Source organism: Lentilactobacillus buchneri (assembly GCF_018314255.1).
Classification (GTDB): domain Bacteria; phylum Bacillota; class Bacilli; order Lactobacillales; family Lactobacillaceae; genus Lentilactobacillus; species Lentilactobacillus buchneri.
This window is the reverse complement of record NZ_CP073066.1, coordinates 1,844,712-1,902,382: the sequence shown is the minus strand read 5'-3', so window position 1 is coordinate 1,902,382 and position 57,671 is coordinate 1,844,712. Positions and strand designations below refer to the sequence as shown.

The 57,671-nt window shown below is 45.2% G+C and carries 54 protein-coding genes and 1 pseudogene (1 of these 55 only partly in view); 8 read left to right on the top strand and 47 right to left on the bottom strand.

Annotated features, from left to right (window positions below):
* Nucleotides 1-354, bottom strand: the 5' portion of a protein-coding gene (locus KE627_RS08925; RefSeq protein ID WP_013727437.1) for a DUF1440 domain-containing protein. The gene continues 141 nt to the left of window position 1, outside the view; only the first 354 of its 495 coding nucleotides appear in the window; the start codon lies at nt 352-354; the stop codon falls past the left edge of the window.
* A 235-nt stretch (nt 355-589) separates the two neighbouring features.
* On the opposite strand from KE627_RS08925, the gene KE627_RS08920 reads away from it, so the two are divergent.
* Nucleotides 590-793 (top strand): cold-shock protein, encoded by a 204-nt coding sequence (locus KE627_RS08920; protein WP_013727436.1) that lies wholly within the window; start codon nt 590-592, stop codon nt 791-793.
* Nucleotides 794-882: 89 nt separating this feature from the next.
* On the opposite strand, the gene KE627_RS08915 is transcribed toward KE627_RS08920, so the two are convergent.
* Both KE627_RS08915 and KE627_RS08910 read right to left on the bottom strand, forming a co-directional pair.
* Nucleotides 883-1,746, bottom strand: a complete 864-nt coding sequence (locus tag KE627_RS08915; protein ID WP_013727435.1) for a GRP family sugar transporter — start codon at nt 1,744-1,746, stop codon at nt 883-885.
* A gap of 37 nt (nt 1,747-1,783) precedes the next feature.
* Nucleotides 1,784-2,434, bottom strand: a complete 651-nt coding sequence (locus tag KE627_RS08910) for an endonuclease III domain-containing protein (RefSeq protein WP_056938825.1) — start codon at nt 2,432-2,434, stop codon at nt 1,784-1,786.
* A 110-nt stretch (nt 2,435-2,544) separates the two neighbouring features.
* On the opposite strand from KE627_RS08910, the gene KE627_RS08905 reads away from it, so the two are divergent.
* Nucleotides 2,545-3,162: a sugar O-acetyltransferase gene (locus tag KE627_RS08905; RefSeq protein ID WP_013727433.1), complete on the top strand. Its 618-nt coding sequence runs from the start codon at nt 2,545-2,547 to the stop codon at nt 3,160-3,162.
* 206 nt (nt 3,163-3,368) lie between these two features.
* Here KE627_RS08905 and yjeM read toward each other — a convergent pair whose 3' ends face one another.
* From yjeM to KE627_RS08885, 4 genes and pseudogenes are all read right to left on the bottom strand, one after another.
* On the bottom strand, nt 3,369-4,862 hold the full coding sequence (gene yjeM / locus KE627_RS08900; protein WP_056938823.1) for a glutamate/gamma-aminobutyrate family transporter YjeM: 1,494 nt from the start codon (nt 4,860-4,862) through the stop codon (nt 3,369-3,371).
* A gap of 259 nt (nt 4,863-5,121) precedes the next feature.
* Entirely contained in the window at nt 5,122-5,811 is a 690-nt protein-coding gene (locus KE627_RS08895; RefSeq protein WP_013727431.1) for a 2,3-diphosphoglycerate-dependent phosphoglycerate mutase, read from the bottom strand.
* Between the two features lie 99 nt (nt 5,812-5,910).
* Nucleotides 5,911-6,867 (bottom strand): annotated as a pseudogene (locus tag KE627_RS08890) (AI-2E family transporter).
* A gap of 367 nt (nt 6,868-7,234) precedes the next feature.
* A complete protein-coding gene (locus KE627_RS08885) occupies nt 7,235-8,137 on the bottom strand; it encodes a hypothetical protein (protein ID WP_013727429.1) in 903 nt (300 codons plus the stop codon).
* 192 nt (nt 8,138-8,329) lie between these two features.
* On the opposite strand from KE627_RS08885, the gene KE627_RS08880 reads away from it, so the two are divergent.
* Nucleotides 8,330-8,710 (top strand): YueI family protein, encoded by a 381-nt coding sequence (locus KE627_RS08880; RefSeq protein WP_013727428.1) that lies wholly within the window; start codon nt 8,330-8,332, stop codon nt 8,708-8,710.
* A gap of 120 nt (nt 8,711-8,830) precedes the next feature.
* On the opposite strand, the gene KE627_RS08875 is transcribed toward KE627_RS08880, so the two are convergent.
* From KE627_RS08875 to KE627_RS08835, 9 genes are all read right to left on the bottom strand, one after another.
* The gene (locus tag KE627_RS08875) at nt 8,831-9,163 is read right to left on the bottom strand and encodes an AzlD domain-containing protein (RefSeq protein ID WP_013727427.1); all 333 of its coding nucleotides are present in this window, start codon (nt 9,161-9,163) and stop codon (nt 8,831-8,833) included.
* An 11-nt stretch (nt 9,164-9,174) separates the two neighbouring features.
* Nucleotides 9,175-9,966: an AzlC family ABC transporter permease gene (locus tag KE627_RS08870; protein ID WP_013727426.1), complete on the bottom strand. Its 792-nt coding sequence runs from the start codon at nt 9,964-9,966 to the stop codon at nt 9,175-9,177.
* A gap of 127 nt (nt 9,967-10,093) precedes the next feature.
* Nucleotides 10,094-11,359 carry a D-alanyl-D-alanine carboxypeptidase family protein gene (locus tag KE627_RS08865; RefSeq protein WP_013727425.1) on the bottom strand — a complete coding sequence of 422 codons (1,266 nt, stop codon included), beginning with the start codon at nt 11,357-11,359 and terminating at the stop codon, nt 10,094-10,096.
* 12 nt (nt 11,360-11,371) lie between these two features.
* Nucleotides 11,372-12,538 carry a sensor histidine kinase gene (locus tag KE627_RS08860; RefSeq protein ID WP_013727424.1) on the bottom strand — a complete coding sequence of 389 codons (1,167 nt, stop codon included), beginning with the start codon at nt 12,536-12,538 and terminating at the stop codon, nt 11,372-11,374.
* Nucleotides 12,539-12,569: 31 nt separating this feature from the next.
* Nucleotides 12,570-13,259: a response regulator transcription factor CroR gene (gene croR, locus KE627_RS08855; protein WP_013727423.1), complete on the bottom strand. Its 690-nt coding sequence runs from the start codon at nt 13,257-13,259 to the stop codon at nt 12,570-12,572.
* A 786-nt stretch (nt 13,260-14,045) separates the two neighbouring features.
* Nucleotides 14,046-14,273, bottom strand: a complete 228-nt coding sequence (locus KE627_RS08850) for a hypothetical protein (RefSeq protein ID WP_013727422.1) — start codon at nt 14,271-14,273, stop codon at nt 14,046-14,048.
* Nucleotides 14,274-14,286: 13 nt separating this feature from the next.
* Nucleotides 14,287-16,056, bottom strand: coding sequence for an oleate hydratase (locus KE627_RS08845; protein WP_013727421.1), 1,770 nt, complete (start codon nt 16,054-16,056; stop codon nt 14,287-14,289).
* 172 nt (nt 16,057-16,228) lie between these two features.
* The gene (locus tag KE627_RS08840; RefSeq protein ID WP_172874480.1) at nt 16,229-17,659 is read right to left on the bottom strand and encodes a nicotinate phosphoribosyltransferase; all 1,431 of its coding nucleotides are present in this window, start codon (nt 17,657-17,659) and stop codon (nt 16,229-16,231) included.
* Between the two features lie 113 nt (nt 17,660-17,772).
* Complete coding sequence (locus KE627_RS08835; RefSeq protein ID WP_056938822.1) at nt 17,773-18,591, bottom strand: NUDIX hydrolase; 819 nt, start codon at nt 18,589-18,591, stop codon at nt 17,773-17,775.
* Nucleotides 18,592-18,903: 312 nt separating this feature from the next.
* Between KE627_RS08835 and KE627_RS08830 the strand changes: the two genes are divergently transcribed.
* Complete coding sequence (locus tag KE627_RS08830) at nt 18,904-19,119, top strand: hypothetical protein (protein ID WP_041805588.1); 216 nt, start codon at nt 18,904-18,906, stop codon at nt 19,117-19,119.
* Between the two features lie 28 nt (nt 19,120-19,147).
* Here the strand turns inward: KE627_RS08830 and guaB are convergent, their stop codons facing one another.
* The 13 genes from guaB to KE627_RS08765 form a co-directional block, all read right to left on the bottom strand.
* A complete protein-coding gene (gene guaB / locus KE627_RS08825) occupies nt 19,148-20,299 on the bottom strand; it encodes an IMP dehydrogenase (RefSeq protein ID WP_013727418.1) in 1,152 nt (383 codons plus the stop codon).
* A 314-nt stretch (nt 20,300-20,613) separates the two neighbouring features.
* Entirely contained in the window at nt 20,614-21,357 is a 744-nt protein-coding gene (locus tag KE627_RS08820; RefSeq protein ID WP_056938821.1) for a DUF1129 family protein, read from the bottom strand.
* A gap of 24 nt (nt 21,358-21,381) precedes the next feature.
* Nucleotides 21,382-22,482, bottom strand: a complete 1,101-nt coding sequence (gene ychF / locus KE627_RS08815; RefSeq protein WP_013727416.1) for a redox-regulated ATPase YchF — start codon at nt 22,480-22,482, stop codon at nt 21,382-21,384.
* Nucleotides 22,483-22,504: 22 nt separating this feature from the next.
* Nucleotides 22,505-22,690, bottom strand: a complete 186-nt coding sequence (locus KE627_RS08810) for a DUF951 domain-containing protein (RefSeq protein WP_013727415.1) — start codon at nt 22,688-22,690, stop codon at nt 22,505-22,507.
* A gap of 27 nt (nt 22,691-22,717) precedes the next feature.
* Nucleotides 22,718-23,602, bottom strand: a complete 885-nt coding sequence (locus tag KE627_RS08805; RefSeq protein ID WP_013727414.1) for a ParB/RepB/Spo0J family partition protein — start codon at nt 23,600-23,602, stop codon at nt 22,718-22,720.
* A complete protein-coding gene (locus KE627_RS08800; RefSeq protein ID WP_056938820.1) occupies nt 23,595-24,359 on the bottom strand; it encodes a ParA family protein in 765 nt (254 codons plus the stop codon). Before KE627_RS08800 ends, KE627_RS08805 begins: the two co-directional genes overlap by 8 nt.
* A gap of 13 nt (nt 24,360-24,372) precedes the next feature.
* On the bottom strand, nt 24,373-25,110 hold the full coding sequence (gene rsmG / locus KE627_RS08795; RefSeq protein WP_013727412.1) for a 16S rRNA (guanine(527)-N(7))-methyltransferase RsmG: 738 nt from the start codon (nt 25,108-25,110) through the stop codon (nt 24,373-24,375).
* Nucleotides 25,111-25,358: 248 nt separating this feature from the next.
* The gene (pepT, locus tag KE627_RS08790; protein WP_173667577.1) at nt 25,359-26,636 is read right to left on the bottom strand and encodes a peptidase T; all 1,278 of its coding nucleotides are present in this window, start codon (nt 26,634-26,636) and stop codon (nt 25,359-25,361) included.
* 441 nt (nt 26,637-27,077) lie between these two features.
* On the bottom strand, nt 27,078-27,992 hold the full coding sequence (gene rihC / locus KE627_RS08785; RefSeq protein WP_013727410.1) for a ribonucleoside hydrolase RihC: 915 nt from the start codon (nt 27,990-27,992) through the stop codon (nt 27,078-27,080).
* 94 nt (nt 27,993-28,086) lie between these two features.
* Entirely contained in the window at nt 28,087-29,400 is a 1,314-nt protein-coding gene (locus tag KE627_RS08780; RefSeq protein ID WP_013727409.1) for an NCS2 family permease, read from the bottom strand.
* Nucleotides 29,401-29,429: 29 nt separating this feature from the next.
* The gene (locus KE627_RS08775; protein ID WP_013727408.1) at nt 29,430-30,707 is read right to left on the bottom strand and encodes a NupC/NupG family nucleoside CNT transporter; all 1,278 of its coding nucleotides are present in this window, start codon (nt 30,705-30,707) and stop codon (nt 29,430-29,432) included.
* Between the two features lie 123 nt (nt 30,708-30,830).
* On the bottom strand, nt 30,831-31,661 hold the full coding sequence (locus KE627_RS08770; protein ID WP_013727407.1) for an alkaline phosphatase family protein: 831 nt from the start codon (nt 31,659-31,661) through the stop codon (nt 30,831-30,833).
* A gap of 807 nt (nt 31,662-32,468) precedes the next feature.
* Nucleotides 32,469-33,542: a hypothetical protein gene (locus KE627_RS08765; RefSeq protein ID WP_056938818.1), complete on the bottom strand. Its 1,074-nt coding sequence runs from the start codon at nt 33,540-33,542 to the stop codon at nt 32,469-32,471.
* Nucleotides 33,543-33,735: 193 nt separating this feature from the next.
* Here KE627_RS08765 and KE627_RS08760 point away from each other — a divergent pair, with 193 nt between their 5' ends.
* The gene (locus tag KE627_RS08760; protein WP_056938817.1) at nt 33,736-34,926 is read left to right on the top strand and encodes an SGNH/GDSL hydrolase family protein; all 1,191 of its coding nucleotides are present in this window, start codon (nt 33,736-33,738) and stop codon (nt 34,924-34,926) included.
* A 160-nt stretch (nt 34,927-35,086) separates the two neighbouring features.
* The gene (locus KE627_RS08755; protein ID WP_013727404.1) at nt 35,087-35,389 is read left to right on the top strand and encodes a type II toxin-antitoxin system Phd/YefM family antitoxin; all 303 of its coding nucleotides are present in this window, start codon (nt 35,087-35,089) and stop codon (nt 35,387-35,389) included.
* Nucleotides 35,390-35,718: 329 nt separating this feature from the next.
* Here the strand turns inward: KE627_RS08755 and KE627_RS08750 are convergent, their stop codons facing one another.
* From KE627_RS08750 to KE627_RS08735, 4 genes are all read right to left on the bottom strand, one after another.
* Entirely contained in the window at nt 35,719-37,305 is a 1,587-nt protein-coding gene (locus KE627_RS08750; RefSeq protein ID WP_133286454.1) for an S-layer protein, read from the bottom strand.
* A gap of 434 nt (nt 37,306-37,739) precedes the next feature.
* Nucleotides 37,740-39,365, bottom strand: a complete 1,626-nt coding sequence (locus tag KE627_RS08745) for a hypothetical protein (RefSeq protein WP_013727402.1) — start codon at nt 39,363-39,365, stop codon at nt 37,740-37,742.
* A 518-nt stretch (nt 39,366-39,883) separates the two neighbouring features.
* On the bottom strand, nt 39,884-41,467 hold the full coding sequence (locus tag KE627_RS08740) for a hypothetical protein (RefSeq protein WP_056938816.1): 1,584 nt from the start codon (nt 41,465-41,467) through the stop codon (nt 39,884-39,886).
* 360 nt (nt 41,468-41,827) lie between these two features.
* Nucleotides 41,828-43,318: a hypothetical protein gene (locus KE627_RS08735; protein ID WP_225424191.1), complete on the bottom strand. Its 1,491-nt coding sequence runs from the start codon at nt 43,316-43,318 to the stop codon at nt 41,828-41,830.
* A 274-nt stretch (nt 43,319-43,592) separates the two neighbouring features.
* Between KE627_RS08735 and KE627_RS08730 the strand changes: the two genes are divergently transcribed.
* Nucleotides 43,593-44,459, top strand: coding sequence for a DNA/RNA non-specific endonuclease (locus KE627_RS08730; RefSeq protein ID WP_013727399.1), 867 nt, complete (start codon nt 43,593-43,595; stop codon nt 44,457-44,459).
* A gap of 61 nt (nt 44,460-44,520) precedes the next feature.
* Here KE627_RS08730 and KE627_RS08725 read toward each other — a convergent pair whose 3' ends face one another.
* The 12 genes from KE627_RS08725 to KE627_RS12375 form a co-directional block, all read right to left on the bottom strand.
* Entirely contained in the window at nt 44,521-44,706 is a 186-nt protein-coding gene (locus KE627_RS08725; RefSeq protein ID WP_013727398.1) for a hypothetical protein, read from the bottom strand.
* Between the two features lie 9 nt (nt 44,707-44,715).
* Complete coding sequence (locus tag KE627_RS08720; protein WP_013727397.1) at nt 44,716-44,889, bottom strand: hypothetical protein; 174 nt, start codon at nt 44,887-44,889, stop codon at nt 44,716-44,718.
* A gap of 1 nt (nt 44,890) precedes the next feature.
* Entirely contained in the window at nt 44,891-45,466 is a 576-nt protein-coding gene (locus KE627_RS08715; RefSeq protein WP_013727396.1) for a hypothetical protein, read from the bottom strand.
* 189 nt (nt 45,467-45,655) lie between these two features.
* On the bottom strand, nt 45,656-47,581 hold the full coding sequence (locus KE627_RS08710) for a hypothetical protein (protein WP_056938815.1): 1,926 nt from the start codon (nt 47,579-47,581) through the stop codon (nt 45,656-45,658).
* A 184-nt stretch (nt 47,582-47,765) separates the two neighbouring features.
* The gene (locus KE627_RS08705; protein WP_153188493.1) at nt 47,766-48,419 is read right to left on the bottom strand and encodes a hypothetical protein; all 654 of its coding nucleotides are present in this window, start codon (nt 48,417-48,419) and stop codon (nt 47,766-47,768) included.
* Between the two features lie 81 nt (nt 48,420-48,500).
* Nucleotides 48,501-49,670 (bottom strand): hypothetical protein, encoded by a 1,170-nt coding sequence (locus KE627_RS08700; protein WP_056938814.1) that lies wholly within the window; start codon nt 49,668-49,670, stop codon nt 48,501-48,503.
* A gap of 130 nt (nt 49,671-49,800) precedes the next feature.
* Nucleotides 49,801-50,433 carry a carbonic anhydrase family protein gene (locus KE627_RS08695; protein ID WP_013727391.1) on the bottom strand — a complete coding sequence of 211 codons (633 nt, stop codon included), beginning with the start codon at nt 50,431-50,433 and terminating at the stop codon, nt 49,801-49,803.
* 325 nt (nt 50,434-50,758) lie between these two features.
* Nucleotides 50,759-52,348, bottom strand: coding sequence for a hypothetical protein (locus KE627_RS08690; protein ID WP_056938813.1), 1,590 nt, complete (start codon nt 52,346-52,348; stop codon nt 50,759-50,761).
* A gap of 91 nt (nt 52,349-52,439) precedes the next feature.
* Entirely contained in the window at nt 52,440-52,607 is a 168-nt protein-coding gene (locus KE627_RS08685) for a hypothetical protein (RefSeq protein ID WP_225424190.1), read from the bottom strand.
* A 66-nt stretch (nt 52,608-52,673) separates the two neighbouring features.
* Nucleotides 52,674-52,931, bottom strand: coding sequence for a hypothetical protein (locus tag KE627_RS08680; RefSeq protein ID WP_056938812.1), 258 nt, complete (start codon nt 52,929-52,931; stop codon nt 52,674-52,676).
* 209 nt (nt 52,932-53,140) lie between these two features.
* On the bottom strand, nt 53,141-54,358 hold the full coding sequence (locus KE627_RS12380; protein WP_225424189.1) for a hypothetical protein: 1,218 nt from the start codon (nt 54,356-54,358) through the stop codon (nt 53,141-53,143).
* On the bottom strand, nt 54,358-54,963 hold the full coding sequence (locus KE627_RS12375; protein WP_225427169.1) for a hypothetical protein: 606 nt from the start codon (nt 54,961-54,963) through the stop codon (nt 54,358-54,360). Before KE627_RS12375 ends, KE627_RS12380 begins: the two co-directional genes overlap by 1 nt.
* 269 nt (nt 54,964-55,232) lie before the next feature.
* Between KE627_RS12375 and KE627_RS08670 the strand changes: the two genes are divergently transcribed.
* Nucleotides 55,233-56,162: an IS30-like element ISLpl1 family transposase gene (locus tag KE627_RS08670; protein ID WP_146971951.1), complete on the top strand. Its 930-nt coding sequence runs from the start codon at nt 55,233-55,235 to the stop codon at nt 56,160-56,162.
* A 207-nt stretch (nt 56,163-56,369) separates the two neighbouring features.
* Here the strand turns inward: KE627_RS08670 and KE627_RS08665 are convergent, their stop codons facing one another.
* Together KE627_RS08665 and KE627_RS08660 are read right to left on the bottom strand one after the other, a co-directional pair.
* Nucleotides 56,370-57,101, bottom strand: coding sequence for a hypothetical protein (locus tag KE627_RS08665; protein WP_056938811.1), 732 nt, complete (start codon nt 57,099-57,101; stop codon nt 56,370-56,372).
* Nucleotides 57,102-57,397: 296 nt separating this feature from the next.
* Nucleotides 57,398-57,646 carry a DUF1659 domain-containing protein gene (locus KE627_RS08660; RefSeq protein ID WP_013727382.1) on the bottom strand — a complete coding sequence of 83 codons (249 nt, stop codon included), beginning with the start codon at nt 57,644-57,646 and terminating at the stop codon, nt 57,398-57,400.
* Between the last annotated feature and the right edge of the window lie 25 nt (nt 57,647-57,671).

Here is a 57,671-nt window from a genome sequence, read left to right as displayed (position 1 = left end):
GCCCAAATGAAAGGCACCCCAGACACCGAGGCCAAACAATGTGCCGTCGCCCATTTTAATCACCGGAACATAATGGCCGGCCAGACTGTAAAACATTGCAAACGAAGTTGAAAAACCAAAGTGGATCATGTAGCTGACCCATGGTAATTGCTGATCGGAATAGGTGTAAGTTGCGTGAGTCACCTGTTCAGGAATTCCGGCCTGCTCAAGTAAACGCTGTGGCGGGTTGGTTTTATTCCGTTCAGGTGTCCGCGGCGGCAAAACATTTTCCCAGCCCAATTTGACGAGACCGGAAATAACGCCGGCAACACCCCCGGCAATTAAGGCGGCTTTCCAATTAACTGATTTGCTCATAAGACGATCCCCTTTCGACATTAACGTTAATTTCATTATAGCCCACTCAAGCCAAGTTCTCTGTAAAAAGAGTCGATGAGCGTTTATATTTGCAATTTCTACGATGACCTGTTAAAGTATAGATAATGTATTTAGCTTCGAAACAAGGTCCATCGTTCTAATAAGAATGACTCCTTACTTTTCAAGTTTCAAATGCAAAATTTATCGCGCTATGCGCAACGGAGGTTTCATTCTTATGGAACAAGGTACTGTTAAATGGTTTAATGGAGACAAAGGTTACGGTTTTATCACTTTAGAAGACGGCAAGGACGTTTTTGTTCACTTCTCAGCTATCAATGCTGACGGTTACAAGACCCTTGAAGAAGGTCAAAAAGTTACCCTTGACGTTGAAGACAGCGATCGTGGCCCACAAGCTGCTAACGTTACTGTTGTTGAATAATTAAATCAAAATAAATAAAGACCCCTGTGAGGGTCTTTTATTTTGCCCAAAATGTGTTGGAATTCAGGTTCCAGCGCATTTTTTTGTGGTCAAAAAACTGTCGTGATAACCGCACCAGAGACAATCAGCAATAAACCAAAGATTGTAAACGCCAGTTCACGAGGCGTCTTTGTTTCGTGCATCCAAATCATCCCCAGCAACGTCGAGATGACCACAGCCAACTGCGAAACCACAAAGGCTGAATTGACACCATTTGCCTGAACGGAACCAATGTAAGAAATTGCGCCCAGGGAGAAGACCAGTCCACCGGCGATATTCAACCAGCTGACCGGCTCTTTAATAATCCGCTGCTGACCAGTGACGAAAACATAGACCAGAACCGCCAGCAGGATACCAATTGCTTCTGGGAAAAAGATCGCCAGTCCCGAATGATTCAGTCCCCGAGGAATGGCCATATACACAACGTATCCCAAAGTCGTCGTTAAAAGCATCAGAATAGTTGGCAGCTTCTTTTGCGGTGTCCTTTGGGCAACCAGTGGCTTATCGGTGACCGATGTCAGCATAATGCCAACAATCAAAATCAGGATGCCCCCTGCACCCAGCAGTTTTTCCATTATCGTCGACCATTCACCAAAGATCACGACACCGACCAGTGAGGTGCCAATTAATTGGAATCCGGTGGAAGTTGGCATGGTGGTGGATACCCCAATATTTTTAAAACTAATGAACTGACCGACTTGACCAATGACCCAGAAACTGCCAGCTAGGACTGCTGCTAAAAATGTCGGCACTGAAAGGTGTGGATGATAAAAAGGCGTCATCACCGCTGCCACCAAGAGCGTGCCAACGGCAGTTCCAAAGATTTGATTTGCGGGCTTGCCACCGATGCGGGCAACAACTGGTCCCAAAAGCCCCCAGCCAACTGCCGGCAGCAGCATCAACAGTACATTCATCTAACCAACTCCTATTTCTAATTCGCAAGATTATCTGTCACGGCCGATCAAGCTGGTGCCTATCAAAGCCACCCAGAAAACTGGCATCAAAATCTCGGTGACTCTTAAGATACCGCTTGCCGAACTCGTCAATTAAGCCGTGGAATTCCTGAGCATCCTGATATGTAAATGATTCAGGCAGCCAAATTCGCTTTTGGAGTTTCGAATAATTGCTGAGATTGCGAAATCCCAGATCCGTAAAAAGCGTTCTGGCATATTTGTCGGCAATAAACGCCGGCTGATCAAATACATAGACCAACAGCGAATCAGCGGTTTCCTCCCCCACTCCTGGCAGCTTTAACATTGTCCGACGTAAGTTGGATCCATACTTATCTACCATTAAGGCAAAGTTGCAGTCGTCTTGGTCAAACCATTTGAGGACGGCTTGGAGGCTGCGGGTCTTGTTGACGTAAAAACCACTGGGGCGGATTAATGACTGCAGCGTTTCAGTTGGCAGGCCCAAAATCTGTTTCACGTTCAAATGCGTCTCATCTTTTAAATTTGTCAGAGCCATATCGACATTGTTCCAATTGGTGTTTTGCACAAGGATGGCACCGATCACAATTTCCATTTTCGAATCGGCCGGCCACCAGTGCTGTGGCCCCATCTGTTGGAACATCTCCTTGTAAAGTGGTACCGGATTAATCATGGAGACACCTCCTAAAATCAGCTACAATCAGTATAACAGTTTCGGTCGTGGTAGCGCTACCACAGTTAAGTACGCTATACTGAGGGTATCACACTAATTTGGAGGACACTATGACTGAACAAGAAAAAATGTTAGCCGGAAAAATATATGATCCCACCGATCCACTCTTAGCTGCTCAACAGCACCAAGCGCACCGACTTTCCAAACGATATAACGATACCTTTGACGAGGACACCGAAGAACGGGCCAAAATTGTGGCTGAGCTGCTTCCTAATGCCGATAAGGGTATTTATCTTCAAGGGCCAATTTTCTTCGATTACGGCATTTATACAACGATTGGCGCCCACTTCTATGGTAACGCCAACCTTACAATCCTTGACGACTGTCCGGTCACGATTGGCAACAACGTCATGTTTGGTCCAAACGTTACCTTGTCCACCCCGATGCATCCACTCCGCTATCAGGATCGCAACCTCAAACAGCGCTCAGACGGGTCCGAATACGATGATGAGTACGCCAAACCGATCACAATTGAAAGCAATTGTTGGCTTGCCAGCAACGTCGTTGTCATTGGTGGCGTCACAATTGGCGCTGGCAGTGTGATTGGTGCCGGTTCTGTTGTCACCAGAGACATCCCCGCTAATTCCCTAGCGGTCGGCAATCCGTGTCGGGTCATTCGAACAATTACCGCGGACGATGACATTCATCTCAAATCAAATTTATTTTAGACAACAAAGAGGTTGGGACGTTAATTGCTACGGTGGCTTTCATTGCAACTTTGATTACCACTTGTATATTGATAAAACGTGCAACGATCGGCTGATCCCGGCCATTTAAGCAAAAAAGCGAGCCATTCCAAAACAGGAATGGCCCACTTTTTTGCTTAAATTCTGGGATCAAAACGCCTCGCATCCCACTCTTTTTTTGAAAAATATTAATGTGCTTGTTTGCGAAGCTTGTGTGATTGATAAGTCAAGAATGCCCAAGCGACCAGACCGAAGAAGATTGGTCCGATGATCGTCCAGAAGGCGTTGACGTAATCGTGTTCCAAAATTGGGTAAATTGCCGTGAACCCAATCCCACCGATCAAGACAATCAAAACGATGATTGAGATGGTATCGGTCATCCACCGTTTGGTATAAATCTCAAACGGTCGTTCCAGGTTCTGCTTGCGTTTGAAGAATGGGAAGGCAGCCACCAGGAAGATATACGGGAATGAAGTGGAAATGTTTCCCATATTCGTCAAAATCACATAGAACTGCTTAGCACTTGAACCACCAAAGGTCACGAAGAAGATCAGGACGGCAACAATGACCGCTTGGGTCCACATTGCAAATCCAGGCATCCCCTTCTTATTCAGCTTAGTCATCTTAGCAGGCCAGAAGTTGGGATTTGAGCCCATGATGAATGACTTCAGTGGCGAGTAGACCAGCACGAAGAACGAGCCCATATAAGCCATGAACATACTCAACCCGGCAAAGCGGGCAAAAGTCGTCCCCAAGATGGTGCTGGCAGCTGCAGAAAGATGCAGACTCTGGCCCAGCACAACACCCAGGTTGGCCATCAAGACATAGGTAATGTTCCCCAGGTTAACGTGACCATTTCCAAGGACTGAATGCCAATTGGCAGTGATCCCCCAGAGGAAGATGGAAAGTGAATACATCACGGTGATTACCAAAGTGGAAATGATTAACCCGCGTGGAAATGTTTTTTCGGGTTCATGCATATTATCGGTCACACCACCAAGAGTTTCAGTTCCGGCATAGGCAAAGACGGCATAAACCATGAATGAAATCAAAGCGATTGGTGACTGAAAATCAGGGTTCGGCGATTGAATAAAGCTGTGCATCCCGGTAACCGGTTGGGCCAAATGACCGCCGTTTAAAATCAAAACGGTGACACTGGCAATTGCAAAAATCACCGTCAGCAGAGAAACAAAGATTCCGCCCACCGACGAAATTTTGGAAATCGAGTCCATTCCGCGAACGGCAAACCAGGTTACGGTGATAATCCAAAGAATGGCCAGCAGACCAATCGTCTTGGTGGAGCTCAAGCCAAAGAAGCTCCAGCTCTGAGTCGTATCGTGACCGAATAAGGTTGTCGCAAACGGAATCCAGACTTTAGAAGCGGTGGACATCATCCAGATAATCCAGGATGATAACCAAATGAAGGTGCCAATAAAGGCCCACTCTTCGCCAATTGACCCGGCTAACCAGGAATAAATCCCGCCATGGGCATCTTTGAAAGTTGACCCATACTCGGCGAACATCATAGCAGTTGGCAGCAGGAACAAGATTGCGGCCAATACGTACCAAATAATACTTGCATACCCCATTTGCTCATAAGCAACGGTGGTATTGGCAAAACCATAAATCGTGGTAAAAATCATTAAGATTAAACCAACTAACGTGATCTTTTTCTTCGACATAGCTAGATTCCCCAATTATAATATTTTGAAATATGTAATTCTGGTGATTGTTAAAAATCAAACTAAAGAATAGCATGCCATTATTAAAATTAACCAACAAGAGTCAGGAACAAGGTTAAATCTCCATTAAAATTGAAACCGGTTCATCCGTTGATAAGCGTTAGTTTCCCCATTTACCATTAGAGTTGGGTGAATCTTAAGCAACAAAAAAGCACTATTATCAGGATTACCCAACAACAGTGCTTCAAATATTATCTAGTTAGTCCAACTTAGTCTTGCTGACAACGTTTAATTTGTCATCAAAGTCATAAACCACTGGCTCACCAGTAGCCATTTCAAGGTTCATGATGTCTTCGTCAGAAATGTTTTCGATGTACTTTGAAAGTGCTCGTAATGAGTTACCATGAGCAGCAATAATCACGTTCTTGCCGTCAAGTAATTTAGGAGCGATTTCATCTTCCCAGAATGGCATAACCCGTTCGAGGGTAACCTTCAAGTTTTCACCACCAGGGATAATGTGTGGATCAAGGTTGGCGTAACGACGGTCATGAACAGCTGAACCTTCGTCGTCGGCCTTCAGAAGTGGAGGCAATACATCGTATGAACGACGCCAGATATGAACCTGTTCGTCACCATACTTTTCAGCAGCCTTCTTCTTGTTGTGGCCTTGCAAAGCGCCGTAATGACGTTCGTTCAAACGCCATGATTTAACTTCCGGAATCCAAAGTTGGTCTGAGTATTCCAAAGCATAATGTAAAGTCTTGATTGCTCGAGTCAATACGGAAGTAAACGCAAAGTCAAACTGGATGCCGGCTTTTTTGATTAATTTACCAGCATTGATGGCTTGCTTAACCCCTTCTTCACTCAAATCAACATCAACCCAACCAGTAAACTGGTTAGATAAGTTCCATTCACTTTGACCATGACGAATTAACACAAGTTTTGCCAATATAATTACCTCTTTCTTTATCTCTATCAGATTGATTTTACACCAAATGGAAAATTTTTTCAGCTTAATTGTGAAACTTTTATAAAGTGAATCCGGTTTCTATGGTTCCCCCGGCTTGGTTGGGACTTTGTCGAGTTTGCCTTCATGCTTCTTGACTCCCAAAATATCGAGGAAGAAGGTGAAAATAGGCACCCCACAAATTAATCCCCAAATGCCAAAGAAGTGCTCGCCGATCAATAAGACGACAAAAGTATAGAAAATTGGTAAGTTGGTCTTGGAGGCCATAAAATTGGGGTTCAAAATGTAAGCTTCAAACGCGTGCACGACAATGATCGTGATCAACAGGTAAAAGACATCATTCCACCCGCCGACTGAATACCCCACCAATGACAACGGCACAAAGGAAATAATCACGCCGGCCACTGGAATCAGGCTCAAGATGAAGACCATCAATGCCAAGGCTGCCAGTTGCGGCAGATGCATGAAAGCCATCACGATGGTGGTAAGAACTGTGTTGCAGATGGCGATGAAGAATTGCACTTCAATCACAACACCGAACGTTGCGACAAATTTCTTGCCAAAGAAGTACAAGTCTTGGAAGAACCAACCAAAATCACTTTCAAGAAACAGTTTGGAAAATCTGGTCATGGTTCGCTGCTCAATGGCAAAAAAGAAGCTCAAGATCATCGACAAGAACAGCGTTATTCCCATGGTCCCAACGCCGGTCACATATTTTCAAACCAGCGACACGCCATTTTTCATCTGAGCCATGATATTACTTTGCTTAATCAGTTCATTCAACCAGCTCATCGTAGTATCATCCGGTAGATTCTTGGGGTCGGTGTAAAAGAGGATAATGTCCTGTGTCGTTCGAATGGTTTGATCAGCAATCTTTGGAATATACTTGGTCACCGTAAAGTACAACCCCAAAATTACCAACAAGTAAACGACCGTGACGATAATGCCTGCCGGAATTTTGATGTGCCTGCGGATTGCATTGGTTAATTTAACCACCAACAAACAGAAGATAAAGGTTAACAGCACTGTGCTGATCATGCTCCGGGTTACATAAAGCACAAAAATGACCAGCATCAACACGGTAAATCTTCTCAGTGGTACGTTGTTGACGAACCTTGCCCAAATTGACAAATACCCAACCCCCTCGTGATTTCTAATTAAAATTAATTTTACTCTTAGAAAACGGTTTCTCACAAGTATTATTACTTAGAAAGGGAGTGTGCCAAAAGGCGGTCTTGCTTCCGTTGCATAACCTAGAATGACTTTTTGAGCTAAAAGCTCGGAAAGTTATTCTAGGTTATGCCTAGGAAGCGGCCTTTTGGCACACGTTCCAGCTATATAAAATGAAACAAGCAAAGGGGCTGTTGTCAAAACGTTAGTTTTGTCACAACCCCTTTACCGAATCTTAATATCGGGCTTTCACGTACTGGCCGATTGTTTCGCCATTCTTATGAGCACCCTTGATGACGTTTCTGACATCCTGGTCGCTCATTGCGTTGGAATCGACACCAGCAGCACTGATTTGCTTTCTGGCACTGGTGATCTGAGCAGCCGTAATCGGTTTGCCGTCAAGATCGCGGTCGCCCTTGGTCACGGTGTATTCATTTGAGCCCTTGTAGGCAGCGGCAGCTTTCTTCTCAGACGACGTCAAACTAGCACCCTTAGCGCCGGAAACGTTGGGATTATTGCTGGTGTTACTGTCTGATGTGCTGGAGTCAAAACTGTTGGAACTAGCGGAAGCATTGCCGCTGATGGCATCATTGTTCTTATCCCGCAATGTTTCGGCCTTCTTCAGAATATCGGCATAGTACTTTTGATGAATTGATTTATCAGAGAAAATCTTATCCAGCGTACTGTTGGACTCGGTGTACTGCCCATTACCGGCCTGATCCAAGGCTTGATTATAAATCTTGTTGTAGTTTTGACGGTTCTTTTGGATGCCTTTAATCTTGGTAATTTGTGCTTTGGCACGATCAGACAGTAGTTCATTACCCTTCTTGGTGTCGACGACTGACTGATACTCACTCTTTGCCTGACCGAATTTAAGGTCGTCAAATAAATCGTTGGCGGAAATAAACGATTGCGTTTGGTTCAGTATCTTATCCGCTTTATCATCATTCGGTTTGCGTTTTAAGGCATTGGTAAACGATGTTTCAGCAGCGGTGTATTTTTCATTCGAAATTTGAAGGCGGCCTCGCTGCATAGCTTCAGCGTAAATTTTTTCGTTTTGGCTATGACGGGCATATGCGTAACCACCAACTGATGCACCGATAACGATGGCGATTACAATCCAGATCCATTTTTTCAAATTGAAGCCCTCCTAATAAAATTTGTTCAAATTTATTATAACATTTTTCCCTAATTGGCATTTTCACTGGCATGCCATGATTCACGATATTTGGAAAAACAATCATTAGAGACTATTATAACAAATGACAGATCGAGACTTTGATCAAAATATTTGTTATATTAATTTTAAAGATTTGAAAGGAGCATGCAAATGGCTGACAGTTCAGAAGAATATATTAAGCAGCACATGTTTGGCAATCCTCAGATCAAGCCGGATGAGAAACGGGCATTTCTTGGCAACTTCAGAGAACGAGTCGCCTTAGCGCTGACGATCGGCCAGCTCCAGCAAGCCGGCACGGCGGAAATGGTCACTAAGATCTTAAAAAACTATCCGGAATACCGCCTCTACATCAACGGCCGGATGGACCAGGACTTGATCGACCCATTCATGGACATTGCGATTAAAGAAAATTACAAGTACACCATTCTCGTGCAAAACGGGATGCGGGTCGACCAACGCTTGAGTCCCGACGACTTTGGCCTGGTGGTGGCCAATCCGACTGAGAAAATTAAAAGAAGAATTTTACTGTAAGAATTTAATCCAAATAGATTCCCACACAAGTCCAACTAGATTAATGACCAGAAATAAAAAGGTCGAGAGATAGGTAAAATCACCTTTCCCTCGACCTTTTTGTATGTAACTTGTCGCTCATCAAACTACCATTGCCAAGAGGAAAACAGCAACCAGCCCCAAAACAACCGAAATTGCCATGGAACGAGTCCAATAAGCAATCCCAATCACAATGACGGCCGCAATCATCTCAGGTGCCCGGTTGACGATGGTAACGGTATATTCAGGTGAAATGAAAATGTCCTTGACAACCAACGCCGTGAAGAGCGAGATTGGGACATATCTCATCCATTCGTTAAACCAATCTGGAATTTTTCGGGTACGGAAAAACATCAGGGGAATCAGTCGCGGCGCAAAAGCCACACAAAAACACCCCAAGATTAACCATACATGCTGTGTTGTGTTCCATTCCATAAAGATAGCTCCTAGTCATCAGCGTCTTCGTCGGCGTCTTCAGGCGATCCGGCAGGGTTTTTCATCGGCCGCAGCCAACCACTCTTGGGTTTGTACTTTCTGATCGTCGCTTCGACCAAAAAACCAATGAAGGATGCTGTCAAAGTGGATAAGACCAGCCCCAACGTGGATTTGGTAAGGACCATAAAGAAAGCCGCCAAGAATCCTGATAAAATACAAATTACAATAATCAACCCATTCTTCAGCTGAACCACAATCATATACAGGAAAAGCGCGGTCAGTGCAAAATGGACAATTGTTAAATCAATGTTAATGGCCGACCCGATTAGACTGCCGATAATGTTACTAATTGTCCAAAAGATCAGCGTCATGTGTTCAACATGTAGTGCTTCATGAGGGGTAAACTTCTTATCCGTCGAAAATTTTAAATAGTTCAACGCGTAGTTTTCATCGTTCATTGATGCCGCAAACAATGCAGTAAACCCCAAGGATTCTCCATGCAGATACTTGGAAAGACTGGACCCCAGCAATGCGTACCGCAGTTCAAGAAAGAACATCATTAAAATGACCGAAAGCATCGGCGCATTAGTGGCCAGAAGAGACGCAATCAAGAATTGAGCCCCACCGGAAAAGACCATGATTGAAACCATTAAAGTGGTCCAAACGTTAAAGCCGGAAGCGTTCAATAAAATACCGCATGCCAGCCCAATTGGAATATAACTCAAATCTACAGGCAAAGAAGCGTCAAGAATTCTTCGCCAATATGGCAGCTTCTCCCTAGATTTTGCGACAGCTTTTCCCAAAAGGATTCCTCCATCTAAACCCATCTCACACATTCGTGACATGTGTGTAAAAATAATGTAAACACAATCCAAATACAATTATATGGGATATGACTCAATTAATAAACACCTTTTGTGTAATTGAATTTTAAAACAGCCGTAATATCGCGCGCCATAGGCGAACAAAGAAATTGGCTTTTTTCACAGATTGATTGGTCACCATCACCAGCTTGCCAGCCGAGTGGCCAATGTATTGCAATCGTTTGCCGTCAATGCTCAGCCGAGCCTGGCCTACCTGAGTGCCCTTTTTAGTCGGCGATGTCAGTTTGGCAGGCTGATTAACGTATTGACCAGAAATCTGCTTGGCAGAAGTGCCTTTGTCGGCCCAAGCCCAGTGGGTCGCCTTGGTAACCGGCAAGATGGTCGTCTGTTTGCCATCGGGAATTTTAGCTTTATCGACCCCAGCGATCGTCGCTCCGGCTGCCAACTTAATCGGTTGATGAGTAGCATAAACCCATTTCATCAACTTGGCGGTTTGAATAAACCGTGCCGGATCGTTGGCGGACTTGTTTCTGGCACCTAACACCACTGTGATAATCCGATGCTTTCCATTTGTCGTGGCCGAGCCAACAAAACACGCCCCTGCCTTGTCGGAGGTTCCAGTCTTCAACCCATCAACGCGAACACCCTGACCCAAATTGTGATCATCAATCAATTGATTATGTCCCGTCATGGTGGTCCCATAAAATGTTGACGTCGTCTGCTCGGTAATATTGGTCACCTTGGGGAACTTTTGCAGCAGCTTTTGAGCCAGCAAAGCAACATCTTTTGCCGACAACAAGTTTTCAGCATTGGCACTGACATGTGATAAAGCCAATTTACCGGTTAACTTGTTGGTCAAACCGGAAGCATTGTAGAAGTGGCCATCGGAAATGCCTATCTTCCGGGCGGTTTTGTTCATCAACGCGGCAAATTTAGTTGCAGTCCCAGCCACTTTCTGGCCAAGTGCCAAGGCGGCTGCATTGGCGGATTCGACCAAAGTCGCATTGACTAATTGGCGGACGGAGTAGGCTTTGCCGGCGGTCAGCGGTACGTTGGTGAGACCGGATGCCGTACTTAATTTGGCAAGTTCCGATGAAATTTTAACTTTGTCATCCCAGGCCAGTTTATTGGCCCTGATTTGCTGATGAACGATATAGACGGTCATTAACTTGGAAATCGACGCAATTGCCCGCGGCTGATTGGCGTTCTTCTGGTATAAAATTTGGCCGCTGTCGGCGTCGACAGCAATCGCTGATTTGGCATAAATAGCTGGTTCCGGGGTAACTGTCGACTTGGCATCAACCGTCATCGATAGTGTTAAAACGCAAAAAAAGCCCATTAAGGCCGTTAAAATTTTGATTCGATGCTTCATAAAGTTCTCCTTTTATTCAGCAATTTTTTGGCGGGGCTTTTTGCTTAATTTATCACCATGTTGAACCGGTAAATGAATCGCAAAGGTCGTCAACTTTTCATCGGAGCTGACATTAATGTAGCCACCATGCAAATCGATGATACTCTGGGCAATTGCCAGTCCCAGACCTGAGCCGCCGGTATCCTTATTGCGAGAGCTTTCCACCCGATAGAACCGTTCAAAAATTTGATCAAGTGATTTTTGCGGAATCTCCGGCCCATCATTGGCAACGTGAATGACAACTTCGCCAGGTTGGCCGACTGCGGCACTCAAATAAATGTGGTGGCCGCCCTTGCCATATTTGATGGCGTTGGAAATCAAGTTATTGAAAACCCGGCCCAGCTTTTCGGCGTCGGCCTCAATGTATAAGGGCTTATCCGTTTCTTTAGCAGCAATTGCCAGCCCGCTTTTATCAGCTTCCAGCTCAAAACTGGCCACGAGCTGTTCCATCATTTGATTGAGGTCAATCTTACTGATGGAAAGTGGCGTTCCGGTCTGTTTGACCTTGGTATATTCAAATAAATTATCAACCAGGGACTTCATTTGTTTGGCCTTCAAATAAGCAATCTCGGTATATTTCAGCAAATCTTCCTGACTGTGATATTGCTTATCCCGAATCAAGCCCAGGTAGCCCAAAATAGAGGTTAACGGCGTCCGCAAGTCATGGCTGACATTGGTAATCAGTTCGTCCTTGGAACTTTCAATTGCCCGTTCCTCGTCCATTGACTTGATGACACTGTCAACCAAGGCGTTGATGCTTTCAACCACCGATTGAGTATTACCACTCAGTTTAAAGGGAATTCGGTGATTCAAATGACCATTGGCAATGTAATGCAGCTCACTGATGATGTGACGCAACTGCATTTGGTGGTAACGTCTGATCAGCCGCCAATAAACCACCGCACCATCAAACAGCAGCAGGAGGACAATAAAAATATTCTCCCAGCTCCAGAGATGCATGTGGTCGGGGCCAATTAAAATCGATCGTTTGATAATGAAAATTCCGTCCCGCAGCCCTGGGTTGGTGGAGATTGATTGGTTAATTAAAATGATCACTGAAAGGTTGAGCAGCAAAAGCAAAATGACTGTTACGACACCTTCCAAAAACAGCTCGGTTTTCTCACGACCTGTCAGTTTCATGCGGCATCCCCCATTTCAAAATTGATTTGGCCTAATGGGACTCGATCTTATAGCCGACACCCCAAACAGTTTGAATGACTTTCTCACCGTTAGTGGCTTCTTCAATTTTGTCACGCAGATGGCTGACATGGACCATGACGGTTTTGGCCGAGACAATGCTCTCCTGTCGCCAAACCCGCTCAAAAATTTCGTCAGCTGAAAAGACCCGGTTGGGATGGCTGGCAAGGAGGTATAAAATACCGAACTCCAAGGCAGTCAGCTGAATCGGCGTGCCGGTGATCGTTTTGACTTCGTGAGAATCTTTATTGATGGTTAAGGGGCCAATGTCCAAAACATCGGGCGTATCGTTAGTGACGTGCTCTTCAGTCCGCCGCAGCAACGACTTAACCCGTGCCATGACTTCCAGAGGATTGAACGGCTTGGTAACATAATCGTCGGCACCGCTGATCAGGCCCTGAATTTTGTCCATGTCTTCGGTCTTGGCCGACAAGATGATGATGGGAATCTGAGAATCCTTACGCACTTCTTTGACAACTTCAATCCCATTCATCCCAGGCATCATGATGTCTAAGATCATCAAACCAATGTCGGATTCAGTCCGTAAGCGGGTCAGGGCTTCCTGGCCACTGTAAGCGGAAACGGGCTCGTAGCCTTCATTTCGAATATAAATTTCCAGAAGCTGAGCAATTTCTTTATCGTCATCGACAACTAAAATTTTCATAGTGTAATCAACCTCATTATCGTCTGTATTTACTATTATTTTATCATTATTATGTGTCTGGCTTTATCAATTAGCATCCAGTTTTGATTTTACACTTTTTAATAAATTCAACAAGCATGTCTGAAATGTTACTGTAAGGCGTTTGCACAACGTTTACAAGGATAGCATCGGAAGCTTAAGGGGAACTTAAAAAAAGAGAGTGCGACGAGACCCGGGAGATGCGGTTTCTAAGAGTGCTTTGGTTAAAGCCCCAGGGCTTGGGGCTTTAACCAAAGCACTCTTAGAAGTTAGCATCTGGGTCTCGTCGCACGTTTCCGCTAGGAAACAAGGACAATAGCACAGTAAAATCATCCTCACACAAAAACCACCAAGTAATTCCAGGAAGTGGGCTAGAAACTTCTGAATGAGGAAGCTTTTGGCCCCCCAATTGTTGGCCTCCGGCTACTTGGTGGTTTTATTGAGTGGTTCTACTGTGTTAACGATTCTCTTTGGATGTGTCCTCTTACCTATCAGAAACGTGCTCAAAGCCCCAGGACTCTGCCACACAAACAATTAAAGCCAACGATGAACACAGACCGTTCATCATTGGCTTACTTGTATCTGGTGGTTTTACTTGGTGGTTCTACCATGTTGACGATTCTCTTTTAAGATCTTCTCTTACCTAGCAGAAATGCGCTCCACAAGCCAGCTTTCTCCGCTTAGTCCGATAACGGGCGTTAACGCAGGACCAGCGTTAACGCCCGTTATCACACTAATGCTCAAAAGCTAAACGGCTTGTTCCGCACTCTAAACTTCGTTCCTCAAACCTCCCCCATCAGTCCGCGTCTCGCGAACATAAGGTAGATCACCAATATCTTCAAAAGGTTGGTCGTGGAAGTGACCCGGACCCATATGCGGGCCATGGCCGTGATGATGCATATGGTGCATTTCATGTGCCCAATGATCCACGTGCATCCCCGTTGCCACGCCGACCGCAAACAATAAACCACCGCAAATGACTGATCTTGCTTTCATACCTGCCATCTCCCTAGATGAGTTTTTGATCCTTCAAAAGTTCTTCCAAGTAAGTTCCCTTAACATGTTTCAGTAATCGCTGAATAACCATTTTTTCCGGTGGGGTCAACGGTAATTCCAATAAGGACTTTTCGTCATTCAAATAGTACACAGAACTAAGGATCGATCGAATATCAAACGATGAATCAAAGACCTCTGGAACACCACGGTCGACGTTCAGCAGTTGATAGACCGCCTCCATTGCCGTCCGGACTGAATATTCGGTGGTAAAGACCGTGTCACGCCTTGTTTCAGCGAAGTTACCGATAAATGCCAAGTTGGTTGAACCGGCTGGGACAACCAGCGGTCGATCGCCTGCCTGCCGCGGCATGAAGTACGAGGTAATGTACGGCATGTGGGCCGGAATCGTGTTGGCTGATTGGGCAATCTCTTCGATCTCATCAACGGGGACGCCAATGTGGTATAAGAACTCCTCGCAGATTTCAATTCCTGAGCAGTCGGCAATCTTCTTTTGAACATAGTTTCCAGGTAAATCTGAGAACAAGCCATAAGTCCAGACAACCAGCTCATTTGGTTTTTGCTGAGCGAAATGTGGCTGACGACTAACCGTTAGTCCCATCAACCAGTTGGAATCCCGAATCGACACTGGCCCGCTGGTAACCAATTGACCACTGTGCGGATCTTTCTTGGTAATCCGCTCAATGTATGGCACAATTCGATCGTCAGTGAACGTGGTCGTGGCAGAAATCACCCAGTTGGCCGGAGGAATGTTCTGGTAAAATTTCTTCGGGTGACCGAATGCAGGATCCTGTTTAGCCAGATTCTCCCAAAGCGTCCAAGCTGCGCCAACCGCATGTTCCTTCGCTGCCGGATGATCGTTATCCCCATAGGTCGTACTTTCAGTAATCGACCCGTTGGTAATGAAGACGAAATCATTTGGCGTCAAATCAATGCTTTTCTCCACCCCGTCTTCAATAATCTCCAGCTTGGTAGCGGTCTTCTTCCCATCAGTAGTGTCGACAATCACATTTTCAACCGTGGTATTGAATTGGAAACTGACACCCCGATCTTCCAGGTATTTGACCATCGGTTTAATCAGCGACTCATACTGATTGTATTTGGTGAATTTTAGTGACGACATATTTGGCAGCGTGCCAACGTGGTGAACAAATCTCATCAGGTAGCGTCGCATTTCTGCAGCACTGGCCCATGGTTCAAAGGCAAACATCGTTGACCAATCCAGCCAGAAATTAGACTTGAAGAAGTCATCGGAAAAGACGTCGTTGATCTTTAAATTATCCAATTGGTCTTCAGGTGTCATCACTAACTTGGCGATTTCTTCCACTGCTTTTCTGGACAGGGTGAATTTGCCGTCAGTTGGAATTCGGTGGCCGCGCTTCTCGATTGCCCGGGCATGTGAAAAACTCGGGTCATCCTTGTTCAGCCAATAAAATTCGTCCAAGACTGAGACGTCGGGATTCTCCAAGCTTGGAATTGACCGAAACAGGTCCCACAAGGTTTCAAAGTGCTGTTCCATTTCCCGACCGCCACGGACAATATAGCCCTTGTCAGGATTATAAATGCCATCCATACTGCCTCCTGGCAGTGACAGCTCTTCTAAGACGTGAATATTTTCCCCCGGCATTTGCGCATCACGAACCAGAAAGACTGCGGCGGCCAGTGACGCCAGACCCGAACCGATCAAATAGGCTGACTTGTTGGCAACACCAGCGGGTTTCTTGGGTTTGGCAAAGGCCTCATAATTGCCATTAGAATAATACATAAATATGCCCCCTTCTAAAGCACATCTGTCATGTAACCGTTTACAGGGGTATTATAAACCCATCCCACCTCAGGAGGGTCAAATTTACCCAGACCGATTTGGGAGAAAAAGAGCTGCCGGAAAAGCAACAACTTTACCAACAGCTCTAATCATTTCTTAAAATGTCATGCAACTACTGAGCATCCGCTTCCAGCAAACTCTCCTGCAAGGCAGCCAGCTTGGTGGTCACATAGATTGGAAATTCGTCCGGGTTGACCAACCGCTGAGTGGCAGCTGGAATCTCGGTTAGTTTTTGTTTGGAATACTTTTGAATATCAAAGACACTTGGAAAAGCCATCTTCAAATCCGTGCCGGCCAAAACTTCATTTTGGAGTGGCTTGGCGTCAAACTTCTCGATTCGCTGTTCCCGTTTGGTAGCCAGTGGGTTAGCCTTCACCACCGTAATCGGTTGATCCAAGGATTCATCACTGAGGGCGATAACATCCGCAAAGGCCTTGTCAGTCCCCGGTTGATAAAGCCGGTAGACCTGCTTGAGACCAGGCAGGGTAACCTTTTCCCGGCTGGCACTGACTTTGATCTTAGGAATCATTTTACCGTTCTCAATAACGGCAGCGAGTTTGTAAACCCCGCTGAGGACCGGTGAAGAAGCACTAGTGATCAGCTTCTCACCAATCCCAAAGTTATCCAACGGCGCACCCTCATTAAGGAGTGAAGCGACCACGTGCTCGTCCAGGGCATTTGAAGCCGTAATCTTAACTTCCGGCAAACCGGCATCGTCGAGCATCTTGCGGGCAGCCTTGGAAAGTTGACTGATGTCACCGGAATCAATTCGGATTCCAACTGGTTTGTGGCCGTTGGCTTTCAATTCTTTAAAGACTTTAATCGCATTCGGCACGCCAGATTTCAACACATCATAGGTATCAACCAGTAAGGCGGCATTGTCTGGATAAACTTCTGCCCATTTTTCAAAAGAGGTCAATTCGTCTGGGAACGATTCGATCCAAGCATGGGCCATGGTGCCGGCGGCCGGGATGCCAAATGCTTCGGCTGCCAACACGTTGGAAGTACTGGAACAGCCGCCAATCACAGCAGCTCGGGCACCATACGTCGCACTGTCGGGGCCTTGCGCTCGTCGGGCACCAAACTCCATCACCGGCCGGCCATCAGCCGAGTAGGTAATCCGACGGGCCTTGGTGGCGATCAGTGACTGATGATTCAAAATATTGAGAATCATTGTCTCAAATAATTGCGTTTGCAGCAGCGGTCCACGAATTGTCAGCAGCGGTTCTCGTGGAAAGACAGGCGTCCCTTCCGGAATGGCGGATACCTGACAATCGAATTTGAAATCTTTTAAATACGTCAAAAAATTCTCTTGAAACAGGTTCAGTGACCGGAGATACTCGATGTCACTATCGTCAAAGTGGAAATTCTGCAGCGCTTTGACGGCCTGCTCCAAGCCAGCAGCAATCACAAAACTACCGTTATCGGGAACCTTCCGGAAGAAGACATCGAAGACCCCCTGCTCATCGGTAATCGTCTGTCGATAGCCGTTAGCCATTGAAAATTCGTATAAATCTGTCAACATTGATAAGTTACTCATTATGTTTCGACTCTTTTCATTGGGATTAAAAGTACCTTTAACTTTTATATTCTTAAAATAAAAGTGTTCCAAACTTTTATTCTACGTTACAACGACTCCGATAACATTTCAAGCGTTTACGCCCGCAAATGAGCTAATTTGTACAACCGAGCCGGCCGACCGGGACCGTTGACCTCGCTGGAACCAATATCAGTAAAGAGATCTTGGTGGCTTTTCTTGAAATTCGAGTTGTCGATTTGATCCACCCGAAGTTTTAAAAATGGCGAATAGACCCGCCGAGCATCTTTGAGCGTGAATTGTCGCCCAAGAATCAACAGGATATTAGGCTGATAATCCAGTTTGTTGCGAATTCGCTCACAGGCAACCTTCAAAATCCATTCATGATCAAATGCCAGGTGTTTGTCAGGATCAGCGTTGGTCCCGCCAAATTCTGCATAGTACGTCCGTTGAACCGGGCAATCTGTGGATTGGAAAATATGATCCGAATCGCTAAAGGTGTACGTTTTATCCGTATATCCCATGGTGAACCACCGGGCATCCGAGGCACCATAACCCGCCTTGAGCTGCGGTTTATCGGGTAAAAATGTCATGTACCCCAAAGACAGTGCCCGATCGCCAGGTGTCCGCAGAGGATTGGTAAAGGTTGCCAACTGTTCAGTGTGACTGCCTGACAAATCCATGCCAATCTTTTCTCGGACTAGGCGCAACGCAGTCTCTTCGGCACTTTCCTGGGAGCGCATAAAGGTTTCCGGTAATGCCCAGTAGTTGTTGTAAGGATCGTTATCGCGTTTGACCAGCAGAATATTGACCCGATTGGTGGCGTGGTCGAAGCTCCAGATTAAATTAGTGATGGTGATAAATGGCCGTTCAAGAATATTTTGTGAGTCCAACGGTATGCCTCCTGCCTTGATGATTAATGTTACTAACAGAATCATAATACTCCTATTTAGTAATAAAAATGATAATTGTTGTCGATATTGATGAAAACTTAGCATTCCTCTCGTCCTGTAAGTACTAAGAGGCAGCTCAAGTGGGAAATTTTGCTGGTTTGGCTCTGCCTGCCATAGTGGCTTTGATTTCAAGCCTGTAGTCTTGAAATACAAAGGTGTTGTAATTGCCGATTTCATCGGCTTCAACAACACTTTCACTATGGCTGTCAATGCCAAACCAGCAAAATTCGGCCTCATTCCGTTTGATTCACGAATCGTGCAGTTCCTTTTCAATCACTTTTATCCAAACTCATAGATATGCTGCCAGTAGCCGGGTTCCAGTTTACCGGCATTGCCAGCTGTAGTGTCCATGCTGTTGAAACGACTGCAAGTCGTGATTACAGCATCTTGGCATTTCGAGACTACAGGCTCGAAATCCAAGCCACTACAGCAGGCGGAGCCGGTGAACTGGAACCCGGCGACATTTTAACCAAACTTGGTTTGAAGATAAAAAAGCAGGTCAATCGCGGATAGCGGTTGACCTGCAGGTGTTTGAGATGCATTAATCTTCTGGTTTGTAGTTAGGTGCTTCTTTAGTAATGTTGACATCATGCGGGTGAGATTCTCTCAAGCCGGCATTGGTGATTTGCACGAATTGGGCGCTGTCATTGAGATCTTTGATGGTTGCTGAGCCAGTGTAACCCATTCCTGAACGCAGGCCGCCGACCATCTGGAAAACGATGTCGTTGATGCTGCCTTTATATTCGGTTTCGCCTTCAATACCTTCAGGAACTAATTTGTTGGCTTCACTGACACCGCCTTGGAAGTAACGGTCAGCTGAACCATGTTGTTGTTCCATGGCAGCAACACTGCCCATGCCACGGTATGACTTGTACTTCTTACCATGATCTTCAAAGACTTCACCAGGAGCTTCGTCAGTTCCGGAGAAGACGCTTCCGAGCATCACGGCACTACCACCGGCAGCTAATGCCTTCACGATGTCGCCTGAATACTGGATTCCGCCATCAGCGATGATTGCCTTGCCCCATTTGCGGGCAACACTGGCTGCATCGTAGACAGCTGTAATTTGAGGAACGCCAACGCCGGCAACAACCCGAGTCGTACAGATCGAGCCGGGGCCAATTCCAACTTTGACAACGTCAACGCCGGCTTGGAAAAGGGCTTCGGTTCCGGCGGCAGTGGCAACGTTGCCGGCAATTAAAGTGGTGTGAGGATAGTGGTCACGAATTTCGGCAATCTTACGAAGAACTCCGGCTGAATGGCCATGGGCGGTATCGATCACGATCGCATCGGCACCGGCTTTTAGTAAAGCGGATGCCCGGTCAAAAGTATCGGATGAAACCCCAACAGCGGCGGCAACCAACAACGCATCGTTGTCGTCTACCGCAGCTTTAGGTGTGTCGGCAGTCTTCTTAACTGCCTTCACCTTGGCAATCTCAGCGGCTTGATCTTCAATACTCAAATTCTTATGAACCACACCCATGCCACCAAGCTTGGCTAACGCAATCGCCATCTTCGATTCGGTAACAGTGTCCATTCCGGCACTTAGAAAAGGAACATTCAACTTTAAGTTGTCTGCCAATTGTACTGATAAATCCACATCATTTGGTAAAACATCGCTCGCTGCAGGAATCAACAGCACATCATCAAACGTCAAACCTTTTTTACCGAATTTTTCATCCCAACTAACCATCTATCTCGCTCCTTTTAAATGTTGATTGCTTAATAACTTATCATTTTCATTTTAGTTATTCAACGTCTCTGAAAGAATTCTCATACGCTTCTCATAAAAATGATGAGGCCCTTAAGCAAATCGTTTTCTGAAATTGTATTGATTATACACGACTCTTCCGAATAAATAAAGACCATCGTTCATCTTTTTTCGTCGTCTGGCATTTATTTCAAAAATTTACATTTTATTGTTCGTGTTTGGAGCATGGACAAAAAATGGCTTGATCAAATGACAAATCATCTGACCAAACCATATCGTTAAATGCATTATTAGTTTTAGAATACACCACCGGTAATGTTGAATCGGCGTCTGACGAAGAAGGCTGCCACTCCTGACAACACACCCAACACGATGTAGACGATTGGATTCAAGACTGGGTTCAAAACTGGCGGTAGAATTGATGACAGCGTGAAGATTCCCATCCACACGATCAGGAACAAGACGACCAGGATGATGCGAATCCAAATTGAGAAACGATGCTTAACACCTGGTGTGAACATCATCGTCACAATTGGAATGCCCAAGCCGGCAACTGCCGCACTAATGAGAATTCCAGTGATGCCCATCATTGGTGAGTGTTGGCCGCCCTTTGTTGGCAGGAACCACAGAACCCCATACATCAAGAAGAAGATCGTCAAAAACAGGACAGCATTGTACCCGGCGTTCTTCCAATAGTCTCTGCGTGGATCAGCTGGCCTTGCCGGTGGATGAACCGTCGTTTCAATCTTTTGATCGACAGTCCCCCACATATTTCTGGCAGTTTTGCCTGACTTCTGGCCCTCCAGCAATTCCTGAACCATTGTCTGGACGGCTTCGTTCTTCTTGTCTGCAGACAGTTTGGTGGCGCCAAGTGCCTGGTTAAACTTGAACATGTACTCAGCATTCCGCTTGGTTAACCCAATGTTATCGAACTGGGAATGGACAATTTTGGCCGCATGATCCCGATCCTGATGCACCTGGGCATTCTTCTGACGCGCTTTGCTGTTGGCATTGCGCTGTGTGTCATCGTTGCTACTCACTAGCTTCACTCCTTAAAATAACGTCTAAACGTTAAACCTAAATTCAACAATATCGCCATCTTGCATGACGTAATCTTTTCCTTCAAGACGCAGTTTACCTGCTTCCTTGACTGCTGCTGGTGTCTCCAATTTGTCCAAATCATCAAAGGCCATGACTTCGGCACGGATGAAGCCCCGCTCAAAGTCTGAATGGATGATCCCGGCAGCTTGAGGGGCCTTGGTACCCTTCTTAAAGGTCCAGGCACGGGTTTCCTTACCACCTGCAGTGAAGAAGGTCTGCAGGCCCAAAAGCTTGTATGAGGCTCTGATAAGCCGGTTTAAACCGGGCTCCTTAACTCCTTCAGCCTCCAGAAATTCAGCCTTTTCGTCGTCATCCAATTGGGCAATTTCTTCTTCGGGACCGGCAGCGACCGCAATTGCTTCGGCACCCTCTTTGGCAGCGAATTCCCTGATTTCTGGGAAATACTTGGAGTTCTCCGGGTCAGCCATGTCGTCTTCAGCGATATTGGCAACGTAGAGAACCGGTTTGCTGGTCAACAAGAATAGACCCTTAACAATCTTTTGCTCGTCGTCATCAAAGTCGATTGAACGAACCGAACCGCCGTCTTCCAAAACCGGCTTGATTTTTTCAAGAACGGCCAATTCCGCTTTGGCTTCCTTGTCATTACCCTTGGCAGCGCGTTGAACCTTCCCTAACCGCTTGTTGACGGAGTCCAGGTCGGCAATGCCCAATTCCAAATTAATGGTGTCGATATCGTCCAGTGGATCAACCTTGCCGGAAACCGTGGTAATGTTGTCATCGTCAAATGCACGGACAACGTGGACAATCGCATCAACTTGACGGATATTTTCCAAGAACTTGTTACCAAGTCCTTCACCTTTGCTGGCACCCTTAACGATACCGGCAATGTCGGTAAATTCGAAGGTGGTCGGAACCACTTTCTTGGCTGGAATTAATTCTTGAATTCGGTCAAGGCGCTTGTCGGGGACTTCAACCATCCCGACGTTGGGGTCGATGGTGGCAAATGGGTAGTTGGCCATTTCCGCTCCGGCCTTGGTAATCGCATTGAACAAAGTCGACTTGCCGACGTTTGGTAAGCCGACGATTCCTGCTGTTAAAGACATAACTTAAACGCTTCTTTCTGGTTTATTTTTCAGCTTTTTCAAGGATCTTTTTTAATTTGTGATCAAATTCTCTTCGGGGCATCATCACAATGTGGCCGCAGCCGGTACATTGGATTTTGATATCCGCACCCATTCGAATGATCTGCCAGCGGTTGGTGCCGCATGGATGAGGCTTTTTCATTTCAACTAAATCGTTTAAATCATACATAAATGAAGTCTCCTTTCGGCAACGTGACTAGTCCAAATCGACCCCAAACATTTCCAGGATCCGGTTAAGATCGTCAGTTGAGGTATACTCAATTTCAATCTTACCTTTACCCTTCTTGCGTGATGAATTGACAATCGAAACCGATGTGCCAAATTTTTCTTGGAGTTGACCTTCTGACGCCCTGACAAATGGTGATTTTCTGGGGGCCTTTTTCTTTTTAGCCGGCTTGTTGCCGTTAATCTTGGCAGCAGCCTGCTCCAGTTGACGGACAGTTAATGATTCATTGACTGACTTGCGAGCCAATTTGATGAGTTCCTGCTTGTTGTTAACCGAAAGCAGGGTTCTGGCCTGGCCCATTGAGAGTTTCTTGTCTTCGAGCATTTTCTTAACTTCGGTCGGCAGGCCCAGAATTCTTAAGTAGTTGGCAATGTATGGCCGGCTCTTGCCCAATCGTGCAGCAACCTGTGCCTGGGTCAGGTCCAGTCGACTCATTAACATGTTGTAGGCTTCCGCTTCTTCAAGCGTGGTCAAATCCTCTCGCTGCAGGTTTTCCATCACAGCGATTTCCATCATCTGCTCTTCATTGACACTGCGGATGATGGCCGGAATCGTCTCCTGCTTGGCAATTTTGGATGCCCGCAGTCGACGTTCACCAGTTAATAATTCAAATGAGTCAACTTCCGGATCGGGCTGCCTGACAATGATTGGCTGGAAGACACCGGAGTTCTTAATTGAAAGGGCCAGATCTTCCAACGCTTTTTGGTCAAAACGGTGGCGGGGCTGGTACGGATTGGGCTTGATGGTGCTGACTTTCAGGTCAACGACATCTTCTTTACTCGTATCGACATTATTGTCTTGGAACAAGGCTTCAATCCCCTTGCCAAGACCAGTTAGTTTTTTCTTATTAGCCATGGTTTGCCAGCACCTCTTTTGCCAGATTCATATATTTCTCAGCACCCTTTGACTTTGGGTCGTAATCCATGATTGGCAGACCATAGCTTGGTGCTTCCGATAAGCGGACGTTTCTTGAAATAATGGTGTCGTAAACCTCATCCTTGAAGAATTTGCGGACCTCGGTATTAACCTGTTCGCCCAGATTGGTTCGGGCGTCGAACATGGTTAATAATACCCCTTCGATCTTCAAATTTGGATTGAAATGCTTCTTGACCAATTGAATGGTGTTCAATAATTGGCTCAACCCTTCCAGGGCATAGTATTCACTCTGCACCGGAATGAGAATCGAGTCACTGGCTGTGAAAGCATTGATAGTAATCAAACCAAGCGACGGTGGACAATCAATCAATACGAAATCATATTGGTCTTTGACGGCATCCAGGGCGGCCTTCAAACGGGTCTCTCGGGCCATCTGGGGTGTTAATTCAATCTCTGCACCAGACAGTTGAATGGTTGCCGGGACAATGTCCAAACCCTCATGTGAGGTGTGGACGATTGTTTCTGCCATCGGTTCTTCATTCACCAAGACATCATAAATATCTTTGGTGATGTCTGCCTTTGAGACGCCAACTCCACTGGTCGCATTCCCCTGAGCGTCGGCATCTACCAGGAGGATTTTCTTCCCCAGCGAAGCCATCCCGGCACCCAAATTGACGGCCGTCGTGGTCTTGCCGACGCCGCCCTTTTGGTTCGCAAGCGCGATTACGTATGTCATCTTTCATCCCTCCTCATCGTTTGATTTGATCCAGGGGCTCACGGTTGGGTGTCCCTGGCTTTCGTGGATATTTCTTAGGTGTCTCCTTGACCTTATCAATCACAATAACGTGCCGTTCTTCATCAGAAACTGGCAGTGAAAATTCAAAGTCCCCCGAGACTTTGCCGCCAAGCAGTTGAATCGCTGGCTGAGCATCCGACAGTTCCCCTTCAGCCTTGGCAGCCTTTAAGGCAACCATTTTGCCGCCGACTTTAGCCAATGGCAGGCAAAGTTCACTCAAGACGGTTAATCTGGCCACGGCACGGGCGGTCACTAGATCGTACTGCTCACGATGCTCAGATCTTTTACCGCCGAATTCTTCGGCGCGGGCATGAAACAGCTCAACGCCGGTCAAATTCAATTCTTTGACCAAGGTTGTCAAAAAGTTAATCCGCTTATTCAATGAATCAACGATCGTCACTTTGAGTTGTGGGAAAAGAATTTTTAACGGTAATGATGGAAATCCGGCCCCCGCTCCCACATCACAAATCGACAATGGCGCTGTTTTAATCTGTGAAACAAAAAAGGCTGGTGTAATCGAATCGTAGAAATGTTTGAGATACACTTCAGGCTTTTCTGTAATTGAGGTCAGATTAACGTGTTCGTTAACGGCCACTAACAGCTTAAAATAGGCATCGAACTGATCCATCTGCTGGTCAGTGACTTCGATACCTTTATCCAAAAGCGCCTTTTTGAATTGATCATTGTTCATGCTTGATTTCTCCTGATGTGTGAAACAATCTGTTTCACGTCTTATTATACTTTACCTTAAAATAGCTTGACTGACAAGGTGTCCAAAGACATTTGTCGGTTGCATACATATAAGATTTTAACATGTTTTGCCATGAATTTATTGAGTTTAGTAAATTCACCTGTAAATCAAGGTTATTGAAGTTGTCAACCTGATCAATCCGCAAATAAAAACAACCAGTCGGATTGACTGGTTGCTGATGTCTGGTGTTAATTTAATTTAACTGGGCTCTCGTCGCGGTGCCCATATTCGCGGACGTGTTCCTGAACAATCTCGCTGACCACCTGAGCCGTCTTGGTCATCGCTTCGGTACTGACATATTCATAAGGGCCATGAAAATTGTCACCACCGTTAAATAAGTTGGGCGTTGGAATGCCTTTTGCGGTAATCGCATTACCGTCAGTGCCGCCTCTAAACGGTGTAATGCTGGGCGTTATTCCCAGCTGATGATAGACGTTCAATGCCAGATTGACGATGTATGGATGCTGTTTGACCGTATCGCCAATGTTTTGATACTGTTCATTAATCTTCAGACTGACTCTTGGAGAATCATATTGATCATTAATTCGGTCGACAATCTGATGTAACAGTGCCAAATTACGACGGTATTTCTGCGTATCAAACTCGCGAATAATGAGATTGAGATGGGCCTCCCCCACTGTTGCAGTCATGTCGGTGACCAAAATGAAGCCTTGGTGATCGCGACTTTTTTCAGGAACCTCGTCTTTTGGCAATGCACTCATAATTTCATTGGCCAAGGTAACGGCATTGACCATCAAACCATAAGCATCCCCGGGATGAACCGCGGTGCCGCGGATATCAATTTTGGCCTCGGAAGCATTAAAGGTCTCAGCTTCGATTTGTCCGGGCTGGCCGTTATCCAAGGTATAGGCAAATTCAGTCCCAAATTCTTTGGCAGGGAACCGTTTAGCGCCACGGCCAATTTCTTCATCGGGGCCAAAGGCGACTTTTACATCTCCATGCTCAACGTCAGGATGGGTTAGAAAATATTTGAGAGCGCCAAAGATTGCTGCAACTCCGGCCTTGTCATCTGCGCCAAGCAAGGTGGTGCCATCAGTCGTGATGACCCGCTGGCCAACATAGTGCTTAAGCAGTGGAAATTCTTTCGGGCTCAACACCATCTGCTTCTCGGCGTTCAAGACAATCTCGCCGCCGTCATAGTTTGGATGAACCTGAGGTTGAATGTTTTCGGCATTATAATCGGCGGTATCCAAGTGGGCAATAAATCCAATCGCACTCAAATCCTTATCAGAATTACTCGGCAAGCTCCCAATCACATAGGAATTTTCAGGTTCGTACTTGGCATCCGCGATCCCCAAATCGTGAAGATCTTTTTCAACCATTTTCGCGAGTTTGACCTGGCCGACAGTGGTTGGCACTGTGTGACTGTTCGCATCGGATCTCGTGTTGACTTTGGCATATTTGATGAATAGTTCCTCGATTAATTTAGAATCATAATCAGTTATTTCGCTCAATGATTTCACCTACTTTGCAATGTATGTTGGATTATGAGAAAACAAAAAGCGCCCCTTAGCCCAACTACGGACTAAGGGACGCTCCTGCGCGTTACCACCCTATCTTCGTGTATCTAAAATACACCTCGACGGTACCATTTAAAATCGATATCCGGCAAAATAACGTTTGCTGACGGATCACCGGCTTCTACCGGTCACCTGCTCGGAGCTCATCTTCATCATCTTGACAATCAAGCCTCTCACCAAATGGCTCTTCTCTTTAGATCGCCTCGATCACTACTCTTCTCGTCATCGCATTGTTCTCATGTGTTTTTAATGTTAGATTCATTATGCCAATCAACTGGGAAAGTGTCAAGACGTAGGGTGCAGAAAAACTATTACAGCCGTCCAACAAAAAAACAGCCAGAAAAAATATCTGACTGCCTAGAAAATTTACTTATTAATCTTAGAAACTTCATCCAAGAACCACTTGTTAAAGGCCCCAGCGTCAATATCCACACAAACATTAGCGTTGGTCTTGCCATCATGGTAAGCACCACGGATATCGCCGACAGTTTCGCCAATGGCTGGACCGTCAGTGACAATGTCGATCCACATCTTCTTGGTGGTAATTGCTTCTGGATGAAGCAGGTAGAAGATGGTGTTGACGTCGTGCATGGCAATTCCTTCAGCGCTGTTATCACCATCATGAATGATGATGTCATGCAGCATCTTACCGGTTTCGTTCATGTGCTCGAGCTTGCTGAGAGAGTCCGGGGTGATCAGGGCCTTCATCGTAATATCCAGGCCAACCATCGTAATCGGGATTCCAGAATTATACATAATTCGTGCGGCATCCGGATCGGTGAAGACGTTAAACTCGGCAGCAGAAGTCATGTTGCCTTTTCCAAGTGACCCACCCATTGCGACGATCCGTTCGATGTGGTCCTTCACTTCAGGATATTCACTGAACAGCAAGGCCACGTTGGTATAAGAACCAGTTGGGACCAAAGTAATCTTTTCATCACTGCTCATGATCGTTTCTCTTAAAGCCTCAACGGCACTAACATCCAATGGCTTTGGCAGATCTTCTGGGAAATCATAGCCTGGCATCCCTGATTCACCGTGAATCCGGGCAGCATCTTCAAATTCTTTAATCAACGGCTGTTTGGCACCGGCTGCGACCGGCACCTTTTTATTGAAGAAGCGGACAATCTTTTGCGCATTCTTAGTCGTCTTGTCCACGGTAACGTTGCCGGCAACACTGGTAATCAACTTCAGGTCAATCTCGGGATCGTTCAACGCCATGGTTAAAGCGGCAGCATCGTCAATTCCGGGATCGGTATCCATAATAATTTTGATGGTCATGATAAGTTCCTTTCCAAACAATATTTGTTAATATCAAACGCTTACAATTAGTTCCTAACAAGAAGCGAACCTGAAGTCCGCCCGCTTGTTACTTCTATAATAGTGCACTGAGCACCAAATCACACAAGAATAAAAATCCTAAGACATAAGTCGCGACAGTCAGCTCGTGTTGCCTGCCAGCGGCAATTTTTAAAATTGGGTAAGCGACAAATCCAAACGCCAAACCAGTCGAAATGCTACTGGTAAATGGAATCAAGACCACGATGAGAAATGCCGGGAACCAATCGGAAAAATCAAACATATTAATGCGGCTGAGCTGATTCATCATCAACGCACCGGTAATGATAATCACGGGTGCGATCGCTGCTTGGGGCACAAATGCCAGCAACGGAATAAAGAACAACGAAACCGCAAACATCAATCCGGCAACAATCGAGGTTAAGCCGGTCCGACCGCCACTTTCAATTGCCGAAGCGCTTTCGGCTGCAGCAACCGTGGGACTGGTCCCAAGAATCCCGGAAAGAAAGCTGGTCACGGAACTGGCTTGAAACGCCTTCTTAAACTTACCAGGATTTGGCATAATCCCTTCCAGTAGCCCCATCGATTCAAATACCAAGATCATGGTCATCGAAAAGACTGCCAGCACAAATGGAATGGTTAACGCGTTGTCAAAATTTCCTTTGGCCACAATCCCCGAGTAACGAGTGATATCGCCAATTTCAACTGACGGTGAGACTTGATCTTTGATGCCAAACAGAATTCCGACCACCGAGGTGACCAGAATACCGATAAAGAAGCCGCCGGTAACATTGCGGACGAACAGGAATAGCGTGAGCAGTAACCCAAACAACGCCAGCAGCGTCGCCGGCTTGGTCAAATCGCCCAGAGCCAGAATCGAGTTCTTCCCCTGCTGAATCAATTGCGCTTTTTCCAGTCCAATTTCAACTAAGAACAGCCCAATGCCGGCGGTAATCCCCGCTTTCAAAGTCTCTGGAATTCCCTTCGCCAAAATCTCACTCAACTTCGTAAATGCGATAATCACATAAATGATACTGGAGACAATCGAGATTGCCAGCGCTTCTTGCCAGGACAGACCCATGGCAACGACAACGGTATAAGTGAAGAAGGCATTGACGCCCATTCCCGGCGTCAAAATTACCGGTGCATTGGCCCAAAAGCCCATAATCAAGCAGCCGATCAACGAAGAAATGATCGTTGCAAAGACACTCAAATCAGTGGGAATCCCGGCATCTTTTAAGATCATTGGATTGACAATGATGATGTATGAAATCGCGAAAAAGCCGGTGATCCCAGCAATGATTTCCCGTTTGACGGTGGCTTTATCCCGTATAGCCTCACGAAGAGGCAGCCGGTTAGCCGCCTCTTCTTCTCTTTGTAACTTATCCAAACATAAAACCTAACTTTCTAGAACTGATTTTACCAAACAAACAGACCAACAATTCCAGCAGACATTAAGGATACCAGAATACCTGAAAGCAACATGGTACCAACGTTTTTACTGATCAAATCGTTCTTTTCCTTATCAACCAAGCCCTTGAAGGCACCGATAATCATACCCGTAGTTGAGAAGTTGGCGAATGAAGTGATGAAGACCGTTAATTGTGCTTGGTAGTGAGCTGGGAAGATGCTGAGGTTGTGAATGGTGCTGGCAATCTTACCCATAACAACGAATTCGTTGGTAACCAACTTCATCCCCATGAATTGGGCGAACTGGAATGCCTGACTGACATCCAGACCCATTAACCATGCAAATGGGAACATGATGATTCCTAAGATATGTTCCAAAGACAACCATGGGTTGAACAAAGCCAAAATCTTGTCAATCAAAGCAGCCAAGGCAACAAAGGCGATAACGTTGGCAGCGATGATCAAGATCAAACGACCGGCACCCAAGATTGAGTCGCCTAAGAATGAGAAGTATGGTTCACGTTTACCATTAGCTTGAACGTCGCCGGCTTCAACAGCGGCTTCACTGGAACCTGAGCCACCCATTTTAGCAACCGTATCTTCTTCAGGAGTGACTTTAACAGGGTTCAATAAGCTGGTAATAATCAAGGCGTTTAACACATTCAGTGGAACGGCAGTCAAAACGAATTGGCCAGGAACCATTTGGGTATATGCCCCGATGATTGAAGCGGTGACACATGACATTGACATCAGTGCCAAAGTCAAGTTACGCTTTGCTGACATTTGTTTTAATTGGAGTGATGAAACAGCAAGTGCTTCAGTGTTACCTAAGAACATCATTTCAACAGCGAAGAATGATTCGAACTTTGGAGCGCCGGTAACAAATGAAAGTCCACGGCCGACCCACTTGATGATCCACGGCAATACGCCAATATATGTAAGCGTATCAAACAATGGAACAATCATCAGGATTGGCAGTAACGCACTCGTGACAAAGTTCATTGACTTGGCAGTTCCGCCAAATTGTGGGGTAACCCAGTTAGGCAGGGCGAAGTTGATCCCTTGGTAAGCGACTTGGACCAACCAGTTAAATCCGTCGGCAGCGGCTTTAACCGCATCACGGCCCCAGGAGAAACTAGTCAATATCCATGCCAGAACCAGGTTAATTACTAAAACAACACCAACTGAACGCCAGTTGATACCTTTTTTGTTATTTGAAAACAAGAAAGCAATTCCAAGGTATACGGCGACACCCAGAATATTGACCAGTAAATATGATAATTGCATATTCTGAAATCCTCTTTTCTGAATTTTAACGACAATAATTGCTAAACAACGATGAAGATGGCTAGCTATCCCCCTCTGTAATGGAATTGGTTTTATGAATTAAACCCTAAATAATGCGGCGACTTATTTCAATTCGCCGAGAAAACTGCTGCCAGTGGATTCATTGGACACTTCAAGGCCGAATATCTCCCCGATTGAGGCCCCAATGTCTGCAAGTGTCCGCCGAATTCCCAAGGCCTTGCCCTCTGGAAGTGAGGACGTGTAGGCAATCAACGGCAGGTATTCGCGCGTTGGTGTAACGTCCATGGCCGGATCGTTGGCATACGAAGACGTGATAATTAAAAGGTCGGTGCTGTATAGTTCCCGCATCAACCGTGCCAAATGCTGATCCACCAATTTAAGTGAATCGATGCAGCCTTTGCGGTTCCCCGTTTGTGCGTGTTCGGACAACCCTAATGCCCGAAAATAAAGCAGGCCGTTATTCGGCGCAATCACCTGCTGGTGAAGCTGCTCCAAGCCACCCTCATCCGTATTGACCGGAATGACTTCCGCTTGGTTCTGATTGGAAAGGTAGCTCTGGTAATTGCTGATCAAGATTGAGTGGACCCCTAAAAGGCCGACGATGCCGTCAATGACACTGGTTGTTCGGGTGGGTGTCTGGAAATCAAACATCTCCCGCAGACCACTTAATTGAGAATTCTCCCGGCTCTGGCTTCTAATCTTGCCAAAAAAGCCGATCGGTTCCTCAACTGGCGGCAGACCGACAACCGGGTCGCTGTAGCGAATGTTGCCCAACCCCAGTCGACTTAATGTCGGCAGTTGAAAGTCAGTTCCTTCAAGAGTTGCGATGTGACCTAAAGTATCGGCGCCAACCGATTCAAATCGATTAGCGTCGCTGGCCTCGCCGACACCCAATGATGCCAGATCAAGTACAATGACACGACGAAAGTTCATGAGAAACTTCCTTTCCAAATCAAAACTTTGCTCAGAAAAAAATATTCCATGTGAATAGAATACCTCATTGCAGAAAGTCCTGTAAATAGAAATCAAGAAATGGCGTTAAGTAATACCTTTTACTTTCTTGATTGCGCTTTCATTATATCAAAGTGTTTTGCTGGCGTAAATAGGGAATTTTCGAGCGTGGGGGATTTATGGAATTTGTTTGGTTTTGGGTTGGTGCCGGGGTGGCTGGTGGTGGTGCTTGTTGGTGGTCTTTCTTGGTGGTCTTTCTTTTATGTATTGGTTATTTTGTGGTTCCCTTTTCTCTAGTGGAAATGTGCTCCCTGGGGCAGCAACCTGCATCTAAGGAACTTCAAACGAAAATCAAACTCGATTTCCGTTCGAAGCACCTTAGACTCCGGTTACTAACCGCCCCAGTCCGCACTCTTATTGAAACGTGCTCCGAGCAACTGATGCTAACGTGTAAGGTCAAAATGATTTAAATCCAAACCCAGGATTTTAATCATTTTGACCTTACACACCGCATCACCCGTTGCTCGTCGCACTCTACAAAAAAATGTGAAACATTTGAAAATAATCCTGTGACATAACAACATATTAATCTTGGATCGAAGAACATTCAAAGTAGGCTGAAACCCCTATGCTTCGAACTTCTTTTCCCTTCCTTGACTATATAATATCATATCTGTAAGCGTTTGCAAGTATTAAATACTCTTTTTTAAATTTATTTCTAAACGTTAGATTGACGCGCCTTTAGACAGCAAAAAGCACGGCCGACAAACCCGACCGTGCTTCGTCCATTTATTTAAAGAGAAATCTAAGCGGGTCAAACGCAATAAACGTAATGCCTGCTACCCCAATAATCGCCAAGGTTGCCATGACTGGCAGAGTCTCTGAAACACCGGTTGAATCATGCTCGGTGTATTTCACGTGCTTGACAGGCGTGGTCAAGGTGACTTTATGGCCAGAGGTCGTCGTGACCGTCCCAGGCTTCTGAGCTGTCTTCAATACGTGACGGTAAATTTTGTCCGAGAAAGCATTGAAGGTCAACAGCTTAGTCTTGTTATTGGCAATCGCGGTTGCTTCCTTAACTGCCTTGGGATCGCTCTTCGTCACTTTGTCGGCAAATGTATCCCCAACGATGTCGTTGTGAACATTTTGGCTCTCAATAATCGGTTGATCCGGCACAACCAGTGTCTCTGGCGCCTGGTCGGATTTGGATGCATCCTGGGTCAGCGATTCCAAGACCGTTGGACTGTCATCCGGGGCATCGGCGTCACTGGCAGCCGTTGTTGGTTGAGCATCTGTGCTGGATTTATCCGCATCAGCGTCCGCCTTGGCAGAGGCTGGCTTCACAACCTTGCTCGAGTCAGTATCCTCAGTCACGTCCGCCGTGTCAGTATCGGTGTCAATGGCATCATCGGTTGAGCTGGACGAATCACTGGTGGCATTCTGGTCAGATGAACTATCCTTTTGAGCAGATGAATCCTGAGACACATCAGTGGAGGTGTCACTTGCAGCCGTTGAAGAGTCACCCTTAGCAGCATCCTTATCACTATCGCTATTGGCCTTAACCTGGTTATCCTTGGCATCCCCATATGTAGTTGTGACGCTACTGCCAGAATCCTTGTTCACTTTTGAATCGTCAATCTTTGCCGCTGCGCTGTCGCTTGACTCATCCGCCGAAACGTTGGATGAGGTCCCCTCAGCCGGATTCACCGTGACCGATGAATCGGCTTTGCTGACCGATTGAATCTGAGGCGCAGCCGTGGTTGAATCATCAGTGGCGGCATTGACTTGAGTATTCATCCCCAAACCGCCAAAAACCATCAATGAAAATAACAGTGTTAACCTGCATTTTACTTTGATATTCATTTATTGACTCCCCCGCTTGCATTCTAGTCAAATCGTTCTATTAGTATCTTGCTAAAAGTAATCATAATTGATTTACTAAAAATAAGCAAGTTGTGCACGAACTCTTCATTTGAGTGTAAGCGGCATGTAAGGGTTTCGTAACAATATCATGCTAAAGTAATACATAGTTCAAAATTATGAGGAGATAATTGATATGAATAAACGTTTTTACATAACGACTGCCATCACAGCCGCTTTGGGGATTGCGGCGATCATGGCACCTGGCAGTGCTGCCACAACGACACCAACGACCCCGACTTCGACGAGTTCATCAAGCACCAAATCCAAATCAACTAATGACACCACTAAAAAAACGATTCCAGCTGCTTCCATTGTTTCTACCGAAGACTACGACCAACCACTTCCCTACCATTTAAAGGGCGGCTACGTCTACACGACTTCCGGTTTGAACAAGACTTTGGGATCTGCTAAAGACTTTGCCAAGGTAACCTGGTACACTTATAAAAAAGCTGTCATCGACCGATCCGCCCAGGGCAAGGGCAACTCCGTTTGGTATTACGTGAAGAGTGGTTCCGGCAAGCAAAACGGCTGGGTCTGGCGCGGCAACTTACAAGATATTTCGGAAGGAACGTTTGACATCGCAATGAAAAATAGTGACTACTTCAAATCAGACACGCTTATCACCATGGGCGACTCCATTACCGCCGGTTATGACGGCTACGAGACCTTGGATGCCGGCTACCCGACCTGGCTGGCCCGTTACCTGAATGTGAAAGTTGATAACGCCGCATACAACGGTGCCTTCTTGTGTGACGCCGGCGATATGTCGACACCGGGGGACTTAACCACCACGGTTGAGGATACCAATTTTGCCAAATACAACGTGGCCACCATCGCTTATGGGACCAACGATTACGGTCATACCGATTCGACCATTGACCAAATTAAGAACACCTTGGATACCAATATTAAGAAGATGAAAGCTGAAAATAAGAACCTGATCATCTATGGCATCCTGCCAATCACCCGTTATGACAACAACCAGAACTCCGATGACGTTGTCGGCCAAGGCGGCTACACCATGAACGAATTGAGAAGTGCCGAAGCTGAAGTCTATCAGCAAAATGACGTGCCATACCTCAACTGGCAGGACGTCGATCCTAATTTGATCACTGACGCTAATCACATTGACCGATTTAACGACGGCCGCTTGCATCCGGCTGCCAAGACGTATCAGTTAATGGCCAGAGACATCGCTAACTTTATGATTGATAATTTCCCAAAGGATCAGATTAAGAAGACCACTTCTACTAAGAAGACGACCACCAGCAAGACCACTGCTACGAAGAAAACAACTTCTACTAACACAGCTGCTGATTACTAAAACTACGAAAAATGTCTGAAACATGAATGTTAATTTATGTTTCAGGCATTTTTTGTATTCAGCCCATGAAAGCATCTTCTTGTCCATTAATCGAGAGCCACCAAACTAGTATCTCTTGGGGAAAATTGATATCATAAGAACAAATACGAGGAGGGATACAATGACAGTTTTAAATACGCCACTCATATCTGTTTCCGAATTGAAAAAGTCACCAACTAAAGCTTTCCAACGAGCAAAATTGAATCAAACCGGTGTGTTTGTTATCAAACATGACCAAATGCTCGGGGTTCTTTTGTCATTGAGAGATTACGACAAAATAATGAAGGAAATCGACGAACTGCGCTGGAAAGTTTACAACGCCGGCATCGAGCACAAAATGAATAATAACGTTCCCTACTTATATACAGATTACGAGTTTTTGGGTCCAACGGCTGACCCCAATCCGTTTTTCCATAACGACTAACCTTTGGAGGAAAGTAACGAATTAGAAGAACTCCACCGATCGTTGGAAAATTCCAAATCGAACGCAGAATCAATTGGCCCCTTAACTGTATCCAGACAAAAAACCAGCGACCCGAAGTAAATCGGATCGCTGGTTTATTTTCAAATTGCCTGGAAGAAATATGCTTGAAGTATCCCTTCCGCCCAGCAATTTATTCGTTACCTGTGTGCAACTACAAATCATATTGACGGAACGGTGATTCCATAAAGCGGACGGCCAAATCACTTTGGTCGACATTACATATTAAGTTTGTAGAGCTGGAATGGGTAAAACTATGAATCGATGATATCTTATTTTGCAATAAAATCAGTATTAGTATTTAAATCAGTTCTAACTGGATCAGGTGTACGGTTAGTAGAATAACGATCAAATACCAAATTTACTGAAGATCCGTTTTGCAATTGAGATGCATTGGCTTTAGCGGTTTCAGTTGGATTGTATACGTAGAAGTAGTAAACAGGGATTGCTGTTGTGCTTCTGTTAGGATCCTTTTGACCATAGAATCCTGTGACATCTCCGAATGTTTCTTGACCGTTAGAATTCCAGATATCACTATGAAGTCTTTGAACTGTTTGCACAGTATTGGACTTTGTCGAATCGTTGATATCCTTAGTGAATTGGCTGTTGGAGTCGAAATATTTTGCGACAGTGAACATACCATTAGGAGTACCAACAGGTGGTAATGACTCATTTTGTGCACTGGTGGTCAAATCAGGATAACCATAAAGGAAATCACTTGCAGTTAATGATTGGTTTACAGTCCCATTAGTACCAGGCATTTGCAACTTAACCTTAGTTGCTGATGAAACTGGAGTTACATCAACAGTCAAAGTAGCACCAAAGGTAGCACTTGAGAGTGCAGGTGTAACAACAACGTTACTACCGTCGCCCTTGAGATCACCACTAGTTGTATTGAGCTTGTAACCAGAAGGTGCGCCAGTAGCAGCAATGAATGTTCCAAGGTTTTGTGCCTTAGCATTTACCAAAGCGCCAACACTGTTACCTTGCTTGGTACCAGTTGAAGCTGTTGTCCAAGTATTGGTGTTTGAAAGTGTCTTACCAGTTGAAACATCACGATAAGCAATCTTCACACTGGTATCAGCATTAAAGTTCTCAGCTGGTGTAGCAGGAGTAGCTTGCTTCAAACCACTGTAAAGAATCCAACCATTAGCTTTGCTGTTGGCAGCGTCAGTTGCTTCGATCTTAACCCAAAGGTCGCCTTCACGGGTCCGAGTTGTTTGATCGGTAACCTTGAAAGTAGCGTCCTTATAAGGTGTTGAGTCGGTAATTACCCGGCCCTTCTTGTATTGAGTCCATGCTGGGTAAGTATAAGTTACTTCAGTACCATCGTTTGAAGTACCAGGGTTGGCAATCTTATAGGTTGCAGCCTTTTGAGTAGCACTCAAACCAGTTGTTTGGCCTTGAGTGTTAATTGAGGCACTTGAGTTCACTGATGAACTGGTATCAGTTGATGCTTGTGGATCAGTGGTTGTGTTGTATTGCGCAACACCACCGCCAAATGCACCAGTTGATTTGCCGCCGTAGATCCAGCCACGGTAAGCACCATCAAATGAGACAACCTTGTAATAGACGGAACCACGGTTGGTGGTAGCGACACGGTAAGCACGAACGTTGTGTTGTGAGCTCTTTGAGTTAGCGAAGCTGCTTAAAACAGCCTTGCTGGCTTTCACTCGGGCACCACGTAAAGTACCAGCCTTGGTATATAATGCACTCTTACCGGTAAAGTTAACGTTACGAGTAGTAGCGTCACCCCCAAGAGCTTTGTTAGAAGTTACTTTCGCATATGATTTGGCACTTGCTGAAGTTGCGTTAGCAGTCCCAACAGCTGCGACAAGTCCTAATGCAGCAACCCCCACGAAGAGACTTTTTCAAAGTATTTTTCAAATGACATTCCTCCAATATGTTAAGAATTAAGCAAAGGCTAGTCGATTGAACCTAAAAAATTCTGGTTCATTAAGTCCAACGACCACCTAACCTCTTCAAGTATATCATCTTTTGAAAGGCCACCCAAAGATTTAGGACAAAAATAAACGACCCGACAGAATCGGATCGTTTATCTCAGAACCTTTTATGAAGAAATGAGCTTGAGGCATCCCTTCACTCCGGCTTGAACCCCAAATTTCCGTGGCGCAAACTTTACCATATTATATTGAAAAGAATTGTTCACACAAAAGGAGGGCAGACGAGTCGCATCGTCTAAATCCCCCCTTTTGGACTAGTTTGAAGAATGCAGTTTTAATGATCCATACGATGTTGGCGTATGTCTCTTATTGGAAGTGACGCAATGAACTTATTTTGAAACGTAGTCTGTGTTGGCGTTCAAATCAGAGTTGAGTGCGTTTGGTGTCGTGTTGGTTGAATACTTATCGAACACCAGGGTAACCGCTGATCCATTAGCCAAGGTTGATGCGTTGGCTGCCAGGGTCTTGGTTGGGTTGTAGACATAGAAGTAGTGTGCTGGAGCTGAAGCCGTGGACTTGCTTGAGTCAGTTTGACCAAAGAAGCCGGTTAAGCCAGTCGTGGCTACTTCATTACCGTTCACATCCCAAATATCACTGTTGCGGTAAATGGTTTGGACACTGTTGGATGAACTAGTGCTGTTCAATGCCTTGGTGAACTTACCATTCGTGCCGAAGTAATCGGCAACGGTGAAGGTTCCATTAGTAGCACCACCAGCTGGTAAAGCATCTGATTGAGCTGAAGCGGTCAGAGCTGGGAAACCATAGAGGAAGTCACTCGATGATAATGCTGAGTTGGCAGTGCCAGTTGTGCCGGCAACGTCAAATTTAACCTTAGTCTGTGAAGCAACTGGAGTCACATCAACTGTTAAAGTTGATCCAAATTTGGCGCTGGACAAAGCTGGGGCAACGGTGGCGTTGCTGCCGTCTGATGCAAGATCTTTATTATCAGTAGTGTTGATCTTGTAACCAGAAGGGGCCCCTTCAGCGTAAATGAACTTGCCGATGGTTTGACCCTTGGCATCCGTGTAGTTCACCGCACTGTTACCTTCCTTGGTACCAGTTGATGAAGTGGTCCAAGTGTTGGTGGTGGACAAGGTCTTGCCGGTGGAAACATCACGGTAGGCAATCTTGACACTGGTGTCGGCGTCGAAGGTTGACGTTGGGGTCGTTGTAGCAGTCGTTAAACCGCTGTATTTAATCCAACCATTGGCCTTGCTGTTGGCTGAATCAGTGGCTTCGATCTTAACCCATAAGTCGCCTTCACGAGTCCGTGTGGTTTCATCAGTCACCTTGAAGGTTGCGTCCTTATAAGGCGTTGAGTCAGTGATGACCCGGCCCTTCTTGTACTGAGTCCATGCAGGATAGCTGTAAGTTACCTCGGTGCCATCATTGGTGGTGCCAGGGTTAGCGATCTTGTAAGTGGCAGCCTTTTGTGCGGCAGTCAAAGCAGTTGTTTGACTAGCCTGGGCTGAAGTCGTCGAGTACGAGGATGCTGACGACGATGAGCTGGTGTCAGTTGAAGCCGATGGATCAGTGGTGGTGTTATAGGCTTTTACACCGCCGCCAAAGGCCGTTGTTGACTTGCCGCCGTAAATCCAGCCGCGATAGTTGCCGTCATATGAAACAATCTTGTAGTAGACGGATCCCCGGTTAGTAGTGGCAACACGGTAAGCGCGCCAGTTCTTTTCACTGCTCTTTGAAGTCGATAAATTCGACAAAGTGCCTTTGGTAGCCACTGTCTTGGCGCCCTTCAAAGTACCCGCTTTGGTATACAGTGCGTTGGTGCCGTTAACGTTGACGTTACGAGTGGTTGCGTCAGTCGTTAAGGCTTTGTTCGATGTCACCTTAGCGTACGACTTGGCACTCGCAGAAGTCGCGTTAGCCGTTCCAGCAACTGCAACAAAACTTAAAGCAGCAATTCCTGTATAAATGGATCTTTTTAAATTTTTATTCAATTTCCATTCCTCCTTAACAAAGAATACATCTAGTATAGCTTGTTATAGGAACAGTGAAATTACGCTACCTGAACAAATTTCTTAAGTTGTTTCATGAATATGACATGAATAAAACAATGCAACAAAAGTGAATAGATATTCTTAAATTATTCACATTTTAAGGTCTATTTAAGTTTGTCATTGTAATCAGGAAATGGGGAGCCAACCTTTCAAAAATGTTGAAGAGAAATCAGTATGTATCGGGTACACGAAGGGCCGAAGACAATTTCCGTTTGCCCTCGGCCCCTCATGTACTCTGTTTTCGGCCAAAGTATGCTTGAAGTACTTCAGCCACTCGCATAAACCGCTTGATTGAATATGCGACTACAAATCATATTTTATATCATATTGGATGAAACTTTGGAAAAGTAAAGGAGGACGGACAAGCTTCCTCGTCCGATCCCCCTTTATTTACTTGTAGAGTTGTGCTGTGTTATGAATCCGAAATGGATGTGTGTTTGGAAAGTGTTATCTATTGATTATTGTGCGATGTAATCAGTGTTTGCCTTAGCATCCTTAGTTGCTTCATTAGGTTGTGGCAAGTTGGTTACATAACGTTGGAGAACAACCTTAACAGTTGCGCCCTTTGATTGTGATGCAGCATTGTTAGCAAGAGTATCAGCGGAGTTAAATACGTAGAAGTAACGTTGAGTACCATTGTTTAATGATTGGCCAAAGAAACCAACTTTGTCAGTGCCAGTTGTTTGAGTACCAGAAACATTTGATAACTTGCCTGCTTTTGCAGTTGCGGCATTAACGGCTTTGTCAAATTCTGTTACAAATTTGGCGTTCTTGGTACCGGCATCACCAAAGAAATCATTCAAATTAAATGAAGTATCAGTTGTCTTGCCAAGTGCATTTGTTTGAGCATCCGGCGTCAATGCTGGGTAACCAAAAGCAAAGTCTGATGACTTCAAAGCAGTTAAAGTACCACTAGGTGCATCTTCTGAATAGAAGGCAACTTTAAGGGCAGCTTTAGCAGCTGGTGAAACGTCAACAGTCAAAGTATCACCAAACTTAGCAGTTGTGACATCAGGTGTGATGTTCTTGTTGCTGGCAAATGAATATCCAGTTGGTGCGGTTAACTGATTGTTGATGTAGTCAGCCAAGTTGTAACCACCATTGTTAACCAAGCTGGCAACTGAGTCACCTTGCTTAGTGTTAGTTGAGGCAGTGGTCCAAGTAGCACTCTTGTCTAACGTCTTACCAGTAGTCGTGTCACGGAAGTTAATCTTAACACTCTTGTTGGCATCAAAGTCAGTTGAAGGAGTGGTATCAGTGGTCTTAGTCAAACCGCTGTACTTGATCCAGCCATTGGCCTTGCTGTTCTTTGAATCGGTTGCTTCGATCTTAACCCATAAGTCGCCTTCGCGAGTACGAGTGGTTTGGTCAGTAACCTTGAAAGTTGCGTCCTTGTATGGAGTAGAGTCGGTGATAACGCGGCCCTTCTTGTATTGCGTCCATGCAGGGTAAGTGTAAGTTACTTGAGTACCATCGTTTGAAGTACCAACACTGGCAATCTTGTAAGTAGCAGCTTTTTGATCAGCAGTTAAACCATTGGTTTGGTTGCTGGTGCTGGTTGAAGTTGCTGAAGATGCTGATGAAGCTGAAGAAGTTGTGTCAGTAGTTGCTGCAGGATCAGTGGTAGTGCTGTATGATTCAACACCACCGCCAAATGCAGTTGCTGACTTGCCGCCGTATACCCAGCCACGGTATTGGCCGTCAAACGAAACGACCTTGTAGTAAACTGAGCCGCGATTAGTGGTTGCAACACGGTATGCGCGAACATTGTGTTGTGAGCTCTTGCTGTCAGCGAAAGTTCCTAATGTAGTCTTACCTGCGACAACTTTTGCGCCTTTAACAGTGCCGGCTTTAGTGTATAAAGCTGCGTCACCGGTAAAGTTGACGTTACGAGTTGTTGCATCGCCAGATAATGCCTTGTTAGAGGTTACCTTGGCGTATGTTTTAGCACTTGCTTGTGTGGCATTGGCAGTTCCGGCAACGGCCACGAAGCCTAAAGCAGCAATCCCCACAAAAAGTGATTTTTTCAAATTGTTCTTCAAATTCCATTCCTCCAATTGTGTAACAGATAGTCATCTAGTTTGAGCGCGCTAAACAAGAAGTGAAACAAAATTACTAAACTTGGCAAAAACGTTTAATTGCCCAGTAATTTTTCACTGCTAGAAGAATATCACAGATATGAAGAAAAATGTATATTTGAGCGAAACCTTCACAGAAAAGTCACATTTATACGGACAAATGAAAACGCCTCGCCACAGTGTTTACGTGGGGTAAGGCGTATTACTTGATGAAAATTGGTACTTTTAAATGTGTATATTGTGTGTATAAAGTGTGAAGATTTTGTGAAGATAACTGTTTAGTAAAGTAAAAAGCGGTGTACTGATAATGATTTGTGCAATTTCCTAAGCCTCAGGTTTGTACGCGTCACATACATATAAAGCGCCAGTGGGCGTCCCATATGTTCCACCAAAAATGTCGCCCATCAACAGGTGTAAGGTAACGGTCTTATAAGTCACATTACCATCGGCATCGAAACTTGGGTATTTAGGAGTCGTCAGCGTACTTAGATTATCGTTCAAGTATGTTCCCAATTCAGCCGCTGAATAGGTTGATCCCTTTGTGCCAACAAATTTATCCAAAACAACACCTTTTGACGAATATTGTTTGATTGCGGCATTGTAGAAATCAGCATTTATTTGTTCCACGGCAGCTTTTCTGGCTGTGCCATCCATGTGTTTGAGTTGGTAAACCAGGCTGTCCTTATCGCTCTCCTTTTGTGCAGCAACGTCACCAGCGCTCAATTGAATTTCTTTAGACTGATCACCAAGCTTAAAAGTAACTTTTGCCGTGCCATACTCGCTGTCTACCCCAGTCAACGGTTCCATTTCGCGAAAATTACCATCAATGGCAATTTGGGGATTGATTATACTGGGAACTGTCGTGTTGACGGCAGTCAGCTGAATGTTAACTTGGCCACCAAACGTTCCACGAGCGATGTTGTCAATTTGGCTGGCCGAAAGCTTGTTATCTGCAATCTGATAGCTACTTCCAGACAACTGCGTGTTAATTTGAGTTTGGATGTCCGCTTGATCATTACTGTTCAAGATCCATTGGGCATTATTGCTTTGGGATGTCCCCACAGTCTGTCCGGCAACTGCGGTTGCAGTCGTCCACTTGATTGTCTTGAAAGTTGTGCCGTCGGGCTTAATCAAATTGATGGTTAAGTTTTTGGCATCAGGATTGACAATCACTTGGTTCTGCGTCAGTCCACTCATCAGAATCCAACCGGCTGCAGGCGAGTTACTGTTGTTTGGATCATAAATGTGGACCCACTGATCGTTCTCACGTGTTCGAGTGCCGACTTGATCAATTTTGAAATTGGTGTTGGCATAAGGACTCGAATCTGTAATTGCTCGACCGACTTTGTACTGCGTCCATGATGGTGCTTTATAGGTGACAGATTTGCCATTATTTGCAGTTCCTGGAGTGGTGATTTTATATGTGGCATTCTGCTGAGCTGTCGTTAAAGCTGACAGTCCCTGGTTGTTGAAAGTCGCGTATTTGGTAACGCCACCACTAAAATTACCTGTACTCTTGCCACCGTATATCCAACCCCGGTATTGACCATCAAAGGTCACAACCTTGTAGTAAACGGAGCCTCTGTTGGTAACCGCAACACGATAAGTGCGAACGTTATCTCTGGAGTCCTTAGAACTGGCTAGACTTCTCAAAGTAGACCTCGTCGCAACTACCCGAGCGCCTCTTAATGTCCCGACCTTGGTGTACAAAGCCTTAGTGCCAGTGAAATTGACATTCCGGCTGCTTACCGGAATCGTCAGCGTTTCATTGCTGGCAATCTTCGCGTAAGTCTTAGCACTCGCACTTTGCCCCATTAGCGAGCCTCCAGCAACAGTGAGGCCTAAAATGGCGACACTCAAAAAGATAGATCTTTTTACCCTCAAGTTCATAAAATTCTCCTCAAAATTCTTATTTGTAACGGTTATTATTTTACAGTAGTTAAGGGTGGTATTCCATCTATTTTTAACGCTTTTCACAAGCATTTAAAGTGAGTTAAATATACGAGATTCAAGATTATTTTCTTCAACAAATTAATGATAGAATAAAGAATGTTCACTAGATCACAGCAATTATTTGAGGAGTGAAGTTATGAAGAAAATCATCTACTGTTTCCTGTTAACGGTCATGATGGTCGGCGGCGTCAGCTATTCCCAACCGACGACAACGTCAGCTGCAACGTACGTTTACGTGACTAAAACGGGGAAACACTATTTTTATCACCGGCATAACCGGGGGCTGAACCGGGCAAAGAAAGTCTATCGGGTGAAGCTTTCAACTGCCAGGAAACGGGGTTTAACGTTAGCTAAAACTGACTACAACCCACACAAGCGCAAGGTTACCCGCAAGCGCGCCAACCAAGCGAGGAAAAAGGCTAAAAAGACCAGCAACAAACCAATTCGAGTCAGCGGGAAACAAATTGTGATCATTAATCACAATCGACCAAAGTTTTCCCAGAGTACCCTTTCCCGTCGGCATGGTGCTTGGCAGCGATATGGCAATCTTGATTTCTTGAATCGGGCAACCACCGCCAATGCCCTACTAAACAAGAAGTTAATGCCAACCGGGCAGCGCGAACCACTGTACTTCGATCCAACCGGCTGGCACAACAAGCGGATCAAGGGAGGCTGGTTGTATAACCGTTGTCACTTGATCGGCTACCAGTTAACTGGGCAAAACAACAACCCCAAGAATCTGATTACTGGAACCAGATCACTCAACACGCCATGCATGCTGAAATATGAAAACCAAGTTGCCTACTATCTCCGCGGGAGTTACAAACATTACATTCGGTACCAGGTAAGACCAGTGTTCAAAGGTCACGACCTGCTTGCCCGCGGTGTTCAAATGCAAGGTAAATCGGTTGGCAGCAACCAAGTTCATTTCAATATTTATATCAAAAATATCCAAGCCGGCGTCAAAATCAATTACAAAACTGGCACTAGCCGCGTTGGCTAAAACAGCTTATGTATCAAAATAGGGCATCCCATTCGTGGGGTGTCCTATTTGCTTGAGCAAATTATTTCGAAGACTTGGTTTCTTTTGGTTTGTCGATGTCTTGAACAAAATCAAATTCATCGCGGTGGTTCTTCTCCCAGTCTTCTGCAGCTTCCAGGTATGGGATTAGGTCTTCAGGTCTTAAATCCTTAGCCATTTGGTGAATATCCTTTAGAATTTCTTCTTCACTTTTTAAATACTTTGCCATATTTAGCTCCTATCTGTTTACCTTGTCAGACTCATCTAAATCCTCATCAAAGAATGTGTCCTTAGAATCGTCCCATTTTTCAGCAGCTTGAAGATATGGAATTAGATCTTCAGGTCTTAAGTCCTTTGCAGCCTGATTTACAATTTTTAGTAATTCATCATGACTCTTTAGATATTCCGCCATTTCAATCACTCCGAATGCTGATCCTAGTAATAATATCCTTATTTCGAATACAATATTCGATGCCATTAGGAAGGAAAATATTCATCCTATCGTAAACATTAGTTGAAGTCGCACAACAGACACAGTCAATTTGATGAAACCACCCTCGCTGGATTGCATTCTTAATATAGTATTCAATTAGTGCGCCATCCAAAGCATGCTGTCTAAACGTATTTTTAAACCGTGTGTGTAGATTATTGATACCACTGTGGAAGAATGGGTCTTTAAGAAATTCACGGAAATACTTCATGTCTTCTAAATTGTCGACAAAATTGAGACTATTTCCAATCCGATACTCAATTTCGACTCTCATAATATCATATCTCGATAGTGATTTGTACATAGACGCCCAAAACTCGCCGGCTAATTGTTTATCCTCCAAGAATCCATACGTCCCATACCCCAAACTTCCAGGCTGCTTGAAGTGACTGCCTGCATAAAAATGTCCCCAGTCATTCTGTGGTATCCTAAACCCCTCTCGTAAAATCTTCCCTGCATTCGCATGCGATGTCGCATGGTAAAGTGTTGCCTCGGCCATGTCGGCACCCCCAAAATCATGTCTGTTAGTGATATCAATCATACCAAGTACGAACGTATGTTTCAACTTACAAATTGATTAAAAGGATTAAAATTGGGAGAAAAAGTGTTTTAGTGTGTCGTTAATTAATATCAAAATAGAGCAAAGCCTAAAGTGGCTTTACTCTACTTATACCTTGGATATCAGTCGTTAGGATGGCTGATCATACTGGTAATATGCTTTAACTGGAGTTCCATATGTTCCATCGTCCGCCTTATAAGACTGGAATGTATACTGGACCCACTTATCAGCATTCTGTACTGGAGTTTGAGAATGGTCCCCATCCGGAGAAAATACTGGAATCTTGACAGATTTCAACGTGTTAAGCGCTGAATGGTTCACATATTCAAAGGCAGTCTCGCCAGTAAATTTGGCGCCAGGATTTCCACTAAATTCGTCAAAGTTAAGACCGGTCGAAATAAATTGTGTCTTAGCTTGATCTAAATAAGTTTCAGTAATCCCGTTATATGCAGCTAGTCGAACATTGTCATCCTTAATACCACTTAAGAAGTTAGTCAGCAAGTCAGTTCCGTCCTTATCAGCCAACTGAGCTGCCGTAACATTGAAAGTTCTGTTGGTAGGAGTTGCCGCACCATTCGCTGTTGGATTGTCAACAAATTTATCATTTCCAACGTCACTTGGAATGGAATATCCATTTGGCGTAGTACTGTATAATCCGGACACTCCCTTTAAGGCCTGAGCAGTGTTATCATTTGCGTCCTTCTGTTTTCCATATGGATTGATTGTACTAATTCCATTTGAAATCGGCACCACATTCAGATAAACCTGCCCACCATATTGTCCGCGGGCAATGGTATCAATCTGGCTATCGCTCAGTGTATTTCCACCGGAAAGTTGATAACCTGAGTTATTCAAGGCTGTGTTGATCTGTCCCTGAATTGTTTGTTTGTCACTATCACTTAAAGTCCAGTTGGTACTGCCACTCACGGCTGAACCAACGGTACTCCCCTTAGTCGCCCCGCCTTTAACAAAATCAATTGTCTTCAGCGAAGTGCCATCCGGTTTGCGGAAATTAATTCTCAGCGCGTTGTCAGCAATGTTGGTCACCGCGTTCACCGAGATGTTCACTGAGCTACCAAAATTGGTTTGCGCAATCTGGGCAATCTGAGCCGTCGTCAACGTATCCAGTGTGTAGCTCGTCCCGTTCAAAGCATCCCGAATCTGGTTCAAGAGGCTGGCACGGTCGGACATGCTGATGGTCCAGTTGCCGTTATCGTTGTACCCAAAGTTGGTCCCCTTCTTGGCGCCGTCCCGAGTCACCGTGATTGATTTGATCACCTTGTTGTTATTGTTAGGGTCAACCAAATTAATCTGGATTGCGTTGTCGGCAATCGGTGCTTCGGCCTGCTTCAAGCCGCTGTACAGAATCCAGCCATTCGCAGGTGAATTGGCGTTCCCGGTATCAGTGATGTGCACCCACTGGTCGCCTTCACGAGTTCTGGTTCCGACTTGGTCAATCTTGAAAGTGTTGTTGGCATACGGCGATGAATCGGTAATCGCCCGGCCAACCTTGTATTGTGTCCATGCCGGCTGCTTGTAAGTCACCGTCTTGCCATCGTTAGCGGTTCCCGGACTGGCAATCTTGTAAGTGGCTTTCTGCTGGGTGTCAGTCAGGCTGGACAGGTTTTGATTTTTAAACGTGTCAAACGAGGTCACGCCGCCACCAAAGACGGATTGAACTTTCCTACCGTAAATCCAACCACGGTAGGCGCCATCATAGGTAACTACCTTGTAGTAAACCGATCCACGGTTGGTGGTCGCCACCCGGTATGCCCGGATGTTGTTCTGCGAGTTCTTGGAGTTAGCCAGCTTGCGAACCGTGGTCGTTGAAGCCACCTTCTTGGCACCTCGCAGCGTACCTGCCTTGGTGTATAAGGCGTTTGAGCCGGTAAAGTTAACGTTCCGACTGGTTGGGGCGCTGGTCATCTTCTGGTTGGAAGTCACCCGAGCATAGCTTTTGGCGTTTGCGGATTGGGCGGTTGCCGTCCCCGCGGCTGCAATAAATCCTAAAGCAGCCAATGACACGAATAAAGATTTCTTGAGATTAGACGTCATAAAAGTACTCCTCCTTTACAAAACTTAACATTTATCTACTCCTTAGGTACATTTTCATTATAAAGGAGGTATGTTTTGGGAGGCAATTTTGCGGTCTGGAGAATATGACAATGAAATTAATCCAAATAACAAAAAAAGCAAGTCCCTTTAAAGGCAACTTGCTTCTCGCATCAAAATACATATTTTACTTAGTTGGAGCGGTAACGTGTGGTAACTGAGTAACAGCAGAAGGATCATAAACAGCTTTAGCTGGGTTACCAAAGGTGCCGGTTAATCCCATGAGTCCAGTATGAACACTGTCAAACGAATAGGATATATTTGTTGTTGTAGAATCGGGAACATGGTTTTGTGCGTCCACAGTGAACAGTGGAAAACTTGGTGAGTGAATAGTCCACAAATTATTAGCAAATAATGTACCAGTCAGGTCAGCTATAGTCCATTGCTGCCCGCTTTGGCCCTTAAAGACATTGAAGTCTAGATTACTTGACGTATATTCATTAAGTGCAGCATCGTAAATCTGCTTATTTACATAATTGATTCCATCAATGGCAAGATTGCGCTTGTCAGTGTCGGAAGCACCAGCTGCGGCGGTACCTACATAATAATCAACAACCTGCTGAGCAATATCTCTTGTAACGTTGCTTGGAACATCATTAAATGGTTTAGTAGTGTGATCCAGTTGGAGCTTCGTTGTAACAGCATTCCCGTTTACTGAATTCAGTGACTTGCTATTCCCATCTGTATAAACATACGGTGTAATTGTACTTATAGCACTTGCTACAGGAACAACACTAATATAAACCTGTCCACCATAAGTCCCACGAGCAATCGTATCCATCTGAGCACTAGTCAAAGCATTACCAGACAACTGGAAGTTAGTCCCACTCAAAGCAGAATTAATCTGGTTTTGAATAGAAGTCTAATCGCCTGAATACAGTGACCAAAGTGTGTTACCACTTGGCTGGAACCCAACGTTACTACCTTTGTTGGCACCGCTCTTAACCCAGTCGGTGTACTTCAAAGTTGTGCCGTCAGGTTTAACAAGGTTAATTCGAACCGCGTTGTCCGCGATATTAGCAATCTTGTTCACAACCAAGTTGGTTGAACTACCAAAGTTAGTCTGGGCAATTTGCGCAATTTGTGCGGTACTCAAGCTGTCAAGACCATAACTGGTGCCGTTAAGAGCAGCTCTGATTTGGTTTTGAATGCTTGAAATATCAGATTGACTCATCGTCCAGCTGCCGTTTGAGTAGTAACCGAAGTTGGTACCCTTTTGAGCGCCGCTTCTAGTGATCGTCACTGACTTAACGACATTGGAGTTATTGGTTGGGTCAACCAAGTTAATTTGAATGGCGTTATCAGCGATTGGCGCTTGTGTCGTAGCCAATCCGCTCATCAAGATCCAGCCATTGGCAGGTGAGTTAGCGTTGTTAACGTCATAGATGTGAACCCATTGATCGTTCTCACGAGTTCGCGTACCCACTTGGTCAATCTTGAAGACGCTGTTGGCGTAAGGCGTTGAATCAGTAATCGCACGGCCAACCTTGTATTGTGTCCAGGCCGGTGACTTGTAGGTCACTGTCTTGCCATCATTGGCAGTTCCTGGATTGGCAATCTTATATGTGGCGTTTTGCTGAGCCGTGGTTAAGCTTGAAAGGCTTTGGTTGTTAAATGTGGTGTAGTGTGTAATTCCCCCGGCAAAGTCAGAATCATCTTTACCACCGTAAATCCAGCCACGGTATTGGCCGTTAAAGGTAACGACTTTATAATAAATCGAGCCACGGTTGGTAACGGCAATTCGATAAGCACGAACGTTGTTAGTGGAGACATTCGAGTTGGCGATACTGCTCAAAGTAGCTTTGGAAGCAACGACTCGAGCACCTTTCAATGTTCCAGCCTTGGTATACAAAGCATTAGTCCCCGTAAAGTTCACATTACGGTTCTGTGGTGCCATTGCCATCTTCTCGTTGGAGACAACGTGTGCATAAGTTTTGGCACTGGCATTTTGAGCATTAACAGTTCCTGCAGCTGCGATGAAACCTAATGCAGCCAATGATAGGAACAAAGATCTCTTAAGATCAAATCTCATGTAGAACCCCTCCTTAAATAAACCCAATAATATCTGATTATCTACACATCTTTATTATATATGAGTAATTTAGGGGGTTCAAGAAAAGGCCGTTATTGTTTGATGACGTTTTCATTACGGAACTGATGCACTATTTGTAAAGTTCAACCTGCCGATCATTTAACGGCTGTGGGTCTCGATTATCATCGCCAAAATGTTGATGGAACCAGTCGATTTGGCGATCGCTAATGGTAAATTCAGGATTGGTCAAAACGAGCCACTCAACTCCTTCAGTCAACGGCGGTGTCGTCAACGATCCTAAATAATGGAAGCCCACCGGATACCATGGCGCCCAATCGCTGATGTTCAGATCAACCGGTTCGGTCTTTCCATTTTCATAAGTCGTCATAATCTGCTGGAGCTTTTCATCGTCCAATTCACCGGCGGAAACCAGCAAGGCCACGACGACTAATTGGCCAATGTCATTTTGGTGTACCAAGTGAATCTCCAGTGGGTAGTGCTTGCCGTCAATCACGTGCTCGGATGGCGCGTGGAAATGAACCTGGACAAAGTGATACTCGCGATTAAAAATCCGTGCTGCCCCCTCACCGGTCAGGCGGACGGTTGTCCCATCATCCACTTCTTGATGCAATTGATAGTCGCTCACAACATGGTAGTCCAACGGCTCTTTTGACTTCAATGTCTGAGCTGTCTTAATTTCGATTGGTGACTGCTGGCTGCCAAAACCATTCGGCCACTTTGCTTGATTCTTGTAATCTAGCATAATATCCCTCCCCTTGGGTATCGTTCACCGCTATTTTACCTTATGTTGGGGTGACAAAACAGTTATCGTGTTGGAAGTTGGGTGTTTTTTTGATCTCACTTTGATTTGGTGGTCGCTCAATGACTACTTGGTAGTTGGATTGATTTTAGTTTGTGGTTGGTTTGTTTATATTTGGTTTTTGCTTTGATGCTTCCTAGCCGAAACCTGCGAAAAAAGACTGATTCCGGCCGTATAAGAAAGTCCCCACCAGATGCTTAGGAACAAGCATCTGGTGGGGACCTTCTTATACTCTGGAATCAAAGCGTCTTTTTTCTCACTCTGATTTTTAATCAGTGAAAGTGTAGTACACATTCACAGGCTGGCCAATCGTGCCATTGTAAGCATTGCTTGCCGTGTAGTTAATCGTGTTCCAAACAACTTGAATGGTATTACCTGAAGATGCCGGCACAACAAATTGCGGGTACTTCGGTGATTGCAGAGTCATCAAGCTTGGATTACTTCTGATGTAACTCATCAGTTGATCGCCGGTAAACGTTGAGCCATTTGCTGCGTTACCATTGGTGAAGTTCAAGTTGGATGGTGCCACATATTGACCTTCAGCAGCTGACTTAAACGTATTGTTCAAGTTGGTCAGGTATGTTGGCCCATAGTTATTTGGATCGTTAGTGAAGGCTTTAGTCATCGCATTCAAAATGGTCTGTTGTTGAGCAGATGTGAAGTTGTTAAAGTCACTAGCTGATAGATAACCGCCTTGGTTACCATCCACGTTTGGATTGGTATCCACAAAGTTGGCACCCATGTTAACAACCCCATTATTAACAGCAGTCAAAGCACGCGTCCCATTTGAAACATTATTACTGTTGGTTGCGTATGGTGTAATCGTACTGTAAGCCGTGTTGGTTGCGGTGCTGACAACGGGAATGTTAACCGTGCCGGTGCCAAATTGAGCAGCCGCTAAAGCAGCCCGCTGAACCGTGTTCAAATTGCTGGATTCAAGGCGGTAACCGGTGTTAACCAAGTTGGAATTCAGTTGGTTAACAATGTCGTTAGCAGTCTGATCAGTCAAAGTCCACAGGCCAGAGGTTGATGAATAAGTCCCCAGCGTAGTTCCCTTGACGGCATTTTGAACCGTGTAGTCAACCGTCTTGATGGTCTTGCCGCTTTGGTCAGTCAAATTAATTCGAACTGCGTTGTCAGCTTGTTGGGTTGACACCGGTGTTAATGAACTAAATTTGATCCAGCCATTGGCAACCGTGTTAGCTGGGGTTGTCGAAGTAATGTGAACCCAAACATCATTGCTGCCTTCACGAGTTCGATAACCACTTTGGTCAATCTTGAAAGTGGCGTTGGCATAAGGCGTTGAATCAGTGATCGTCTTGCCGACTTTGTATTGGGTATATTGTGGTGAATCCCAGGTCACAGCGTCGTCGCCGGTACCTGGATTAGTAATCTTGTAAGTCGTGCTGGTCTGCTGGCTGGTTGGCGTGGTTGACGTAAATGTCGTGTAAGGCCCAACCCCACCGGCGAAGCTGCCAGTACTCTTGCCGCCATAGATCCAGCCACGGAAGTTCTGGTCAAATGAAACAACTTTGTAGTAGACCGAACCCCGGTTGGTTGTGGCAACCCGATAGACTCGGAAGTTAGCGGTTGACACGTTAGCGTTGGCTAAATTAGAAACGGTCGCCTTGGATGCAACGACTCGCGCCCCGCGCAAAGTACCAGCCTTGTTATACAAAGCATTGGTTCCAGTTAAGGTAACGTTTCGAGTCGTTGGATCAGAATTCAAAACTGAATTCATGGTGACTTTCGCATAAGTCTTGGCGCTGGCAGTCTGGCTGGTTGCAACCCCCGCTGCAGATACCAAGCCTAAAGCTGCCATTGAAACAAATAATGACTTCTTTAAATTCATTTTCATGATGTGATTCCCCTCCTAATAATCTATTTCTTGACCCACGTATATTTTACCGCTTCTCATATGGTGGGTGTAGAATATGAGCTTTTGAATGTTAGCTAAAGCCAAGCATATCTTTCACGTATGGAACTAATTTCTTATAAGTTTGTTCTGGAATCTGATTAACAATTTTTCCGTTCCGTGAATTAAAGTCATAGTTCTGCAACTGCCACAGTGCAATATATCTGCGAATATTGCCGGCCTGCTTGCTTGTTATGACCACCGTACTCCCGTCCAGAATGTGGCTCGGCGTCAATCACGACAACATCTCTTTGCTCCGGAAATCTCATTATTCAAACCGCTCCTTCCCAACAGGATTAAGTGGTTGCAGTTCAGGATTTTCTTCTAAATCCTTCTGGTAATCATAGTTTTTCCATTCAGGATCGTCAAAAATATTTTTGTGCGTCACAGGGGTGAATACGACATTACCGTTATCCAAGACTTGAACCTCATACTTTGTCCCAATATTTGCGTCCAAGTCTGTAGGGACCGTCAAAACTCGACTATTCCCAGCTTTTCGTAATGTTACAATCTTACTCACAGTCATCGCCTCCATATTTCTTTTCACGAAAAGTATATACCAACATATTCTTTGCGGCGATACATATGTACATACAATTCGATCGGCTATCTAAAAAGCGATTCACCAAGAAATCTTTCTCCTGGTAAATCGCCTTTCTGTTAAAAACAATGTTGGGGCGTCACTATCAGCTACCTCTCAATTGTTTCGAATGTTTAAATAATTGTCTACAAGACTTATGGTATTAAATTAATATCTGCATAAGCATAGTATGCCTTGGCAGCTTTACCATAGGTTCCGGCATCAGCGCTGGTAGCAACGTAAGTCGTCTGATCGGTCACAGCCAAGACACCCGGAGCTGAGTAAGCAACTGGATATTTGGTTGAATGCAGAACGTTGGCATTATGACCATTGAGATAAGTCATCACACTAGAGCTGGTAAAGGCAGTTCCCGGAAGGCCGGTGAAGTCCGCAAAGTTCACATTGGTGCTGATAAATTCTTTGCGTGCTTGAGCTTTCATGGCAGAAATCAAACTGCTGGTAATCGCCTTTTGATCAGTAGCGTCAATATTATTGGCCACAAACCAAGTTTCCAGCAACAGTGGATTCTGAGCGGCTTGGGCTGCAGACATGCTGTAGGTCTTGCCGCTATCCGGTCCTTTAGCAGATGTGACTGCAGTTGTTGAATACTGACCATCAACCGCCGTCAAAGCACTTGGCGAAGTCAGATCCAACACTGCTTGAGCAGCTCCGGACAAACTGGTGAAGGTGCTCAAGTCCGCATCAATTTTGAATGCGTACGGCTGGATTGCGCCAACTTGATTCTTAACGGCAGAGACGTTCAAGTAGATTTGACCGCCAAATTGGCCGTGGGCGATGGTGTCGATTTCGCCGCTGGTCAAGGTATTATTGCCGGCGTTCAGCTCATAAGTCGAGCCAGTCCCCAGTGCCCCATTAATTTTGTCTTGAATGGCTGCGAGGTCAGCTGAGGATAATCCCCAAGCGCTGTTGCCGCTTAATTGATAACCGAGATTGTTGCCTTTCACAACGCCGGTCTTGGTCCAATCAACTGATTTGTAAATCGTATCATCAGGTTTGACAAAGTTGATCCGAACGGCATTATCCGCAATTGGATCGGCTTTCTTAACCACTAAGTTAACCGAACTGCCAAATTGAGTTTGGGCAACCTGAGCAAGTTGGGCAGCACTCAAGCCTTCCAAGCCGTAGTTGGTCCCATTCAATGCAGTTCTGATTTGATTTTGAATTGTGTCTTGATCATTGGTGCTAATCGTCCAGGTGCCGTTGGTATTGTAACCAAAGTTGGTTCCCTTTTGGGCGGCTGATCGAGTGACGTCAAATGATTTAATGACACTCGAATTGTTATCCGGATCAACCAAATTAACCCGAATCGCATTGTCAGCAACCGGTGTGCTGACTTGAGTCAAGCCGCTCATCAAGATCCAACCATTAGCAGGCGAATTGGCATTGGTGACATCGGTAATGTGAACCCATTGATCATTTTCACGGGTCCGCGTACCGGTTTGGTCAATTTTGAAAACTGATTTAGCATAAGGCGTTGAGTCGGTGATTGCCCGGCCACCTTATATTGCGTCCACTCAGGAGATTGATAAGTCACGGTCTTGCCATCATTGGCCGTCCCAGGATTAGCGATTTTATACGTTGATCCTTGTTGAACAGCTGACAAGTTTTGGCTGGCGAAAGTCGTATAGGCGGTGACCCCACCATTAAAGCTGGCTTTGTTCTTGCCGCCGTAAATCCAACCGCGGTACTGGCCGTCAAATGTGACTACCTTATAATAGACAGATCCGCTATTGGTTTCGGCCACCCGATAGGCACGAACGTTATCGGTTGAAACGTTGGCGTTGGCTAATCGGTCCAGTGTCGCCGCCGTGGCAACCACGCGGGCACCCTTGACATCAGCTGGTTTATTATACAGCGGATAGATCCCGGTAAAGTTGACATTGCGACTGGTTGAAGGTGTTGTCATGACGCTGTTTGACACCACATGATCATAACTCTTGGCACTCACTGCCTGCATACTTGCTGTCCCCACAAGTATGGTAAAACCACAAGCCATCAAAGATAGCTTTAAAGCCCTTCCAGATTTCAAATTCAATTGCGACTCCTCCTTGAATGATCGTTTAAATGTGATTCGTTCACTAGCTAACTAGATTGTATATTAGCATTATCAAAAGCACAATAGAATATGGTAGATTGTAAAATTAATCCGAACGCTGTTCGGGCAAAAAAGATCAGCTTCCTTTAAAATGGTGTTTACCACAAACCCATCTTTTAGGAGCTGATCTTTTGTCTAGTATAACCTATTCCGAACGAATTAAAATCGAAACCTTTTGTGAACTAGGGCTGTCCAATATCCAAATGGGCGTTCGGCTGAACCGATCACCGTCAACAATTTCTTATGAATTATCTCGATGTCAACCTTATCAGGCTGAATTAGCACAAACAGATGCCGAATACAAGCGATCACGATGTGGTCGGAAAACTAAGCTGAGCGATGAGTTAAAGCAAAAAATTCTCAACCATTTACGTCTAAGCTGGTCACCAGGAATGATTGCTCACGAATTTAAACTAGCTACTAAATCTATTTATAATTGGCTAAATCAGGGGAGAATTGATTTCTCCTTGAATGATCTACCTGAACATGGCGTACGCCAACGGCGTAACGTTGACCAACGATCCAAATATAATCAATCTTTGGGGCGATCAATTGAACAGCGTCCCATGATGATTAATCAACGTAATCGCATCGGCGATTTTGAACTAGATACAGTCGTTGGTCCTCGTGGGCATAGTAAGGCAGTTTTATTAACTTTAATCGATCGCAAATCACGGTTCCTTTGGGCATACCGGTTAAAAGATCGGACGACAGCGACTGTTAATGAAGCACTAACTAAGTTCCTAACCACTTTTAATGGTCCGGTGCACAGCTTTACTGTGGACCGTGGCACTGAGTTTAGTGGGCTAGTATCACTTGAATCACAATATGGTATTAAGACCTATTACTGCCATGCTTATACGCCAGCTGAGCGCGGCAGTAATGAACGATTTAATCGGAACTTACGCTATTTTTATCCTAAGGGGACTTATTTTGAGCACATTAGTGCTCAAGGCTTGAAAACCACCTTACTCGAAATTAATCAGAGACCACTTAAAATACTTGACTGGCAAACACCTTATCAGGTCATGCTGACCAATTTGTCAAAAAATTCGGATTAAATTTGCAATCTACCATATGAATAAATATTTATGGAGAAATTTAACTAAAAGGGCTTGTAACGTAAGCTCAAATAGTATCCAGTCAAAAATACTTCCACATAAAAAGAAGTGCGTACTACCTGAATATTAATTCGTCTCAAGATATTTCAAAAAAGCAAAATCCCCGTTCCAATCAGAGCTGGAATGGGGATTCATAATATCAGATTTTTATTGATTTGTAATAGTACCAGTTGCAGTCAAACCATCCAGCTTGATCCAGCCGTTGACAACGGTGTAGGCCGGATCAGTTGCGACGATGTATACCCAAGTATCGCCTTCCTGAGTCCGAGTACCGATTCGGTCAAGACGGAATCTTGCTTCGCCGTAGTTAGTGGTGTTATCCACTTGACGGTCGTCATGGTTCAATTTGTATTGCGTGTACATTGGATCCATGTAAGTTGCGCTTCTACCATCGTTGGCAATGCCTGGGGTGGTAATGCGGTAGATGGTGTCCTTTTGAGTTTGGCTCAAAGTGCCTTCAGTAAAGGTCGTGGTTGGCTTGATGCCGCCAGCAAAGTTGCTGGTACTCTTGCCACCGTATACCCAGCCACGGTATTGGCCGTCAAAGGAAACTACCTTGTAGTAAACGGATCCCTTGCTGGTAACGCCGTAACGATAAGCCCGCAAGTTGTTCTTTGATTGACGGGCATTGATGAGATCTTTGATGGTCGACTTAGTGGCAACCACACGAGCACCCTTCAAGGTTCCCATCTTGTTATACAAAGCATTGGTACCAGTGAAAACAACGTTTCTATCATATGGGTTGGTCTTCAAAACACGGTTAACCTTAGTCGTTGGATATGACTTCTTCTTGGCATTGGCAGTTGTAGTCCCCGCTGCAGCAAACAAGCCAAGCGCTGCGATTGATACGAATAATGATTTCTTAACATTCAATTTCATGTATAATACCCCTCCACATTCATATTTAGTACAGTTATATTATACCGCAGAACCCTCCTTATTTTGTTATAAGCAGAGAAACAGAATATTAAGATCTTGTAACACGCTTCACATAAGTAAGTAAACGCAGGACGGTGCGGGATGGCATGAACCACCCTTCCGCCCGATTTTACTCTTGTATCTGATACACCACAAGTTGGCATAGTTGATGGACAGGGTCTTAAGCTTCTCGTCTGAAGTCTTGAATACCAATTCTAATTTACGCATCTGTGTTTCCTCCTATTAGTCAGTGATGATTACGCTTGTGGTGCTTGAGGTGCGGCCGGTGCTTTTGGTGCGTCGCTTAATTCAACGTGGTCGGTTGAAGATACGGCTGCGTCAGTGATGTTACCGTCGATCAGGCTTTCAAGGATCTTACCGAAAGCGGCCACTTTTTCTGCAGTTACATTTTGAGTAACATACGCAAAAGAGTGCTTAACGCCCTTCTTGTGATCCTCATTAACCAACGTATAGGTAACATTTGATTTCATCCAATCTTTTTGCATTGTCTTTCTCCTCTATTCTGCTTAA

What these genes read in the sequence shown, in the direction of transcription:
- KE627_RS08920 (WP_013727436.1), top strand. Translation starts at nt 590, where the DNA reads ATGGAACAAGGTACTGTTAAATGGTTTAATGGAGACAAAGGTTACGGT.
- KE627_RS08915 (WP_013727435.1), bottom strand. Translation starts at nt 1,746, where the DNA reads ATGAATGTACTGTTGATGCTGCTGCCGGCAGTTGGCTGGGGGCTTTTG.
- KE627_RS08910 (WP_056938825.1), bottom strand. Translation starts at nt 2,434, where the DNA reads ATGATTAATCCGGTACCACTTTACAAGGAGATGTTCCAACAGATGGGG.
- KE627_RS08905 (WP_013727433.1), top strand. Translation starts at nt 2,545, where the DNA reads ATGACTGAACAAGAAAAAATGTTAGCCGGAAAAATATATGATCCCACC.
- yjeM (WP_056938823.1), bottom strand. Translation starts at nt 4,862, where the DNA reads ATGTCGAAGAAAAAGATCACGTTAGTTGGTTTAATCTTAATGATTTTT.
- KE627_RS08880 (WP_013727428.1), top strand. Translation starts at nt 8,330, where the DNA reads ATGGCTGACAGTTCAGAAGAATATATTAAGCAGCACATGTTTGGCAAT.
- KE627_RS08875 (WP_013727427.1), bottom strand. Translation starts at nt 9,163, where the DNA reads ATGGAATGGAACACAACACAGCATGTATGGTTAATCTTGGGGTGTTTT.
- KE627_RS08865 (WP_013727425.1), bottom strand. Translation starts at nt 11,359, where the DNA reads ATGAAGCATCGAATCAAAATTTTAACGGCCTTAATGGGCTTTTTTTGC.
- KE627_RS08860 (WP_013727424.1), bottom strand. Translation starts at nt 12,538, where the DNA reads ATGAAACTGACAGGTCGTGAGAAAACCGAGCTGTTTTTGGAAGGTGTC.
- croR (WP_013727423.1), bottom strand. Translation starts at nt 13,259, where the DNA reads ATGAAAATTTTAGTTGTCGATGACGATAAAGAAATTGCTCAGCTTCTG.
- KE627_RS08850 (WP_013727422.1), bottom strand. Translation starts at nt 14,273, where the DNA reads ATGAAAGCAAGATCAGTCATTTGCGGTGGTTTATTGTTTGCGGTCGGC.
- KE627_RS08845 (WP_013727421.1), bottom strand. Translation starts at nt 16,056, where the DNA reads ATGTATTATTCTAATGGCAATTATGAGGCCTTTGCCAAACCCAAGAAA.
- KE627_RS08835 (WP_056938822.1), bottom strand. Translation starts at nt 18,591, where the DNA reads ATGATTCTGTTAGTAACATTAATCATCAAGGCAGGAGGCATACCGTTG.
- KE627_RS08830 (WP_041805588.1), top strand. Translation starts at nt 18,904, where the DNA reads ATGCTGCCAGTAGCCGGGTTCCAGTTTACCGGCATTGCCAGCTGTAGT.
- guaB (WP_013727418.1), bottom strand. Translation starts at nt 20,299, where the DNA reads ATGGTTAGTTGGGATGAAAAATTCGGTAAAAAAGGTTTGACGTTTGAT.
- ychF (WP_013727416.1), bottom strand. Translation starts at nt 22,482, where the DNA reads ATGTCTTTAACAGCAGGAATCGTCGGCTTACCAAACGTCGGCAAGTCG.
- KE627_RS08810 (WP_013727415.1), bottom strand. Translation starts at nt 22,690, where the DNA reads ATGTATGATTTAAACGATTTAGTTGAAATGAAAAAGCCTCATCCATGC.
- KE627_RS08805 (WP_013727414.1), bottom strand. Translation starts at nt 23,602, where the DNA reads ATGGCTAATAAGAAAAAACTAACTGGTCTTGGCAAGGGGATTGAAGCC.
- KE627_RS08800 (WP_056938820.1), bottom strand. Translation starts at nt 24,359, where the DNA reads ATGACATACGTAATCGCGCTTGCGAACCAAAAGGGCGGCGTCGGCAAG.
- rsmG (WP_013727412.1), bottom strand. Translation starts at nt 25,110, where the DNA reads ATGAACAATGATCAATTCAAAAAGGCGCTTTTGGATAAAGGTATCGAA.
- rihC (WP_013727410.1), bottom strand. Translation starts at nt 27,992, where the DNA reads ATGACCATCAAAATTATTATGGATACCGATCCCGGAATTGACGATGCT.
- KE627_RS08775 (WP_013727408.1), bottom strand. Translation starts at nt 30,707, where the DNA reads ATGCAATTATCATATTTACTGGTCAATATTCTGGGTGTCGCCGTATAC.
- KE627_RS08770 (WP_013727407.1), bottom strand. Translation starts at nt 31,661, where the DNA reads ATGAACTTTCGTCGTGTCATTGTACTTGATCTGGCATCATTGGGTGTC.
- KE627_RS08765 (WP_056938818.1), bottom strand. Translation starts at nt 33,542, where the DNA reads ATGAATATCAAAGTAAAATGCAGGTTAACACTGTTATTTTCATTGATG.
- KE627_RS08760 (WP_056938817.1), top strand. Translation starts at nt 33,736, where the DNA reads ATGAATAAACGTTTTTACATAACGACTGCCATCACAGCCGCTTTGGGG.
- KE627_RS08755 (WP_013727404.1), top strand. Translation starts at nt 35,087, where the DNA reads ATGACAGTTTTAAATACGCCACTCATATCTGTTTCCGAATTGAAAAAG.
- KE627_RS08735 (WP_225424191.1), bottom strand. Translation starts at nt 43,318, where the DNA reads ATGGGGCAAAGTGCGAGTGCTAAGACTTACGCGAAGATTGCCAGCAAT.
- KE627_RS08730 (WP_013727399.1), top strand. Translation starts at nt 43,593, where the DNA reads ATGAAGAAAATCATCTACTGTTTCCTGTTAACGGTCATGATGGTCGGC.
- KE627_RS08725 (WP_013727398.1), bottom strand. Translation starts at nt 44,706, where the DNA reads ATGGCAAAGTATTTAAAAAGTGAAGAAGAAATTCTAAAGGATATTCAC.
- KE627_RS08720 (WP_013727397.1), bottom strand. Translation starts at nt 44,889, where the DNA reads ATGGCGGAATATCTAAAGAGTCATGATGAATTACTAAAAATTGTAAAT.
- KE627_RS08715 (WP_013727396.1), bottom strand. Translation starts at nt 45,466, where the DNA reads ATGGCCGAGGCAACACTTTACCATGCGACATCGCATGCGAATGCAGGG.
- KE627_RS08710 (WP_056938815.1), bottom strand. Translation starts at nt 47,581, where the DNA reads ATGACGTCTAATCTCAAGAAATCTTTATTCGTGTCATTGGCTGCTTTA.
- KE627_RS08705 (WP_153188493.1), bottom strand. Translation starts at nt 48,419, where the DNA reads ATGGATACGATTGCTCGTGGGACTTATGGTGGACAGGTTTATATTAGT.
- KE627_RS08700 (WP_056938814.1), bottom strand. Translation starts at nt 49,670, where the DNA reads ATGAGATTTGATCTTAAGAGATCTTTGTTCCTATCATTGGCTGCATTA.
- KE627_RS08695 (WP_013727391.1), bottom strand. Translation starts at nt 50,433, where the DNA reads ATGCTAGATTACAAGAATCAAGCAAAGTGGCCGAATGGTTTTGGCAGC.
- KE627_RS08690 (WP_056938813.1), bottom strand. Translation starts at nt 52,348, where the DNA reads ATGAAAATGAATTTAAAGAAGTCATTATTTGTTTCAATGGCAGCTTTA.
- KE627_RS08680 (WP_056938812.1), bottom strand. Translation starts at nt 52,931, where the DNA reads ATGACTGTGAGTAAGATTGTAACATTACGAAAAGCTGGGAATAGTCGA.
- KE627_RS12380 (WP_225424189.1), bottom strand. Translation starts at nt 54,358, where the DNA reads ATGAGCGGCTTGACTCAAGTCAGCACACCGGTTGCTGACAATGCGATT.
- KE627_RS12375 (WP_225427169.1), bottom strand. Translation starts at nt 54,963, where the DNA reads ATGCAGGCAGTGAGTGCCAAGAGTTATGATCATGTGGTGTCAAACAGC.
- KE627_RS08665 (WP_056938811.1), bottom strand. Translation starts at nt 57,101, where the DNA reads ATGAAATTGAATGTTAAGAAATCATTATTCGTATCAATCGCAGCGCTT.
- KE627_RS08660 (WP_013727382.1), bottom strand. Translation starts at nt 57,646, where the DNA reads ATGCAAAAAGATTGGATGAAATCAAATGTTACCTATACGTTGGTTAAT.